General features: G+C 56.8%; 45 protein-coding genes. 21 read left to right on the top strand and 24 right to left on the bottom strand.

The features are described from left to right. Window positions 1–169 precede the first annotated feature (169 nt). The 5 genes from EDF61_RS17755 to EDF61_RS17735 form a co-directional block, all read right to left on the bottom strand. Window positions 170–1618, bottom strand: a complete 1449-nt coding sequence (locus EDF61_RS17755) for a PepSY-associated TM helix domain-containing protein (protein ID WP_133835028.1) — start codon at window positions 1616–1618, stop codon at window positions 170–172. Window positions 1619–1663: 45 nt separating this feature from the next. Next, window positions 1664–2866 (bottom strand): Dyp-type peroxidase, encoded by a 1203-nt coding sequence (locus EDF61_RS17750; protein WP_133835027.1) that lies wholly within the window; start codon window positions 2864–2866, stop codon window positions 1664–1666. Continuing rightward, entirely contained in the window at window positions 2866–3438 is a 573-nt protein-coding gene (locus tag EDF61_RS17745; RefSeq protein ID WP_133835026.1) for a copper chaperone PCu(A)C, read from the bottom strand. Before EDF61_RS17745 ends, EDF61_RS17750 begins: the two co-directional genes overlap by 1 nt. A gap of 394 nt (window positions 3439–3832) precedes the next feature. Continuing rightward, entirely contained in the window at window positions 3833–4456 is a 624-nt protein-coding gene (locus EDF61_RS17740; RefSeq protein WP_133835025.1) for a hypothetical protein, read from the bottom strand. Window positions 4457–5068: 612 nt separating this feature from the next. Continuing rightward, window positions 5069–5479, bottom strand: coding sequence for a hypothetical protein (locus EDF61_RS17735; protein ID WP_133835024.1), 411 nt, complete (start codon window positions 5477–5479; stop codon window positions 5069–5071). Window positions 5480–6157: 678 nt separating this feature from the next. On the opposite strand from EDF61_RS17735, the gene EDF61_RS17730 reads away from it, so the two are divergent. Continuing rightward, the gene (locus EDF61_RS17730; protein ID WP_502699087.1) at window positions 6158–7477 is read left to right on the top strand and encodes an MFS transporter; all 1320 of its coding nucleotides are present in this window, start codon (window positions 6158–6160) and stop codon (window positions 7475–7477) included. A 339-nt stretch (window positions 7478–7816) separates the two neighbouring features. Next, window positions 7817–8992 (top strand): amidohydrolase, encoded by a 1176-nt coding sequence (locus EDF61_RS17725; protein ID WP_133835032.1) that lies wholly within the window; start codon window positions 7817–7819, stop codon window positions 8990–8992. A 377-nt stretch (window positions 8993–9369) separates the two neighbouring features. On the opposite strand, the gene EDF61_RS17720 is transcribed toward EDF61_RS17725, so the two are convergent. Together EDF61_RS17720 and cmtR are read right to left on the bottom strand one after the other, a co-directional pair. Next, window positions 9370–11310, bottom strand: coding sequence for a heavy metal translocating P-type ATPase (locus EDF61_RS17720; RefSeq protein ID WP_133835023.1), 1941 nt, complete (start codon window positions 11308–11310; stop codon window positions 9370–9372). Further along, window positions 11307–11675, bottom strand: a complete 369-nt coding sequence (gene cmtR, locus EDF61_RS17715; protein ID WP_133835022.1) for a Cd(II)/Pb(II)-sensing metalloregulatory transcriptional regulator CmtR — start codon at window positions 11673–11675, stop codon at window positions 11307–11309. Before cmtR ends, EDF61_RS17720 begins: the two co-directional genes overlap by 4 nt. Before the next feature lie 802 nt (window positions 11676–12477). Between cmtR and EDF61_RS18900 the strand changes: the two genes are divergently transcribed. The 3 genes from EDF61_RS18900 to EDF61_RS17700 are packed head-to-tail and all read left to right on the top strand — an operon-like array spanning window position 12478 to window position 14428. Beyond that, window positions 12478–12954, top strand: coding sequence for a S8 family serine peptidase (locus tag EDF61_RS18900; protein ID WP_166650873.1), 477 nt, complete (start codon window positions 12478–12480; stop codon window positions 12952–12954). 2 nt (window positions 12955–12956) lie between these two features. Next, window positions 12957–13817 (top strand): hypothetical protein, encoded by an 861-nt coding sequence (locus EDF61_RS17705; protein WP_133835020.1) that lies wholly within the window; start codon window positions 12957–12959, stop codon window positions 13815–13817. Further along, window positions 13817–14428: a hypothetical protein gene (locus EDF61_RS17700; protein ID WP_133835019.1), complete on the top strand. Its 612-nt coding sequence runs from the start codon at window positions 13817–13819 to the stop codon at window positions 14426–14428. Before EDF61_RS17705 ends, EDF61_RS17700 begins: the two co-directional genes overlap by 1 nt. A 535-nt stretch (window positions 14429–14963) precedes the next feature. Here EDF61_RS17700 and EDF61_RS17695 read toward each other — a convergent pair. Together EDF61_RS17695 and EDF61_RS17690 are read right to left on the bottom strand one after the other, a co-directional pair. After that, a complete protein-coding gene (locus tag EDF61_RS17695) occupies window positions 14964–15959 on the bottom strand; it encodes an arsenic resistance protein (protein ID WP_133835018.1) in 996 nt (331 codons plus the stop codon). A gap of 154 nt (window positions 15960–16113) precedes the next feature. Continuing rightward, on the bottom strand, window positions 16114–16503 hold the full coding sequence (locus tag EDF61_RS17690) for a heavy metal-responsive transcriptional regulator (protein WP_133835017.1): 390 nt from the start codon (window positions 16501–16503) through the stop codon (window positions 16114–16116). Window positions 16504–16610: 107 nt separating this feature from the next. Between EDF61_RS17690 and merA the strand changes: the two genes are divergently transcribed. The 4 genes from merA (at window position 16611) to EDF61_RS17670 (ending at window position 21245) form a co-directional block, all read left to right on the top strand. Continuing rightward, window positions 16611–18041, top strand: coding sequence for a mercury(II) reductase (gene merA / locus EDF61_RS17685; protein ID WP_133835016.1), 1431 nt, complete (start codon window positions 16611–16613; stop codon window positions 18039–18041). A 283-nt stretch (window positions 18042–18324) separates the two neighbouring features. Next, window positions 18325–18918, top strand: coding sequence for a recombinase family protein (locus EDF61_RS17680; RefSeq protein ID WP_133835015.1), 594 nt, complete (start codon window positions 18325–18327; stop codon window positions 18916–18918). A gap of 72 nt (window positions 18919–18990) precedes the next feature. Then, on the top strand, window positions 18991–20433 hold the full coding sequence (locus EDF61_RS17675) for a TnsB C-terminal domain-containing protein (RefSeq protein WP_286172340.1): 1443 nt from the start codon (window positions 18991–18993) through the stop codon (window positions 20431–20433). After that, on the top strand, window positions 20433–21245 hold the full coding sequence (locus EDF61_RS17670; protein ID WP_105553695.1) for an AAA family ATPase: 813 nt from the start codon (window positions 20433–20435) through the stop codon (window positions 21243–21245). The genes EDF61_RS17675 and EDF61_RS17670 overlap by 1 nt, the downstream gene beginning before the upstream one ends. A 268-nt stretch (window positions 21246–21513) precedes the next feature. On the opposite strand, the gene EDF61_RS17665 is transcribed toward EDF61_RS17670, so the two are convergent. After that, window positions 21514–22179, bottom strand: coding sequence for a class C sortase (locus EDF61_RS17665; RefSeq protein ID WP_133835014.1), 666 nt, complete (start codon window positions 22177–22179; stop codon window positions 21514–21516). A 244-nt stretch (window positions 22180–22423) separates the two neighbouring features. Then, on the bottom strand, window positions 22424–23293 hold the full coding sequence (locus tag EDF61_RS17660) for a DUF1295 domain-containing protein (RefSeq protein WP_133835013.1): 870 nt from the start codon (window positions 23291–23293) through the stop codon (window positions 22424–22426). A gap of 550 nt (window positions 23294–23843) precedes the next feature. Between EDF61_RS17660 and EDF61_RS17655 the strand changes: the two genes are divergently transcribed. Both EDF61_RS17655 and EDF61_RS17650 read left to right on the top strand, forming a co-directional pair. Further along, a complete protein-coding gene (locus EDF61_RS17655; protein ID WP_133835012.1) occupies window positions 23844–25706 on the top strand; it encodes an AMP-dependent synthetase/ligase in 1863 nt (620 codons plus the stop codon). 158 nt (window positions 25707–25864) lie between these two features. Next, window positions 25865–26560 (top strand): fasciclin domain-containing protein, encoded by a 696-nt coding sequence (locus tag EDF61_RS17650; RefSeq protein WP_133835011.1) that lies wholly within the window; start codon window positions 25865–25867, stop codon window positions 26558–26560. A gap of 637 nt (window positions 26561–27197) precedes the next feature. Here the strand turns inward: EDF61_RS17650 and EDF61_RS17645 are convergent. Further along, entirely contained in the window at window positions 27198–27542 is a 345-nt protein-coding gene (locus EDF61_RS17645; RefSeq protein WP_133835010.1) for a hypothetical protein, read from the bottom strand. Window positions 27543–27699: 157 nt separating this feature from the next. Then, window positions 27700–28470: an MBL fold metallo-hydrolase gene (locus EDF61_RS17640; RefSeq protein WP_133835009.1), complete on the bottom strand. Its 771-nt coding sequence runs from the start codon at window positions 28468–28470 to the stop codon at window positions 27700–27702. Between the two features lie 106 nt (window positions 28471–28576). Here EDF61_RS17640 and EDF61_RS17635 point away from each other — a divergent pair, with 106 nt between their 5' ends. Further along, entirely contained in the window at window positions 28577–29026 is a 450-nt protein-coding gene (locus EDF61_RS17635) for a MarR family winged helix-turn-helix transcriptional regulator (RefSeq protein ID WP_133835008.1), read from the top strand. A gap of 88 nt (window positions 29027–29114) precedes the next feature. On the opposite strand, the gene EDF61_RS17630 is transcribed toward EDF61_RS17635, so the two are convergent. Further along, window positions 29115–29501, bottom strand: coding sequence for a VOC family protein (locus EDF61_RS17630; protein WP_133835007.1), 387 nt, complete (start codon window positions 29499–29501; stop codon window positions 29115–29117). A gap of 140 nt (window positions 29502–29641) precedes the next feature. Here EDF61_RS17630 and EDF61_RS17625 point away from each other — a divergent pair, with 140 nt between their 5' ends. Then, on the top strand, window positions 29642–32167 hold the full coding sequence (locus EDF61_RS17625; protein ID WP_133835006.1) for an excinuclease ABC subunit UvrA: 2526 nt from the start codon (window positions 29642–29644) through the stop codon (window positions 32165–32167). Window positions 32168–32195: 28 nt separating this feature from the next. Here the strand turns inward: EDF61_RS17625 and EDF61_RS17620 are convergent, their stop codons facing one another. Next, the gene (locus EDF61_RS17620; RefSeq protein WP_133835005.1) at window positions 32196–33038 is read right to left on the bottom strand and encodes an SDR family oxidoreductase; all 843 of its coding nucleotides are present in this window, start codon (window positions 33036–33038) and stop codon (window positions 32196–32198) included. 99 nt (window positions 33039–33137) lie between these two features. On the opposite strand from EDF61_RS17620, the gene EDF61_RS17615 reads away from it, so the two are divergent. Next, window positions 33138–33482, top strand: a complete 345-nt coding sequence (locus tag EDF61_RS17615) for a winged helix-turn-helix transcriptional regulator (protein ID WP_286172339.1) — start codon at window positions 33138–33140, stop codon at window positions 33480–33482. A 1066-nt stretch (window positions 33483–34548) separates the two neighbouring features. Here EDF61_RS17615 and EDF61_RS19305 read toward each other — a convergent pair. Together EDF61_RS19305 and EDF61_RS17605 are read right to left on the bottom strand one after the other, a co-directional pair. Further along, window positions 34549–34830: a DUF8730 family Cys-rich protein gene (locus EDF61_RS19305; protein WP_502699088.1), complete on the bottom strand. Its 282-nt coding sequence runs from the start codon at window positions 34828–34830 to the stop codon at window positions 34549–34551. A gap of 231 nt (window positions 34831–35061) precedes the next feature. After that, window positions 35062–35391 carry a carboxymuconolactone decarboxylase family protein gene (locus EDF61_RS17605; protein WP_133835002.1) on the bottom strand — a complete coding sequence of 110 codons (330 nt, stop codon included), beginning with the start codon at window positions 35389–35391 and terminating at the stop codon, window positions 35062–35064. 417 nt (window positions 35392–35808) lie between these two features. Between EDF61_RS17605 and EDF61_RS17600 the strand changes: the two genes are divergently transcribed. Further along, on the top strand, window positions 35809–36258 hold the full coding sequence (locus EDF61_RS17600; protein ID WP_133835001.1) for a substrate-binding domain-containing protein: 450 nt from the start codon (window positions 35809–35811) through the stop codon (window positions 36256–36258). Window positions 36259–36308: 50 nt separating this feature from the next. Here the strand turns inward: EDF61_RS17600 and EDF61_RS17595 are convergent, their stop codons facing one another. Beyond that, the gene (locus EDF61_RS17595) at window positions 36309–36920 is read right to left on the bottom strand and encodes a TetR/AcrR family transcriptional regulator (protein ID WP_133835000.1); all 612 of its coding nucleotides are present in this window, start codon (window positions 36918–36920) and stop codon (window positions 36309–36311) included. Between the two features lie 288 nt (window positions 36921–37208). On the opposite strand from EDF61_RS17595, the gene EDF61_RS17590 reads away from it, so the two are divergent. Together EDF61_RS17590 and EDF61_RS17585 are read left to right on the top strand one after the other, a co-directional pair. Next, the gene (locus tag EDF61_RS17590) at window positions 37209–37838 is read left to right on the top strand and encodes an isochorismatase family protein (RefSeq protein ID WP_133834999.1); all 630 of its coding nucleotides are present in this window, start codon (window positions 37209–37211) and stop codon (window positions 37836–37838) included. Window positions 37839–37985: 147 nt separating this feature from the next. Further along, window positions 37986–38423 (top strand): OsmC family protein, encoded by a 438-nt coding sequence (locus EDF61_RS17585; protein ID WP_208294306.1) that lies wholly within the window; start codon window positions 37986–37988, stop codon window positions 38421–38423. 128 nt (window positions 38424–38551) lie between these two features. On the opposite strand, the gene EDF61_RS17580 is transcribed toward EDF61_RS17585, so the two are convergent. Next, window positions 38552–38959, bottom strand: coding sequence for a nuclear transport factor 2 family protein (locus EDF61_RS17580; RefSeq protein ID WP_133834998.1), 408 nt, complete (start codon window positions 38957–38959; stop codon window positions 38552–38554). Here EDF61_RS17580 and EDF61_RS19240 point away from each other — a divergent pair. After that, the gene (locus tag EDF61_RS19240; protein WP_353653996.1) at window positions 38846–39442 is read left to right on the top strand and encodes a winged helix-turn-helix transcriptional regulator; all 597 of its coding nucleotides are present in this window, start codon (window positions 38846–38848) and stop codon (window positions 39440–39442) included. The two genes, EDF61_RS17580 and EDF61_RS19240, sit on opposite strands and share 114 nt — an antisense overlap. A gap of 138 nt (window positions 39443–39580) precedes the next feature. Here EDF61_RS19240 and trxA read toward each other — a convergent pair whose 3' ends face one another. The 3 genes from trxA to EDF61_RS17560 all read right to left on the bottom strand — a co-directional run bounded on the left by trxA (window position 39581) and on the right by EDF61_RS17560 (window position 42221). Then, complete coding sequence (gene trxA / locus EDF61_RS17570) at window positions 39581–39907, bottom strand: thioredoxin (RefSeq protein WP_133835029.1); 327 nt, start codon at window positions 39905–39907, stop codon at window positions 39581–39583. A gap of 624 nt (window positions 39908–40531) precedes the next feature. Next, window positions 40532–41356, bottom strand: a complete 825-nt coding sequence (locus tag EDF61_RS17565) for an IclR family transcriptional regulator (RefSeq protein ID WP_133834996.1) — start codon at window positions 41354–41356, stop codon at window positions 40532–40534. A 292-nt stretch (window positions 41357–41648) separates the two neighbouring features. Then, window positions 41649–42221 carry an OsmC family protein gene (locus EDF61_RS17560; RefSeq protein WP_133834995.1) on the bottom strand — a complete coding sequence of 191 codons (573 nt, stop codon included), beginning with the start codon at window positions 42219–42221 and terminating at the stop codon, window positions 41649–41651. A gap of 722 nt (window positions 42222–42943) precedes the next feature. Between EDF61_RS17560 and EDF61_RS17555 the strand changes: the two genes are divergently transcribed. Next, window positions 42944–44191 (top strand): MalY/PatB family protein, encoded by a 1248-nt coding sequence (locus tag EDF61_RS17555; RefSeq protein WP_286172338.1) that lies wholly within the window; start codon window positions 42944–42946, stop codon window positions 44189–44191. A 215-nt stretch (window positions 44192–44406) separates the two neighbouring features. After that, window positions 44407–45873, top strand: coding sequence for an amino acid permease (locus EDF61_RS17550; protein ID WP_133834993.1), 1467 nt, complete (start codon window positions 44407–44409; stop codon window positions 45871–45873). Between the two features lie 544 nt (window positions 45874–46417). Here EDF61_RS17550 and EDF61_RS17545 read toward each other — a convergent pair. Beyond that, a protein-coding gene (locus EDF61_RS17545) for an IS3 family transposase (RefSeq protein WP_133834992.1) occupies window positions 46418–47706 on the bottom strand; the annotation gives its coding sequence in 2 pieces (ribosomal slippage) (window positions 46418–47433 and window positions 47433–47706; 1290 coding nt in all). A gap of 928 nt (window positions 47707–48634) precedes the next feature. Then, entirely contained in the window at window positions 48635–49555 is a 921-nt protein-coding gene (locus EDF61_RS17540) for an AEC family transporter (RefSeq protein ID WP_208294305.1), read from the bottom strand. Between the two features lie 56 nt (window positions 49556–49611). Between EDF61_RS17540 and EDF61_RS17535 the strand changes: the two genes are divergently transcribed. After that, window positions 49612–50127, top strand: a complete 516-nt coding sequence (locus EDF61_RS17535; RefSeq protein WP_286172337.1) for a CGNR zinc finger domain-containing protein — start codon at window positions 49612–49614, stop codon at window positions 50125–50127. Window positions 50128–50666: the final 539 nt, after the last annotated feature.

Here is a 50666-nt window from a genome sequence, read left to right as displayed (position 1 = left end):
AGGGTATGACGCCGATGGAATATCGATGCCATACCCTTGCAGCCTAAGCAGGACTATTATTTAGCTCGTCCAACTTTTGGGACCCAGTTCACATCAATAGATTCTGGGGCTATTAGGCACTCCGGGCAACAGGCCGAGGGCACAGTTCAGACAAGGTGCTGATTGATTCTTATTCGGGGGCTAGACGTTTAGTTTTAGCCCGTTGCATCCGGCCAACAATCACATCAATTAGGAGAAACGCTGCGAGGCTGATTCCCATGAGCGGCAAGAAAACCCCTACAGCGACAGCCGCACATAGCACCAGCAGAGTTCCCCACCATGGGGCACGGGTCAATCCGCCACGGGAAGGAGTTTTGCCCATGCGTCGTGCAGGATTATTGATTGGACGGCGTTTCCACCACATTACGTAACCAAGAACCACCATGGTGGTGATCCCGGATGCGAGAAGGAACAGCAGGATCTGATTCAGCACCCCGAACATGGATCCCATATGGATATCGATGCCCCACCGCGAGAGTTTCGCAGCGAGGCTGAAGTCCTTGAAATCAACACGGTCAACCACTTCTAGACTTTGACCATTAATAGAGGTTGCATCAACCTCAGTTGGGTAGGACCGTTGAATTTCTTGCACCACCCATGCTTTCCCTTCCGCAGCAGGAGGCTTGATCTCAACCAGCCCGGTATTAACGTTCACTTCTTGGGCAATGGAGAGCATGGTGTCGAAAGCTGCCGGATTCACCGACTCACCGATTGGAGCAACGGCGGCCCCGTGGTGATGGGCGTGCTCATCACTGGCACTATCTTCGGCGGCTGATAAATCGGTGGCCACCGCGGGGGTACCCCAGCTTAGTGCGCTACGCAGCTCACTGACGTTCGCACCGCCGTAGGTCGACCACGTGATACCGGTAGCGGAAAGGAAGAACGCCCCGAGCAGGATCCAGATGCCAAGGGATCCGTGCAAGCTTGCCAGCCGACGATAGCCAGTGGCTTTGATATTGGGGCGGATGAGATCCTTTTTGCGTCTCGTTCTCTTGATCCTCAAGATCCACAAACCCAATCCAGCAAGGGCAATAACACCCAACCAGGAGGCTCCCAGTTCGCTATAAAGTCGTCCCGGTTCACCAAGCTGCAGGTTGCGGTGCAAATGGTCAATCCAGGTTCTCAGCGGAAGGGCACCGCTGGTCCCGTAGGCGGTGAGATCACCGCGGATTTCCGCGGTAGCAGGGTCAACAAAAATGGCTCTGGTTTCGCTGGCACCAAGATTCTCGTCGGCGTACATCATTCTGGTGGTATCCCCGGGGTTCGGGGCCGGGCGGACGGCCACTAGCGCGTCACCACCGCCCATATAGGCATTGGCTGTTTCCACTTGATCAGCCAGTGGCAAGTAGGAATCAGCAACGGGCGCGTGAAGCTCCTTGGAGTAGATCGCTTGTTCGATTTGGGGTGTGATCGCGTACAAAGCGCCGCTGACGGCAGACACGAGGATGAACGGGCCGATGAAGATTCCTGCGTAGAAGTGCAGTCTCAGTAGCAGCTGCCCGAACCAGCCTTTGCGGGCAGTCCTCGGCGGGACGGACGGTGGTCGTGATTCCGGGGTTGTAGTTTCCAAAAGCGTCATGAATGATCCTTGGGGGAAGAGCATGAAGAATGCAGGTGGCGGTAGCTAGGACGAGAAAAGTGTTTCACCGATGAAGCCTCCCTCAGCGCATCCCGGCGGGACCAGGAAGACAGCAGATCCAATGGGCGTGGTCCATTGGTTCAGCGCGTCAAGGTCCGCTAAGCGTTGTTGCATCGGGGTAAATTGCTTAGCCACGCTCTTTTGGTAGGACACGAAGATCAGCCCGGAATTGGAGATTTCGTTCCCGCCCGGTAAGTCGTCGTAGTTGTATCCGCGCCGGAAAATCCTTTCATCGGTGTTCTCCGAGCGGGCTCGTCGAATATGCGAATGAGCGGCGATAACGGTCAGTCCCAACTCATTCGTCGCCGCGAAATCTGGCTCATCATGTTCTGCGGTTCCAGTGGTTGGCGCCCCGTTAGCCAAGGTACGCCCGATACTGAACTCCCGGCCGGAACGGTCCAGCTCATCCCATGTATCAACGTCCATGCGGATACGTCGAATCACCATGGTGGTACTCCCATCCGCGCTCCACACCAGAGCATTGAAATCCTCAGTCCCGGGTTGAGGGTTGACGGTTCCATCGACTTGCCCGAACAGATTGCGCATTGTGGTGCCACTGGCTTCGGATCCCCGGGAGCGGCGGAACCCGGTTTGCACCCATTTCACCGAGGCAAACCGGCGAGCATCCTTGAGCAGCATCCGCTGAGCATGAGCAACGGTCAGAGGATCATCGGAAGCGATATGCAGCACCAGGTCTCCGCCGTTCCAATGCTCCTCAAGCTGATCGATGGTGAACTTCGGTAGTGGCTGGATCTCTGCGCCCGAAGACCCAGCAAGTTCCACGAGCTTCGGCCCGAATCCAAAGGTCACGGTCAAGCGTGCGGGAACCACGCCCAGTTCAGGCTCAGTGTCCGCTAGGGCCGGCTGACCTTGAGTCAGCCTTGCCGCATCGTCGCTGAGCAAGCGCAACAGACGGCCTAAGGATTCACGGTCAAGAGCATCTCGCAAGTTCAATGCGATGTAGGTTGCATGGGTCTGAGGCTCGGTGGTGATCCCTGCCTGATGGGCACCGTAGAAGGGAATCATGCTGTAGCCGTGCAATGGCTCCGAAGCACCAGCCGGCGCAGCAGTGCTGGTCAGCGAATCGACCCCGAGAGCAGCAATCGCCCCCAGGCCCGCGGCGGCCCCGCCGAACAGTACCCCTCGCCGGCTAGGGCGTGTCGTAGTGGATGTCTTTGCATAGGGCATTAGTGATCGTGAGCGCTTTCCGAAGCCGAGTCATCCATCTTCATCTCGTTATGCTCCATGCCCTCGTGCTCGGAGCCTTCATAGTTTTCATTTGCTCCTGCGAAGTCCTTCACCGGCGCGGTGATATCAAAGGTGGTCTCATCAGAGAATTTCAGGGTCATACGCACCTCACTGCCTGGTTGCAGTGGTTCGGTCAGATCCATGAGCATGATGTGATTCCCTCCTGGCTCCAGGTGTAATTCGCTGTGGGCGGGGATGGTGAAACCACCAGTCTTTTCACGCATCACCATGGCTCCGGATTCGTTAGCCAATGTTTCGTGTAGTTCCAGATCAGTGGAGGCGGGACTGGTCACCGAGGTGACAGTAACATCTTGTTCTCCTGTGTTTTTGATGGTGCCGAATCCTGCGGACATTCCTTCGTTGGCAGCTTTCACCCACGGATCGGTCATTGTGATGGAGGCACCGGCCGGGGTGGAGCTGCTGTTTTCAGCGGGATTGGCAGCACAACCTGCCAAGGCGATTAATACGGCAGAGGACAGGGCAATGGTGCGCAGGGCAAAAGAGGTTTTCACGGTTGTTCCTAAGAAAATGAGGGAAGCGCCAGTTGATGCTTCAAAGCAGTGGTGCTGCGCAGTTGCAAACCAGGGAGATGCCCACAGGTTGTTAAGGCATCTGGCGCTGGGCACAGCAAAGTAAAAGAGTGGCCTTGATCAAAAGGCCGTGTAAAAGTGCGATGTAAGAGCCTTCGGCATACGACCATCGGCTGATCCGGGAGTCTCTAGAAATACCAGCTCATATCGCTGGTGGCTAGAGCGAGAATCGTTGCGACCAAGTACCTATCGAGGCTGCGCTAGAGGAGAAGAATCAGCAAATCATCCATTGACGGTCATGAAAAACAACCCGCCGGTTCACTAGAAAGGGGGAGCGGAACGGGTCTCAGACCGTGTGTCGTATGCAAGGGTGACCTTACACCGTTGTTAGTGCCGGTGGTCCTCTGCGAACAATAGAGGTGGCATATACGGCCACTGTGTATGCAGGGATTTCGCGTAGCTCGGTAGGAACTGACTGTGGCAGAACCGGCTGATAGACGAATTTAATAATCCGCCACAGCAGTTTCCAGGTGAACAAATCAACGATGTCAGAGGCCACAATGAATAGTTGCTCACTGCGGTGCAGGACGAGAACTGTAGCTAGGCCCGCCATAAGATGGGCCAAGAGCATAGTGTTATCGCCATGGCTCATGGCGGCAACGTTAGTTGAAGTGGCTACATCGACGGTCATGGACATTCCATGATGCGCATGCAGGGCCTGCTCAGCGGTCGATATCGAGGAGTCCTCGGCGCCCATCGAGAACAGAAGATGGAAGATCACCTGACTGAACCCCACCATGCCAGCAAGTCGCTTGAGCGTGAACCTTTTGCCGCTAAGCAACATGCATACGAGGACCGAAAGCGATAAAGGTAATGCGACATTCAGGACTTCCGGTACAGCTCCTCCCGCGAGCACGTGTGAGGTCAGAGAAACGAACGTCGCGAAGAGCGCGGCGGCGGTGCCTCTGAGAGCACGTGTTGAGCGGGAAGATTTGCGCACGGTTCCAAGTATTCCAGACCGGGTGCTACATTTCTACATCGTGTAAAAATATTCCAACCCTGGTGGTGCAGCTCTGGTGCAAGGGGACTCATAACGTATGCCTTCGACACACTCATTACGGGATTACCCGAATCCATGACAGCGACCTTTATTTGGTGGTTAAATCACGGCATTGTTTAGCACCACAGACATCCTGCCCTGAGGAAAATAACTTGGACGCCATCTATCAGCTCCGACGGTTGAATGCCGCGCAGACGTCAAAGCTTCACCGGAGTGCCCCAATGCACGTTTGTATATTGGGGCCATGAACACCATGGAAACAGTCCAGGCCGAACCACACGAGTCAGAGGATTCACCCTGCTATCGAGTCAATTTCTGGGAACAACTCCGTCCTGGATACGGATGGAATTTAGACGTTTTTGTACTAGTTGAGGTGCACGACGTCGCAGAGGCGCTGCGGTGGAGGAGAACGCGCGTAGGCGGCTCTTCGAACTATTCGCAGAAATGCACCCCGGGCCGGACAAACCGTTCGGAACTCCACGAAAAACCTCGCTCATACGATTGCTCGGAAGCAATCCCAACGCCGCTTAGACATGAGCTTGGTAGCATAATTTAGCGGTTGAATCGCAGATTTAGATGATGTACGAAGGGTGATTCCAGCATCTGCAGCCTTGATGGCAACGGTTGCAACGCAGCAGGCGGCAAGTCCCTGCAGGACGTACTCGACAGGGAAGCTGCAATATCCACGCCCACGAGAGCCGCTGACTCGTCGCCCTTCAACGAAAATTTATTGACTCGTGATTCATCACGAACACCGCCCTGCGCGGTGGTTCCGGTCTCAGATGCGAGACTTACACCATCAGCGCAAGTGCCATGAGCTTTAAACGTGAACTTTCCAAGATTTCGGTCGCCTGTCACCGCTTCGAAAGTCTTTCGCGGGACATCGGCTTCGACCCTGTTGACGATATCTAACTGGGTTTCTACGAGGCACATACTGGCTCCCTTATTGATTTTGATCCGCATGCATCAACTGGCAATCATCAGCCCTCGGATACATATCAGAAATATGAAAATTCTCGGAAGCCAATACATATTGGCCATCAGTCGGAACACTGCTCCATTATAAGAACCCTTTACGCTTCAAACGCAAGCATTAGGACGAAATGTGCCTATTTATTTAAAAATTGTGGAATGTTGTTCCGTTTTTGTGTAGTGTTCCATTTATTCAACAGTGACTAAAATCACTTTGGGTGCCAGTTGGGGTCATTCGCCCCAAATCAATCCACACAAGGGAACCAGAGGCGTATTTACGCGCTGGCCAAGAATTTGGGGCACACATGAGCAAACTCACCGCAGAAAACTCACGCACATTGTGTCTGCCATCCTGACTACCGACTTCCTGGACTGAGACAGTGGCGCTGTACACGCGAGACTGAACTTCGCGATCTCCCAATCGATCCTTACAGATGAGATGCTGCGTATGACCCAGCAGGCCCTGCACTCCCGTACCTAGAGGGGCAATCGGCAGCAACGAGTGAAGTGTAATCCGCTGAAAATTTCAGCGAAATTCGGCTTCCGATCCCTTTTACGACGTCAACGATCGGGTTCCCGTGGACTCGATCAACATCGTCCAGCAACTACTGACCGATCTGATCCCCGACAATTATTCCCTCTTCCCTACGAACCACCCTGGAGCTAGATATGACTATGAAGGCCTCCTCCAACATCCGCACAGGACGACCGCAACCGCCATCCCAATCCCCACGCCGTTCGGCCCTCACCACCGGCGTTGGCCTATGCGTTGAATACTATGATTGGGCCGTTTACGCGATTTTCGCCCCGTTCTTCGCCACACAGATCTTCAACCCCAACGATCCGACCTCGGCCATTCTTGCGACCCTCGCCATCTTTGCCGTGGGATTCGTCGCCCGTCCATTTGGCGGCCTCATCTTCGGATGGGTTAGCGACAGGATCGGACGCAAGCCTTCCATGACAATCGCAGTCGGACTCGCTGCCTTAGGCAGCCTGGCAATCAGTCTCACACCGACCTACGCGGCGGTCGGCGTTCTCGCCCCAATTCTGCTTCTGGTCGCCCGGCTCCTCCAAGGCCTCGCACACGGTGGGGAACTTCCCTCTGCCCAGACCTATCTGGCCGAAGTTGCCCCGCGTGAACGTCGCGGCCTATGGTCATCCATTATCTACATCGCTGCCACGGTCGGAGTCATCTTCGGAACGCTCTTGGGGTCCCTTCTCACGGGGCTTCTTACCGTAGATCAAATGGCCACCTTCGGCTGGCGCATTCCATTCTTCATCGGCGCAGTATTCGGCCTCTACGGCCTCTTCATGCGAGCGCGCATGTCCGAAACCGAAGCTTTCGAAGGCATTCGCAACAAGCATGTTGACGCCGTCGCTAAACCATCGCTCTGGACCTCGATTGTCGAACACCGCAAGCAAGCTTTCCAGGTTGTCGGCATGACTGTGGGTGCAACCATCATCTTCTACGTGTGGTCTGTTAATGCTCCCGCACACGCCATTACCAGTCTCAATATCGCTTCTGGACCGGCCCTCTTGGCTGCGACACTGGCGAACATTGTTTTCATCGCTGCCCTCCCCCTGTGGGGAAGATTGAGCGACCGGATTGGACGAAAGCCGGTGATGTTGATCGGCCTCCTGGGAGCAGCGGCTCTGCACTTCCCCATGACGTGGATTATTCGGGACGCGGCATGGCAACTTGGAGTATCAATGTCGGTGATGCTTATCTTCGTGGCCGCTATCACTTCCATCACCCCGGCAGTGTATGCAGAGATGTTCCCCCCTCACATCCGCACTGTTGGAGTCGCCGTGCCCTATGCCTTGTGCGTTGCAGTCTTTGGTGGCACTGCCCCGTATCTACAAACGCTGTTCAGCGAAGCCGTGGGGCAGCCCTGGATGTTCAATCTCTACGCCGTGGCGCTTCTATTCACTAGTGCGGCTGTCGTCCGATCCCTTCCTGAGACAAAGGGCAAAGACATGAATCAATGATTCAGACGCACGCTCCAATCTCTTGCAGTTCTCCATTCGAGTCGGTCTACGTCTCGGTCGGAGTACCTCAACTTGTGTGTTTCAACCGGGCAGTATGATGCGCCACCTCCGCGCAGCGGTCTAGCTTAATTTCCTCACGAGCCACTGAGATAGACGGAACCCCAAGGTTTTGCTGATTACTTGGCCAGTCCACCACCCATAGCCACACAGAACCGCCGACCGGCCCGATTCCGGGCACGCCCTCAATGCCGAAAGGTCACCGTGCAAAACGAAACCATTACCAATACCATCGCCACCTCCGACCGCTACCCGGAGCTGTCCGCAGAAGTGCGAGAACGCATGCTCGCGTTCTACTACCACCTGCACGCGCACCCCGAGCTATCCATGCAGGAACATCGCACCGCGGAGTTCATCGAGGCCCGCTTGAACACCCTCGGCATCGATAATTTCCGCTGCGGCGGCACCGGTGTGGTGGGCATACTGCGAAACGGGGAGGGGCCCGTCGTCGGATTCCGTGCGGACACGGACGGCCTGCCGATCCAGGAGGACTCCGAGGTCGACTACCGCTCCACCGCCCGCGGCACGCTGCCTGACGGCACCGAGGTACCCGTCATGCACGGCTGCGGACACGACACCCACGTTGCCGCGCTCATGACTGCAACGGAGGTGCTGGTTGCCGACCGTGATAACTGGTCTGGGACCCTCGTGCTGATTTTCCAGCCCGGCGAGGAGACTGGCGCCGGGGCGCAAGCCATGGTAGATGATGGACTCTGGGACCAGGCCCCTCACCCGGAAATCATCTACGGCCAGCACCTGATGCCCGGGCTCGCCGGGACGGTCGAAGTGGTTGGCGGACCGGCTATGGCGTTCGCTGACTCTTGGAAGGTGACCCTGTTCGGGGAACAGTCTCACGGCTCTCAGCCGCAGGACTCCATCGACCCGATCGTGCTGGGCGCGCACATCGTAACCCGCCTGCAGTCCATCGTTGCCCGCGAGATCGACCCACGTCGGGCCGCTGTCGTGACCGTGGGCACCTTCCATGCCGGGCTGAAGGAGAACATTATCCCGGCCACCGCAGAGTTCACCCTCAACGTGCGCACCATGGACAAGGACACCCGCGAAAGGGGTCTTGCCGCGATCCGCCGCATCATCTCCGCCGAGGCCGCGGCATCAGGTGCACCGGAACCGACTATTGAGGAACTTTCCCGTGTCCCGCACAACTATAATGACCCGCACGCAACGGCGGAACTTACCGTGGCTCTGCGGAGCGCGCTGGGCACCGATAACGTCAAGGAGGCCGAGCCAAAGATGGGCTCGGAGGACTTCGGCATTCTGCCAGGCTCGTTGGGGATCTCCTCGGTGTTCTGGTTCTTCGGGGGCTTCGACCAAAACACGGTGGACTCCGGAACCATGCCGGTCAACCACTCGCCGCGGTTCGTCCCCGTGCCCGAACCCACCCTGTGGACCGCGGCGATGGCCGCTATCACCGCGCTGAAGAGCAAACTCGGCAACTGACCGCAAGCGACTGTGGTGACCAGCCGGATGCCTGGCCACCACAGCCGCACTAGCCGGTCCATTATGCGCAGGCAAATCTGAAACGTTCACCACATCAGTGCTGAGACTCGGATGTCCGTATGCCTCCGTTCGATCGAATATCTGAGCGAAGGATCCCCAAGTGCAATACTCCTGACGTCTTGTAACCCAAGAGTTGCAAGACGTCTCAACGGATACCACTCCCCCGGTGTGTGACTGTTAGTTTCAATTGGCGGTTTATTACCAGTAAAAATGGCGCATCGCTTAGCGCGATTCACTTTGGTTCTAAATGGTTGAAGGCAGGGTGCTAATTTCCTGGTGGAAATAGTGCCCCGCCTTCAACAGCAACGAAACCAGCGCTAATGCAGGTCGTTGCCAGATTGCTGTGTGAGCTGCTTGCGGTGGACGCGGGCAGCACGAAGGCCGTTGGCAATCACGATGACTTCTGCCACCTCGTGTACCAGCACTACCGCAGCTAATCCAAGCACTCCGGTAATAGCCAAGGGCAGCAGGACAACGATGATCGCCATTGACAAGATGATGTTCTGATTCATGATCGCTCGGCCCCGTCGCGCATGGGACAAGGCTTGCGGGATCAGTCTCAAGTCATGGCCGGTGAAGGCTACGTCGGCTGATTCTATGGCGGCATCGGCACCGGTAGCGCCCATCGCAATCCCCACGGTAGCGCTAGCCAAGGCAGGGGCATCGTTGATCCCGTCACCGATCATCCCTGTAGGAACCTGCTGCACCGACGAAGCGATTTCACGGGCCTTGTCTTCAGGTCGCAGTTCGGCATGAACGGTGTCTATACCGGCGATTGAAGCCAGCGCGTGGGCAGTACGGGAGTTATCGCCGGTGAGCATCACCACGTCGATTCCCTGGTTATGCAGGTCTCGAATTGCCTCGGCCGCTTCAGGGCGTAGTTCATCGCGCACGCCGATCACGCCAATGACCTGCTCTGCACGGGTGACCATGACGCAGGTTTGCCCGGAGGCCTCCATGGATTCAACAGCGGAAGCAAGCGATCCTGGGGCAATCCATCGAGGACTGCCGACCCCGACCTGAACACCATCCAGGACGCCGGTAATGCCGTGTCCTGGCTCTTCGTTAACCGCCGCTGCCTCCGGTATCGCGGGTACTGCTGCGGTGATGGCCGTAGCTAGAGGGTGGGTGCTGTGCTGTTCCAGGGCGGCAGCAACGGCGAGCACCTCTTCGCGAGTCGCATCATCAACGGTCTGGACTTGCGTGACCACTGGCTGATTGCGTGTGAGTGTTCCAGTTTTATCTACCGCGATGCGGCGCAGGGAACCAAGCCGTTCGAAGGCTGCTCCGCTTTTGATGATGACACCGAACTTGCTGGCAGCTCCGATGGCGGAAACAACGGTGACAGGAACGGCGATGGCCATCGCGCAAGGCGAGGCTGCGACCAGCACGATCAGTGCGCGGGTGATCCAGGTTTCGGGATCGCCGAAGATCGCTCCAAGCACAGCAACCAGTACGGCCAGGACGATGGCACCGGGAACCAGCGGGCGGGCAATGCGGTCAGCGAGCCGTGCCCGTTCGCCACGTTCCGACTGGGCTTGCTCGACCAGGCTCACCAACGTGGTCAGGGAGTTGTCCGTGCCGTTTGCCGTTGCAGTGACTACTAGCGCGCCGGATGAATTGATGGAACCAGCAGCAACCTGGTCGCCTACGGTTACTTCCACGGGAATTGATTCCCCCGTGATAGCGGAGGTGTCCAAGCTGCTTGATCCTTGGCTGACCACGCCATCGGTTGCCAAGCGTTCACCAGGCTTCACGCGCAGGGCATCGCCAATCTTGATCTCTGCTGCACTGACCACGACCGGTGCGTCGTCACGGATGACGGTGGCCGTTTCCGGGACGAGCTTCAACAAAGAGCGCAGGCCCGAGCGTGCCCTGTCCATGGCTTTGTCTTCCAGGGCTTCGGCAATGGAATACAGGAATGCCAGGGCTGCAGCTTCTTCGATATATCCGAGGATGACCGCACCGGTGGCGCTGATGGTCATCAGCAGCCCAATGCCGAGTTTCCGTTTCGTGAACAGGTTTCGCAGGGCGCCGGGCACAAAGGTAAAAGCGCCCAGCAGCAGGCCGATCCAAAACAGCACCAAGGCCACGATGGCGGCGCTTTCGCCGTGGGTGCTCCATTCAAGGACGAGCCCAGCGAGGAAGAAAACGCCTGAGGCTATGGGAACGAGCACGTGCCAATCCCGCCACCAGGGCAGTTCCTCTTCGAATTCTTCGGTGGGTTCCGGTGAATCGCAACCGCAGGCGGAACTCATGCTTGCTCCTCGAGTTCTCGATCGGCGCTGGTGGCGCAGTCAGGGCAGGAAGAGTCCAGGCAAGGTACTTGATCATCGACGGCCAACGTCACGTCAACCAGGGCGCTCAGGGCGGTGGTGAGGTGAGGATCGGTGATTTCGTACCGGGTTTTGCGGCCTTCCATTTTCGCCACGACAATTCCGCAGCCGCGCAGGCAGGTCAAATGGTTGGAAACGTTGGCGCGGCTCAGTCCTAGGGCCTGGGCAAGTTCCGCTGGGTATCCGGGTTCGTGCAGCAAGGACAGGAGGATGCGTGACCGGGTGGGGTCGGCCATGGCGCGGCCAAGCCGGTTCATCGCATCGATCCGTGATTCAATGTTCATCATACGATGTACTGTACAGCACTTGATGTACTAGTGGCACCGCCCAAAATCGGTCGTTTTTGAAATACTGAAAAGACAATTATGGTGAAAATTTCTGACGGCTGAAAACTCAGCAGGGTTAGAGGTGCGTTTCGTCGTAAAACTCAGTGCCTTAAACTATGCGTCGATACATCATCCATTCTACGAGTATTGATACATTCAGAAGGATGGGCGTGTACCTCGCTTGCTTGCCGCCAACAGGTGTGGGTCTGGTGGTCTGACCTATCCGTTGGTGTTTCCCTCCCTTATCAAGGCAGGGCCTCGTGGGTTCTAGTGACGATTCTGGTGAACCTGATATAAGGATGAATTTCGAGTAATGCAGCACAACCATGATTCTTGGTGACACAGATTCACGAAATCTATATCAGGTAATAAAGTGAAAATAAAGCAGATTAAATACTTCTAGTTCTCACTCTTAGTCAATCGTTGTGGTAAATCTTGCGTGACAACATCAATATTCGTGATCGGACTAACATTGAAGAGCCTACTCCTAACAGTGATATGGGTTATCGCCTCGGCCCTCTTGATCTGTTCCTGTGCGAGCTCCAGCAGATCCGACAATCTCATCGAAATCGCAGTCATCGACTCACACCTGCCTGACGGGACAGCCTATGAATGCTTCAATATTGAGCATCAGAGCATAAGCAACGAACCTGTCGTCAATTCTGGGACCGCAGTTCATCACGCGGAAGTCACACTTTCGCACCTTCTCGAATTGACCGCGGAAACGTGCCCTGATTGGAGTTCCAGAGTGCGGATTAGGCACGTGCAGCTTTCCGGTGAAGTTTCCGCTAGTAGTAGAGAACTGACCGAGGCCATCACCTCGTTATCAGATTCCAGCGTCGATCTCACGGTTATCGCGTTGACATCTGGGACCTCGAGCCGGAGTCTTGAAGACGCAATTCAGGAATTGGTTGATACGGGGGCACCCATCCTCGCTGCATCGGGAAACAGACCGGGTATGTCTCCGGGATTCCCTGCCAGATTCGACGGAGTACTTTCGATCGGCGCACTGGACAATAGTCAAAAACCGGCATCTTTCAGCGCGCAGAAAAACGTCGATGTCTTTTTGTCCGGCGAGAACATTCCATACGTCACATCGTCTGGAGACATCGATAGTAGCAGCGGCACCTCTGTGGCGACTGCTATTGCTGCCAATCAGATCCTTAAAGGGATTCTTGCGGGAAAAACTCCATCCGAAGGAATAGCAGAACTTATACAACAAAATAGAAGGATCGAATAAAAATGAAAGTACTAGTCTGGCTTGTCCTTGTACCAAGCCTCGTTCTTGGTCTGATGCCACACGGTGGAGAAGTTACTGACCCTGCAATGACCTCAGAAACACAAACCGTTGTTTATTCTGAGGATGCGCTTGAGGAATCACTCTCCGAAGAAGGTCTTGAACTCCTTGAAGCCGAGATCGACAGCGAAGAAGTTTCAGTTGAAACAACCACCGAACTAGATTCTGGTGAAGAAATTTCACAGTCTCTCGTCTTGGACAATGATTCAGGTACCGCAGAATTCACGGTCGAAAGCGAAAGCGAGGACATCGTTAGTGGAACCTATCAGGTAGATGTACTCCAGGTTGATGAAGAGCTCATCTGGTTTACGGTTACAAACCCTGATACCGGCGAAAAATCAGAATATCGATCTGATCAAGCAGACTACTCGGTAATTCCTCTGGCATTGATCCTAGTTCCTTCACTGGGAGCAATTTTTAAGGCTCTATTCCTTGCCTCGGCCGTAGTTGTGATCGCTGGTGTAACTTATATAGCAGCCGACAAAGCGATTGCAGGTATCAGGGAGGCTATTCGCAAGAAAAAGAATCCGCCTGCTCATTACAAAGTTGTACGCCGCACAAACGGCTTGCTCATTGGTGACGGAATGTCGAAGAACGAGGCCGTGTCGCGTGCTCGAGCCAGCGGTGATGTATGGTCAACTACCAAAGCCGGGGCAAGGTCTGTGGCTTATAGCGTGAGAAGCAAAACACCGGTTGGCCCTGAAAAAGACAAGACCAATTCCTCCAAGAAGTATTGTCACTACCACCCATCAGGACGCAGTCCTGGATCACACGCCTTCTACGGTGTTGCCGGCCAGGCATGCTGATGGAGGAAAAAGATGGAGCTGATCAAATGACCGTGGCTCCCATAGATCCACGAGAATTGATGAAGAGGTGGGAAGCCGCAAAGTTGCCCTCGGTGACTCCGACACAGGTACGCGCGCTCCTTGAAGACAACTATAAGGCCTACGGAATTCCTGTTCATTTGATGGAACCTGATGGATTCGAATTCGATGAGGAAGTGCGGGAGGACCTGATTGATGCGTTGTTTACCATCACCAATCCCGCGGTTCTCCTGAAACTAAGAAATGGGCGGCCGGTCGCTGTCGATGAAGATGCCGTTGAAGACGCCGAGTTCTACTGGCAGGAGCTTTTCCATGGCGACATGCTGGAACTCCCATATCGGGTTCTTTCGGCCCAGCATGCCTTGGGACAACGGGTCTCGGTGTTGCTTGAGCGCGAAGGAAGTTTCATCACCGGCTTCAAGGTCTATGGGGTGGCAGGAGACAAACTCAACCGGTACCTCACCGCGGTCATTGGTTTCCCGCCGCGCCGTGAACAAGATCCGGAAGATGGGCCCTTCATGCGTGCGGGAGACCTGACGGACCCCGTGTTTGTGGACTACCTCGAAGCAACAGCTGAATCCGGGCTCATCTAGGCAACGCATAGGCGCTGCATTGAGTTGGATTAAATGCTCTGGGGCTATTACAGAGTTAGTCAACGCCCCGGCGAGAATGAGTGAGTGGCCTACAGGATGGCAGGTGCCGTGTTGTAGGTCATTTCCTTTCTTGCTCTCACCGGCAGGTTCCCCTGACGGTGGAAGTCTTCTTCCTAACCCAGATTTTCTAGTACGTGAATAATTTAGCGATGCTACCAAGCCACGGCTGGTGCACGGCATCCGGAACGTTTCAGTTCGTCGCAGGATTCGAAAATTCTCACGATGTCTGAAACGGGGTGGATTAACAACCTGAAAGATCGGGCAAATTAGACTGCTTGGTTGCTATTTAGACTTGCGTGGGTACCGTTTGACTTGAAAATTCCGTGATAACGACAGCGTGTTCGAGGTGAGACGTCTTCCAACCTATAGGTTGCAAGACGTCTCATGGAACCCCGATCCCACGGTTGTGACTATCAACTTGGGGCGGCGGTTAAACCACGGCATTGTTTGGCGGCAGTGGCCCGGATGGGCAAAATTAGGCTGGTTGACGGTGTTGTTCAGTCCGAATGATCCGGGGCAGAAACCTGACGAAGAGGACCATGCCGATGAGCTCGACAAGCGTCTGGGTGACCACGACCAATGCGGCCAGGGCCAGAGGTTCGGGCAAGGCGAGGGCGAGCGGGAGCACGACCAGTGAATTGCGGGTCGCGCCGCTAAATACGACTGCACGCGTGGCGGCGACATCGAGACGTGCCCATCTGGCCGCCAGCATTCCCAGCGGCACCATCACCAACAGGAACGCAGCGTAAAGCGGCACCACCGCCAGCAGCGAGCCAACTTCCTGGCCGACTCCGGTGATTTGTGAACCGACGACCACCGCCAGGGTCACCATCATCAGGGGAACCATCAGGGCCTGCATGATGTCCATGATGATCCTGCCCGCCGCGGCCTTGCGCGCCAGCGCCTGTGTCAGGGTTGCCGCCGTCAGGGGAATGAGGATCAAGACGATGAGGGCCTCGACGAAGGGTGCGGGGTCGATGGCCGAGGCCACGTCGGGGCCGACGAAAAGCAGCAGGTAGAGGGGCAGCAGCAGCATCTGGAGCAGCATCAAGACCGGGGCGGCGGCCAGCAGCCTGTCGCTGGCCCCGCCGGCCAGGCCGGTGAACACGATGACGTAGTCGATGCAGGGGGCCAGCAGGACCAGCAGCACCCCGAGCAGCAGGGCCTGGTCCCCGGCGATGAAGCGGGTCAGTCCGAACACCACGACGGGGACCACGATGAAGTTCAGCACCAGCACGGTTCCCATGAACCGCAGGTCCTTGGCGGCCTTGCCGATGGAGGCGAACGGGATGCCCAGGAACGTTGCGTAGAGCAGCAGCCCGAGGACCGGGTTGATCGAGTGTTCCAATGCTCCGGCCGAGCCGGGGGCAAGGAACCCGACGCCGCCGCCGATGAGGATGGCCACGAGGTACAGGCCGATCTGGTGGTGTTCCATCCGTGCAATGAGGTTCTGGGTTTTCACCATGCCCATGTTAGGCGACGCGGGCGGTCGAGCAGGAGTTGATGCCCGAGTGACCGTGGTGAAGGACAGTGAACCGACTGCGGGACCGGGGCATTTCGCGTTCATGGCCCCGCGGGGTGCCGCTGGGCGTCACCCCGCGACACCATCCGACCAGGTCTGCCACTCAGATGTAGCGGCAGACCTGGTCGGCGGAGCAGGAGTCCGGCTCCGGATCCCTCGCCTTTGCGTGGAGCTGGGAAATGCTTTCCCGGAGGACCAGCAGTTCGGCGATCTGGGCATCGAGCTCCCTGAGCCGCAACCCCAGCAGGCCTTGGACGTGCGAGCACGGGGCCTGGCCGTGTTCGCGGATCTTCAGGATCTGCCGGATCTGGGCGAGGGTGAGCCCGGCGGCCTGGCCGCGGTGGATGAACCCGACCAGCCCCACGGCACCGTCGCTGTAGTCCCGGTAGCCGGAAGCCAGACGCTCGGCCGGAGGAAGCAACCCCGAATCCTCGTAGAAGCGCAGGGTCTTGGTCGTGGTTCCGGTCGCTTGCGCAAGTTGTCCGATTCTCATGTTCGCTGACTCCCCTTTCAGTGGTCACCGCACTTGACCTTCCACTGTACTGGAAGGTTCATGATGGTGCATAGGAAGTTTTGCACTACAGGGAAGAGGTAGCTGGAATGACAAACGAACGGTTCGATCTGGCGATTGTTGGTTCCGGGGGCGGCGCGTTCGCGGCCGCGATCCGGGCCACCGGCTTGGGCAAGCGCGTCGTGATGGTGGAGCGTGGCACCGTGGGCGGGACATGCGTGAACACCGGATGCGTGCCCTCAAAAGCACTCCTGGCCGCCGCGGAGGCCCGCCACGTGGCGTTGGACTCGGCCCGCTTCCCGGGCGTGGCGGCCTCGGCGGGCCCGGTGGACATGCCGGCCCTGGTCCAGAGCAAGGCCGCGCTGGTGGAAAGCATGCGAACGGAAAAGTACATTGAACTGGCCGCCGGCCACGGGTGGACCATGCTCGAAGGGGAGGCCTCGTTCACCGGAACCCAGGACGAACCCCGACTCCGGGTCGCCTCCCCGGACGGTGCCGAAAAAACGATCGAGGCCGACCACTATCTCGTGGCCACCGGCTCCGCCCCCTGGACGCCTCCCGTCCCTGGACTGGACGAGACAGGGTACCTGACCTCGACGACGGCGATGGAACTGGACGAGGTCCCCGAATCAATGCTGATCATGGGCGGGGGCTATGTTGCCCTGGAAATGGCGCAGCTTTTCTCCCGGCTCGGTTCCCGGGTGACCATGCTGGTCCGTTCCCGGCTGGCCTCGCAGGAGGAACCGGAGGCATCCAAGGCATTGGCCGAAGTTTTTGCCGACGAGGGGATCCGGGTGGTCCGGCGGGCCTCCGCGGAGACTGTGGAGCGCGATCACGCCAACGGAGGGGTCCTGGTCTCGGCATCCGTGGCCGGCGGCAGGGAAACGTTCCGGGCATCCCGGCTCCTGGTGGCCACAGGCCGACGCCCCGTCATCGACGGGTTGAATCTTGACGCCGTCGGCGTGAAGACCGGCGCCACGGGCGAGATCGTGATTGATTCCCGCCTGGCCACGTCCAACCCGCGCATTTGGGCTGCCGGGGACGTGGCCGGACACCGGGAGTTCGTTTACGTCGCCGCGGCCCACGGCGCCCTGGCCGTGGACAATGCGCTCACCGACGCCGTCGCCGAGGTTGACTACCGGCACCTGCCCCGGGTCACCTTCACCAGTCCCGCCATCGGGTCGGTCGGCTTGACGGAGAAGGAAGCCGTCGCTGCCGGGATCCGCTGCGAGTGCCGGGTCCTGCCCCTGGAGTACGTGCCGCGAGCCGTGGTCAACCGCGACACCCGCGGCTTCATCAAGGTCGTCGCCGAGCTCGGCACCGGACGGATCCTGGGTATTTCCGCCGTCGCCAGGGACGCCGGGGAACTGGCCGCCGCCGGTGTCTACATCCTCGAAGCGGGGATGACCACCGCACAGGTCGCCGCCGCCTGGAGCCCCTACCTGACGATGGCCGAGGGCATCAGGATCGCCGCCAAGGCCTTCACCACCGACATCGCCAAACTGTCCTGCTGCGCCTAAGCGAAACCCACCTGAAGCAGAGGACTTCGGGTGATTCAATCTCAGGTGTTCGCTGCACTACAGCCGCAGTGGCGCAGCTACCAACAGGGGAAAGCGGTCAGACCAACCGCTGACGGTCGCGAGGCGTCTTGAAAACCTAAAGCTTTTTGAGACGCTACCTAGAGTAGAAACTTGTCTCATCAAATACTTGGAAAACGCGGGCTGTATTTGTCTTATAAACTCGTCCCAACGTAAAACGTCTTACCTGCTTGCCGCACAGGGGTTGTTGAGTCACACTGGGCAGGTGAGGCATTTGGGATACACACGAGTGAGCACTTCGAGCCAAGACGCGGCCTTGCAATTCGACGCTCTTGCTGCAGCGGGGGTGCAGAAACGCGACGTGTTCGCCGATGTGACGTCCGGCAGCCGGAGCGCGATTGAGCGGCCCGGGATGAAGAAACTGCTCGAGTACGCGCAGTCCGGGGACACCGTGGTGGTCTGGCGAGTAGACCGGCTCGGGCGATCCCTGATCGATGTTTTGAACACCGTGAACCTCTTGCGCGAGCGCGGGGTGAATGTCCGCTCCATTTCCGATGGGATCGACCCGGCCACGTCGACCGGGCGGATGATGCTGAACATGCTGGCCTCGTTGGCCGAGTACGAGCGCGAGCTGTTCGTTGAACGAGTCAATGCCGGCATTGCTGCCGCCCGGCAATCCGGAACCCGTTTCGGCCGGCCGGTCTCTGACCCGGTGATGATTGCCGATAAGCTCGCGATCGCCAAAGATGCCCGCGCCAGGGGACGCACCGCCAAAGACGCAGCACGTCTGGTTGGCTGGAGCCGCGCGACGTTCTACCGCCACTTGGGCCAAGAATCCGCCTCTGTCAAGAGCCTGTGATCGGCCATGTCCCGGCGAAGCGAACCGCGCAGGGACGCACCGCTGGGACAAAACCAGAATGGCAGCAGTACCGTGAAAGCAGGAACCTCTTACAGCGGCCTGATCAAGGCAACGGCACGCTGGGAAATACTGCGGCAACACGTCGAAGACGGAGTGCCGCTGACGGTCTTGGCTGAGGAACACCATATCGGCCTGAGGACACTGCAGCGATGGCACCAGAGCTTCAAGCTCCAGGGGAAGCCTGGTCTGGAACCGGTGGCACAGGGCAAACGCGGACGCCGGATGCCCAGCGACTTCGTGAAGCTGGTCGAAGGCCTCGCCTTAGCTAAACTGCCCAGGACGACGGCAGCCATCCACCAGCAAGCTAACAAGGTGGCGCTCCACCAGGGATGGGCACCGGTTTCCTACTCAACCATCCGCTCGATTGTCGGCGAGATAGATCCCGGGATGATGACACTGGCGCAGCAAGGCGCGGCGGTGTACCGCGATAAGTACGAACTGGTCTGGCGCCGCCGCGCCGAACGTCCGAACGCGGTGTGGCAGGCTGATCATACCGAGCTCGACATTCTGGTTTTTGACACTGGTCATCGGCCGGTTCGCCCGTGGCTCACCACGATCATGGATGATTACTCGCGAGCCCTGTGCGGGTACATGATCTTCACCGGTGCTCCCTCATCCTTGAATACGGCATTGGCGTTGCGTGAGGCGATCTGGCCCAAAAAGACAGCTGATTGGCCGATGTGCGGAATCCCTGATGTGCTCTACGTGGACCACGGAACCGATTGCACGAGCCACCACATGGCGCAGGCCGCCAGAGACCTGCACTTCGAAATCACTTTCTCTGCAGTAACCCGGCCACAGGGCAGAGGAAAGATTGAGCGTTTCTTCGGTACGTTGAATACCGAGCTTTTGGCCCGGCTACCGGGTTACTTGCACAACGTACGCAATCCCAAACCCGGACTATCGATTAGTGAACTGGACACGGCGCTAGGTGAGTTCATTGGGCAGAATTACCACCAGCGTGAACACCAAGAGATCAAAGAAACACCTCAAAAAGCGTGGCAGGGCAACGACTGGTTGCCGCGTCTGCCTGAATCCATCGATGAACTGAACCTGCTGCTGCTCACGGTCGCCAAACCTCGAATCGTCCACCGCGATGGGGTGCACTTCCAAGGGCTACGCTACATATCTCCCTTGCTGGCTGCCTATGTCGGAGAATCCGTCATCCTTCGCTACGACCCGCGAGACGTTGCCGAGATTCAGGTCTTTCATCGTGGCCAGCACATCTGCAAAGCTGTGGATCCCACGCACGAACGATCCATCATGACCTTTAAGGACATCCAGAAAGCACGCTCTGCACGAAAGCGTCAGCTGCGCGGACAAATCAATGAACGAATCGCCACCGTCGCGGAATTTCTACCGGCCGGGCAACCAACCACGGAGGCACCCCAGCCTGATCCGGCGGTCCACCGAACCAAGAAAACGAAGCTGCGCACTTACGCGGAGGACGAGTAATGGGACCAACAACTTTTATCGCAACGAAGGAGCACCGCCGCTTCACTGAGTTCGCCAATGCGGTGCGTCGGCAGCGGACTATCGGGGTCTGCTATGGACAAGCTGGAATTGGCAAAACCCTATCGGCTAAACGTTATGCCAACTGGAGCCCGAAAGCCGAGGCGTTAATAGAGGAATGGGGCCGACGGGAGGACAGTGACCTCCAGATCTACAAGGATCTGGCCAAAACGCGGACCGTCTTCTTCACCCCAGGGGTTCTGACGACGCCTAAGCAAATCAAGGATGAACTCTCTCTGGTCACCACCCGGACCTCGATCTGTATCCATCAACATCTCGATACTTTAGGTGCCACGACGGGCCCGATGAATCAAGACAAGCATGTTGAGCTGATCATCGTCGACGAGTCGGAGCGACTCAACGCCACTGCCTTAGAAGTGCTACGAGATAGGTATGACAGGAACAATATCGCGCTGATGCTGATTGGGATGCCTGGCATCGAAAAGCAGTTCAGTCGATATCCTCAGCTCTATAGCCGTGTTGGTTTTGCTCACGAGTACCGTCCGCTTGCTCAGGATGAACTGCATTTCGTTCTGCAACGAAAGTGGCGTGCCCTCGGAAAAACTCTGGACTTGGAGGACTTCACCGATACGCAAGCTGTCGCGGCGATCGCCCGTATCACGCGCGGTAATTTCCGGCTGATCGATCGACTCTTCACACAGATGCAGCGAGTCATGAAAATCAATGAGCTGGACACGATTACCGATGATGTTGTTGAAGCTGCGCGATCCACGCTAGTGATCGGAATCAGTTGAACCGCCAATATTAGGTGCGCAGAAACCGCCAAACGAAGTTAACAATCACACCCCCGGTGAAAAATCCGCGGAAACTCAAGGGTCCGAGATTCTCACAGCTATGTGTTGTAACCCATGGCGTAGCGCCGCGTTTGCGCCATTAGTAGTGAGACAGATTAGAAAAACGGTGGGTTCCAGTCTCGAGCTTTCGACCCGGGCCATACGAATCGACTTCTTGAAGCCGTGAAATTCACAGATAATGGGGTCATGCTGCGACGAGGACAGATCTCTAAACTCTAGCGGCCGGCTTCTGAGAACGGGTATAGAACACATACCATAGGCAACCTGTTGCGCTGAGCCCCAACCCGAGGGCCCACCATGGGAATCCAATAGAGTCGACACTTTGCCCAGCATCTGCAGGAGTTGGCAATACAGGTTCGGCCGTGACAATAATCCGGTGTGAGTTGACACCGATGGGGGTGCAGTTCACCAACGAAATCAGGTCGTGGCCTGCTTGCGGCCTGAGCAATGCCGTTTCAGTGGGGAGTACTACGGAACTATCGATGATGCGATACACCAGAGTCTGGCCATACACATCGATTTCAATATCATCGCCTACGGTCACTTTATCCAGATCGGTGAACATTGCTGCCTGCGGTAGACCGCGGTGCCCGGTCATCACCGCGTGGGTTCCTTGTCCACCTACAGGCAAGGCTGTGCCTTCAAGATGACCTGCGCCTTCCAGAAGGACATCTTCGGCGGTACCGTGATACACCGGGATCTTTACGTCAATACTCGGTATTCGCCGACGCGCCATCAATCCGTCGTCATTTGGCTCCAACAGATCCCAGTACGGATCATCTGTCTTTTGAGTTTTCTTCTGCACCGCAGCGAACGGGTCAACAATTCTCGTTCCATCAGCCAGCGACGCATTAGTGGCGGAAGCATCATAAATTTCCGAGGCTCAGCATCGCAGTGGCAATCAGACCCACTATCCAGCATGGCCGGTTGGCAGATTCGCACTGGCCAGGTTGGCCCGCGCTGTCACCTGCGATGCAGGGCAACCTACGCCTGTCGACGATGCGCAGCCCGCTTTATCTGGTCTAGATTCGTTTTGCATCTCGACGACTTCACATAGAGCAAATTCTAGAAGTGCCAGAGTCTAGAGAGCGTCAGCAACTATTTCAGCAAACCGTTTCCTACCAGAACTTAGGAATAAGCACCGGCGTGTTTTCCTTGTAGGTTTCATAGTCGGCGCGGCCTCCCCATTTTGATTCAGCTTTCGCTTCAAGCAGCGGGATTCCGCTGATCTTGATGAGCAACACGGCGACGAATACCGGTGAGATCATCACAACCCACTGCCAGTGCTGCAACGCCGGAGCGGCCACAACAGCCACGCCAATCCAAAGCAGAATCTCTCCGAAATAGTTCGGATGGCGAGATTTGGACCAGAGTCCGGAGGAGATGAATTTCCCTTGATTTTCCGGGTCGCGTTTGAAAATTGATTTCTGGTGATCGGCTAGGCTTTCCACACCCAACCCAATCGCCCAGATGACGAGTCCGACCAGTGCGAATCCGTCCAATTCACTAGAGTATTCCGAGGTCATAGCAGCCCAAGCAGTAGCAGCAGTGAAAGAGACCCAGAGACCCTGAACGGTCCAGACGCTGAGAAACCGCATAAAAGACGGTTTGATCTGGTCGAAGCGATCATCTTTGCCGTCCCTAGTGACACGGCTGAAGAGGAAGATTCCCAGCCTAAGAGTCCAGGCCAGGACCATGAATGCCAGTAGCAGCGATCTTGAATGAACTTCAGGGACTAAGAGAAGCAGGAGCAATGTGACTGCTGTATAGGTCAGGGTTCCGGTCAGGTCGTAGAATCTCTCTGTTTGCCTTAGGAATGAAGGTATGAATGCGATCCATTGGGCTATAAAGGACGCCAGTACAGCCAGAGCGAAGAGGGGCATCGAACCCCATGTAATCCCGCCATCACTACCGGACAATGCAAGCAGCACACCTAGCAGAAGCACTACAGGCATAGCGGTCAGCGCCTTGCGTTCCTTGCTCTTCATTATGAGGTTTCCTCCGTTAAATTTCCCTCAGAGACGATCCAGTGATCCTGCGATACTTTTATCCAAGAGTCGCCTCATCATATTCTCTGGGACCGGGCAATACTATTGGACACAGGGTGAGCCAAAGCTTTTGACGGAATCGCGGCTTGACGCTTCTCATGGCATCTCTTCGCGGGGCTATCGTCTAAGAGATGCTTGCTGTTGGCGGAGGATCGCAGAAACAGCTTTCGTCCCCAGAACTGTTCACGACCTGTTAATTGGCCGGACTGAACAAATCAAGCATTCTGAATGCTGGACGAAAACCGTTCTAATCTCGATTGACTAGTTGTTACGTCGAAACGGAACGCATAGCTTGGCTCCAAGCCCCGCACTAAACAAGCTTGAAACCAAGCTATGCGAACCTTGCCTCGTCCCTGCTTATGCTGCCTATCTGAGATGATAGCGCCCAACAATGCCTACCTTGAATGACGCCTGACCGAGAAGTAGTCCACAGCAGGCTAGTCCTGTCCGTATTTGATATCCACCGTTACCCTGCCCGGAAGGACGAGCTATGAGGGAATTTGCGACGCCGCTATTGGCCACTTCGCACATGCACAGGAATGCCACCGATCTCTTGATGGAGCGCCTGAAGAATTCGCCTGAGCATATAGCATTCGAAGTTCGATCTGCTGATGGTCCCGTTGCTGCCCCCTGGAAGCAAATAACTACTCGAGAATTTTTTCTCGAAGTGCAGGCATTGGCTAAGGGGCTCATCGCTAGTGGGCTGCAACCTGGAAACAAGCTTGTGATTATGTCACCTACACGCTACGAATGGGCTCAGGTGGATATGGCGGCATGGTTTGCAGGTGCGGTCGTGGTCCCTATTTATGAAACTTCGTCGCTTGATCAGGTCACAGCCATACTTGCCGACTGCTCCCCAAAATTTATAGTTGCTGGAAGCACCGACCACGCCTCGATTCTCGAGCGCGGGCTAAGTGGCGCGGGAATATGCGGGTCGAGAATCTGGACAATGGACACCCGGAACGATCTCGATCTTGAGGATCTTGTTGACGAAGGGAAATCTATCGCCGATGGTGCTGTTGAAGAACGACGATTGTTGGCAACGTCAGAGACGATAGCGACTATCGTCTACACTTCGGGAACGACGGCAGCACCCAAGGGCGCTTTAATTACGCACGGTAACCTCGTTGGCTTAGTACTCAATGTTGCTGCCGCTTACACTGAAGTGGTTAAGGAGACAGGAAATACGATTATTTTCCTTCCCATGGCCCACGTTCTGGCTCGTGGTCTACAGCTGATTTGTTTGGCTAACGGGATGCGCATCGCGCATCTCTCAGAACCCAAAGAAGTAATACCGTCTTTGGAATTCCTCAAACCCACATTTCTCGTAGTAGTGCCACGGGTGCTACAGAAGATCCAAGACTCCGCAGCACAGGCCGCCAATCAGAAACGCCTGAATCGTATTTGGAAGTGGGCCAGCGACACGGCAACGCAGTGGGGCGCGATGGCTGAGGGACACGATACCGGTTCGTCGAAGCAAGCTTCTCCTAGCCTTAGGATGAGACATTTCATTTTTGATCGGATTTTCTACTCGCGTCTAAGAAAAGTAGTCGGCGGTCGTCTTGAGTACCTGCTATCAGGAGCTGCAACCCTAGATAGAGAAGTTTCCCTCTTTTTCAGGGGTATTGGCTTGCCAGTAATCGAGGGCTATGGGCTGACAGAAACTACAGCGCCGCTAACGGGAAATATGCCCGGGTCGATCAAGTCTGGAACCGTGGGAGTTCCGATGCCTGGGACCACTGTACGAATATCGGACGACGGTGAGGTGCTCGCACAAGGAATCGGCGTATTTGCTGGATATACCAATCCCGAAGATAACGAAGACGCTTTCACCGATGGCTTCTTCCGTACAGGAGACCTGGGATCCTTGGACAACCTTGGGCGCATCACGCTGAAGGGAAGAATCAAAGATGTCATAGTAACTGCGGGAGGGAAGACAATATCCCCCAGCATATGGGAAGGATACGTCGAAACTGAGCCATTGATTGCCCACGCGGTAATGGTTGGAGAAGGTAAGCCGTTCTTGGGATGCCTCGTACTGATTGACCCGGAAGCAGTCAAACAGTGGGCCTCTAGCCAAGGGATTACAGACGCATCCCTTTTTCAGCCTCGCACAGAAGGGTCAATTGACAGGATTAGAAACGGGCTCTTGTTTCAAGTCGTCCTCGACTCCGTCAGCTCAGCCAATAAGCGGGTAGCAAGAAGTGAACAAGTCAAAGAGTTTCTTATGCTTTCTACCGATTTAGGGGAAAACAGTGAACTGCTGACACCGACTTTGAAACTCAAGCGAAGTAAGTTTCTTGAGAGAGCAAACGGCTTCGTCAACGAGCTCTATGCCTCGGCTAAGCGCTAGCAATCAGTCATGATATGAGCCCCTAATGTGCGGAACAGAAAATCTTTAAATAAGTTCCAATCCGCGAAGCGCTTTGCCCCGAATGCCCTGTGAAAACCCAAACCAAGAGGTTTGGAAAACCAACTGGCCCAACGGGGTCGCCAGGTAAGGAGTTCGACATGAAAACCATGCAGCGCAAGACAGTGGGACTGCTCTCGATTGCCGCGGTCGCCGCGTTCGGATTGAGCGCCTGCTCGATGGACAACAGCGCCGAGTCCACTCCCAGCAGCGAAAGTTCGTCATCGAGCATGGCTTCTAGCAGCCCGGAAGCATCTGAGGATTCGGGAATGGCCAGCGAATCGGCCATGGACCCAACCGCCAACCTTGTTGGTTCAGGATGTGCGGCGTACGCAGAAGCAGTGCCCGAAGGTGACGGCTCCGTTGCTGGCATGGCCCAGGATCCGGTAGCCGTGGCAGCATCAAACAACCCGTTGCTGACCACCCTCACCAAGGCCGTTTCGGGCGAGCTGAACAAGGACGTGGATCTGGTGGACACGCTCAACGGCGATGAGTTCACCGTCTTCGCACCGGTGGATGACGCATTCAAGGCCATTTCAGAAAAAGACCTGAACGCTGTTGTGTCGGATGCCGACATGCTGACCAAGGTGCTGACCTACCATGTGGTCCCAGGCCAGATAACTCCCGATGAGTTGAAGGGTGATCTGGAAACCGTTGAAGGTGACAAGGTCAAGATCAGCGGCAGCGGCGATGACTTGATGGTCAACGATGCCAAGGTCATTTGCGGTGGCGTGCAGACTGCCAATGCCACCGTTTACCTCGTTGATTCGGTGCTGATGCCACCGGCAAAGAAGTAGTACTACAGCATCAAGCTGAAGAAGCCAGGGGACGGGCGATGCACGATTTGGGGGGCCGTTCCCTGGCTTCCGTCTACCCAAGATTTGACCTGCAGCTACTGCCCTGAACGAGAGCAATGTCCTTGACGGTATGGGGTCGTTGAACCCAAGATCCCGAATTGGGCAGTCGAAATCACCGACTGTTCAGCGCCGGATGAAGCTCTCTTGCTTCAAGCCGCACAAGGAGATGAAGCAGCTACGCAGTCTTATGGCGGACTTGTCCCAAGGGTGTTCGGTTTTGACGCCCGTCAACTGAGCGATGAAGTCCAAAGGCAGGAAGCCGCACAATGATTATTTTCAGACGATTAACGACATGTTGATGGCTTCGCCACTGTGCGAACTACCGCACTAACTTGGCTGCTGAAGATCGTCCACCAGTCTGCCGTTGGACAGATCCGCTTCACTTCAGAGCGCCCGAAACCTGTGCTGGGAATCGCTGTTGAAACCTCTTAAGCAAGGTATCAACCATTGCAGGGAAGAGCGGTACGTCCTGATGAGGTCAAACGCATGATCGAAGCTCTCTACCAACTGACTGAAGCGCAAAGAGGTACGATCCAACTGGTCTATTTCGGGGTTTGACGCATTGTGAGATTCCTGATCATGCCCAACTACCTGTGGTGATCGTGAAAGCCGGCTCACGAGACAGAATGAAGGAAATACGAGAATTGCTGGGAGCCATGTCATGGGCAAGCACAAAAGTAGACTGTTCAGCGGCTTCGCCCTGAATGCGCTGACCCAAACTCAACGTGATCAGGCGCTGCAGTATGAGGCCAATGCCGCCACGCTCGAGCAAGAGCTTGCTTCTTTGAAACAAACTGCTGCCTACCTTGCTCTCACCGTCCCTGAGGTGAAGCCGCCACCGAGAATTAAGACCTACGTCATGGATGCGATTCGCACCGTTGAACAGGTTCCCGCAAGAGTTGATGAGAGTCAATGCGAGCATTCCGCAACGGAAGCAAGAGCTCTGCTTTACTCTCATAACGAATTGGCTGGAAGTATGCAGAGCGTTCACAGAAAGTCGCAGAAGTTCTTTGCCCCATTAGTGTGCCGTCGCGTTGCTGCCTTCGCTGATCCCAGAAGATCGACGGCGTGCCGATCGCCTATGTGTACACAAGCTTGTCGGCCAGGCCTGCTTCAGCGAACGCTAGAGTGAGGTCGGCTCGGGTGCCTTGGAAGTGCGCCCACCCTTCGAAGTGGGCAGGGATCACACGACGAGCGTCCAATGCGCGTGCTACCCAAGTGGCCTGAGTGTTGTTGAGGGTCACGAGCTGCGCCTCGAGCATGGGCTCATGGCGGACCCCGCCAAGAAACAGCACCGCTGTATCGATCGGCGCACACCTATCTGCGATCTGCTGGACATAGTCCAGCGATGCGTTGTCGCCGCTGATGTAGACGCTGGGGTGACCTACTGCAGTGAGGAGGAACCCGATAACGTCGCCGGAGACCGGTTCGCTGCCCTCTGGTCCGTGGCGTGCAGGCAGCCCGGTAATCGTCACCTCGGTACCGTCGGGAGCGATGAGTGTTGCTTCCTCCCAGAACGCGACCCCCTTTGCATTGCCGCCAAGACGGCCAGCACCGGAGACGGTTGTGTAGACGACCGGTACGCGAGGAAGGAACTGGCGGCCCGACTCATCGAGATTGTCATCATGCTCGTCGTGGGAGAGCAACACCGCGTCGATGTGCCCCACCTCGTCCGGGCCGAGGGGTGACCCGGCGGTCTTGGTCATGGCGTATCCAGGCATGACGGGGTACTCCCCCGGTGCATCGAAGGTGGGGTCGGTGAGGAAGCGCAAGCCAGCGTACTCGATCAACACGGTCGGGCCGCTGAGGACGCGTACAGGGATGTGGGTGGGGACGGTCTGGGTGGTCATGAGATTCTCTTTCAGGAGTAGAATGTATTGCTTACAGATAGTTCCATGGAAACAATATTTGGTTCGCCTCGGTCAGCAGGATCGACGCGGACAGGTGAGGTGAGAAATGACGGAATTGCGGGTGCTTTATCACGATCTGGTGCGCTTCGAAACCGAGCTGTGGACGGCGATCGATGCGCGGCTACGCGCTAACTGCGATATGCAGTTGACATGGTTCGAGATCATGCAGCTCCTGCGCCACCGTGAAGGGCAGCGCGTCCATGACGTGGCGCGGGAATTCGTGATCACGGTAGGCGGGGCCAGCAAGGTCATCGATCGAATCGAGGCCGCGGGGCTCTGCCGACGGGTCCCGAATCCGAATGATCGCCGGTCCACGCTGATTGTGCTGACAGCTGCGGGGAAGGCGAGGGTGGACGAGACAGCCCCGGTGTTCGAGGACGAGCTCGCCCGGCGCTTCTCGGCCATACTGGGATCTGCTGAGCTCGACCGGATGGCGGCAGGGCTCCGTCTCTTGCGTTCCGCTTCGGACACTGACGATCGATCCAAGATCGTCTGACGCCGATGTATTTTCACAAGAATATCCGTCCTGGCTAAGGGAGACGTCGCAGGTCCGCGTTGCCTCCCGTAACCGTGGACAGCATCGGTCAGTCCGTTGGAGCGGGCATCGAATACACGCCGAAGTGGTGGCCGTTGGCGTCGCGCAGGCGGGCGAAGCTCACTCCGGACGCGTCGACGACGGGCTCCATCGTGACTTCGGCACCGAGCTCCTTGGCTCTCGCAATCGTGGCCGGGATGTCCTCGACGAGGACATAGAAGACGGCGTAGTCCTCGAAGCGTCCGGCGTGGTCGAAGATCCCGCCGGACGGGCCTGGCGAGCCCGGAGTGATGGCGGCGTGGTATTCGACGCCTTCGAGGTCGGTGTTGAGCTTGAACTGCCAGCCGAACAGCTCGCTGTAGAACTTCTTCACCTCCTCGGGCTTGTCGCTTCCAATCTCGAACCAGGACACTGAACCGATTGCTGGGACACTCATGACCCGCTCCTATTCTTCCCCGTACGGGGAACTCTTCGACTCGCCGCATGGACACGCGGTGGCGACACCAGTCTACCGGATATAGTTGACATGGAATGTACATGTGCTGTGAACGCGGTGCCTGACAACTTGGAGGTCCGATGGATAGTGAACACTCTGGCCGGCCCGTTGCGGGGGGCCCGTTGGTGACCGCGGTGCGGGGCGCGCGGATGCACAACCTGCGGAACATCGATGTCGATGTTCCGCTGCGGCGGCTGGTCGCGATTGCAGGGGTGTCGGGGTCGGGGAAGTCGTCGCTGGCGATGGGGGTGCTCTACGCCGAGGGATCCAGGCGGTACATCGAGGCTCTGTCGACCTACACGCGCCGGCGCATGTCCCACTCTGCTCGTGCGAGTGTCGACTCCGTGCGGCATGTCCCGGCAGCCCTGGCGTTGCGCCAGCGGCCGGGCGTGCCCGGGGTGCGGTCGACGTTCGGGACGTCGACGGAGCTTCTGAACGTGCTACGGGTGATGTTCTCGCGGCTCGGCTCGCATCTGTGCCCAAACGGTCACCGTCTGTCTCCGACGATCGATGTGGCCGCGAACAAGGATCTCATTTGTCCGGTGTGCGCAGCTGAGTTCTATCCACCAGGTGCGGAGTCTCTGGCATTCAACTCCGATGGGGCGTGCCCGAACTGCGCGGGAACGGGCACGGTGCGCGACATCGACGATGCGACGCTGATCCCTGACCTATCCCGGTCGATCGCCGAAGGCGCCGTCGCCCCCTGGGGGATGTTCGGTCTCTCAGTGATGCCGCAGGTCGTTGCCGCATTCGGTGTGCGCATCAACGTCCCCTATGCCGAGCTCACCCCGCAGGAGCGAGAGATCGTGCTCGACGGGCCCGCTGAGAAGCGCGAGATCGAGGTCCCATCGAAGACCGGGAAGCTGTTCGAGCTGAACTTCACCTACCGCAGCGCCCGTCAAGCCGTGCGGGAAGCAATGAATAACGCCACCAGTGAGAAAGGCCTGGCTCGCGTGCAGCGGTTCATCACCGCGCACACCTGTCCTACCTGCCACGGCACCCGCCTGTCCGAAGCAGCTCGCGGCACCCGAGTTGACGGCATGAATCTCGCCCAGGCCACCGTCCTCACGCTCGCCGAGACGATGGCATGGGTGCCGGCGGTTCCTGCCACTCTGCCTGCGGACATGCGTCCCATGGCGAAGATGATCGCCCGGCAGTTTACCGAGATGGGTCACCGCCTGATCGAGCTGGGCCTGGGCTACCTCACGCTCGATCGGCCCAGCTCCACCCTGTCGACCGGAGAACGGCAGCGTGTGCAGCTGGCGCGGGCGGTCCGCAACGAGACCACCGGCGTGCTGTACGTGCTCGACGAGCCATCGATCGGGCTGCACCCGGCTAACATTGACGGTCTGATCGGCGTCATGCGGGACCTCCTCGACGGCGGCAACTCCGTCGTACTCGTCGACCATGATGTGCAGGTCCTGCGCGAAGCTGATTGGATGATCGAGATCGGTCCCGGCTCCGGCTCTTCCGGGGGAACTATCCTCGCCCAAGGGACGATCGACGCCGTCCAGGAGAATCCAGCGTCACTCATCGGGCCGTTCCTGTCTGGCAGCGAGACGGCGGTCATCCGCGATCGCGCGAGCAAAGACACGGTGTTCTCCCGCGGGGTGATCCGTCTGAAGACCGCCCCGATCCACACGGTCCACGCGCTCGAGGCCGAGATTCCAAAGGGCCGTCTCACCGCTGTTACCGGGATGTCCGGGTCGGGGAAGACGACCCTCATTCTTGACAGCCTCGTGCCCGCCCTCGCTGCCGCTCACGATGACGTCCCGCTCCCCGGGCACGTCATCTCCCTCGACACGGCAGACCTGACCCGGGCAGACGTCGTCGACGCGACCCCAATAGGTACCAATGTCCGCTCCACCGTCGCCACCTATAGCGGTATCCTCGACGACCTTCGTCGCGCCTACGCCAGCCTCCCGTCCGCGAAGAACGCCGGCCTGAACGCAGGGAACTTCTCCTACAACACCGGATCGCTACGTTGCCCGAGGTGCGAGGGCACAGGCCAGGTCGTTCTGGACGTGCAGTTCCTACCCGACGTCGACATCCCCTGTCCCGACTGCGGCGGCACCCGCTACAGCCCCGCCGCCTCCGAACACCAGTTGCCCACCACTGACGGGCGCCGGTCCCTGCCCGAGCTGCTCGGCACCACCGTCGCCGACGCCGCGACGCTGCTCGGAGCCCGGACCAGGGTGCGCAAGAAGCTGTCGACACTGATCGATCTCGGCCTGGGTTACCTCACCCTCGGCGAGGACACTCCCGCCCTGTCCGGCGGCGAGGCTCAGCGGCTGAAGCTAGCCGCCGAGCTCGGCCGCAAGCACACCGGCACGGTGTTCGTATTTGACGAGCCCTCTGTCGGCCTGCACCCGCTGGACATCCGCACGCTACTGGGTGTGCTGGACCAGTTGCTGGCGACCGGGGCGACCGTGATCGTCATCGAGCACGACCTGGACATGATCGCCAACGCCGACTATGTGATCGATCTCGGCCCCGGAGGCGGCACGGATGGCGGACGCATCATCGCCACCGGCACCCCCGAGGCCATCGCCGCATCCGCCGCGAGCATCACGGGACAGTACCTCGCCGCGACCTCACGACCCTGACAGGGTCGTGAGGTCGCGTCGCCAGGGATCAGACTCCGAGATCCCGCAACCACCGCTCGACACTGCGCGGTTTGAGATCGAGCAGCACCTGTGCCGAACGCGCCTCTGGAATGAGCTCCCCGGGCTGATGCTGGCGATGCTCATAGGAGGCGATCACCGGTGCGACCGCGGCCTCGCCGAACAGAGGGATGATCAGCTCCCCGTACCGTGCGGGGCTGATCGCCTCGAAGCGCACATCTTGCCCGAGGTATCGAGTGAAGCCCGCGGCAAGGTCCGCGCCAGTCAGGCCGGGAAGAGCTCCGACGGAAACGATTCCCGTGACCGAATGGTCAGTCAGCAGACGGGAGACGACGTCAGCGACGTCAAGGTGGGAGATCCACGAGACTGCATAGTCCGGGCGGATCGGGTAGCGCAGAGCACCCTCGTCCCGTGTGGGTCCCATCGTCGCCGTCAGGAGCAGATTCTCGAGGAAGAGCCGCGGCTCGACAATCGCGTAGGACACCCCTGAGGAGGCCAATTCACGGGCGAGTACGTCCACAGCATCTGTCCCTTCAACGGTGGGATCGAGAGAAAATCCGCTGGTGGAGAAGACGACGCGTGCCGGCTTCGCCCGACGAATCGCCACGGCGATTGTGTGAGCGAAGGCGAGCTGGTCTTCGGGACGTCCCAGGGGCAGGTGTACGAACACCCCCTTCGCGCCGCGATACGCGTCAGCGAGCGAGTCGACAGAGGAGTTGTCGATGGCGATTGCCGCGCCGTCGATCTTCGAGATGTCTCGGACCGCGGCGACGGCATCGAGTCCAGCTGAGGTGAGAGCAGTGAATACAGGGGAACCTTGAGCGCCGGTCGCGCCGTGGATGATGTATGTCATGAATCAATTACTGCACATGATGCATCGGTTACATCAAGTGCAGTAATGGAGTATCGTGGATATGTGAGATTCAACCACTGCGACCTGCAGGAGTGTGGTGTGGCTCGTTTCCTGTCCCTGCTCGACGGGCCATGGGCCACGCTCATCGTGCGCGAACTGCTCAAGGGACCGCATCGCTTCAACGAACTGGCAGAGGTACTGCCTCGCATCAGCGCGCACACGCTAACCAGTCGGCTCCGCACGTTCGAGAAGCACGGCCTGGTCACCCGCACCGCGTATCCCGAGATTCCACCCCGAGTCGTTTATGAGCTGACACCTGCCGGGCAGGACCTCCGCCCCGTCTTGGAAGCAATGAATTCCTGGGCCATGACCCTGCCCGCGAGCGTCTTCGAGATCGCCGAGGACGCCGGCAGCGGCCACTCCCGTTCGCCTGCCGATTCCTAGCCGGCCATAGGCTGTCTAATTCCGGGCCGCTTCAGATCATTCAGCGCGAGTGGATGGGTCCCATGCGGCTCGCAGAACTATGGTATCGATTAGGCTCCTGGTGGAGTCGTTGGAGTTCCAGCAGGTCGAAGCAGCATGGTTTAGGGTAGGATCAGATCGCCGAGTTGCTGAACACCAGCCAGCAGATGGGGCTCAAGGAGTACAACAATTGGATCGGCCTCTCCATCGATGTATCGAGGTAAGTTCACATGAACTATCAAGTGATTTCGAGAGGTACGTATACTCGTGTTGGACGAGGAACGACGATCAGAAAATCCGAAAATCGATAACGAACATGTGTTTCTTCCTCTGTACATGTCGAGGGCCAAGCGAACGATACTCCCGTCGAACAAGGTTTCACTCTTTCTGGCGCGAGGAAAGCGTTTCCAGACGTGAATACGCGCCATGCTGCGCAGCTCGAAGTTCGAGAGCCCGAACCAGTGAAGTCGACAAAACACATATCGAGCTCCAACGCAAGCGGCAGATTTGTCTACAGGGACATGCCCTAAGATGTGTCCAAATAGGCCGTCCAAGACGTAGCTCTATTCAACGTGTTGAACGACGAACCGTCTGCTCATATCTGAGAAGTGTTGCTTGAACTCGGCATAGCCCCGGAGTCCTGCCGCCTTCACCGAGTGAACTTGCGAGAGGAGTATATGAAGGAGGTATTCATTCGACCACCGCCGTCCCGCTCCTGAAGGTCCAGTTGCGGTCTGGGCGCCATTGTCGAACTTGGATCAATGGTTGGAGCGGAACGCGAATAGGTTTGAGGACACAGACAGTGGAATGCCATCAGAGTGGGAAGCCGAGGCGGATGAACCCGCAGTACTAAGTCGCGAAAGATATCGTTGGTTGACACGGATCGCCCCACCCCATCCAGTGGGTACATTCGTCCCCCGGTGCTTTCAATGTTGGACCCCAAAGTCCCCGAATCAGCCTAAATATGCAAGGATCGAGCATCGAGGTCGCTAGCTTATTTGACCGCATTGGAGCGGTTGGAGGTAGAAGTACTCGTTACTGGCAGATGTTAATTCCTACGTCCCAACAAACAGGCGAAGAATCCACCACGTTGCCGGTCCGCGGTCTCTCGCTGTTTCAAGGTGCGCGGCCCAACATACCACTGCGCCGCGGAAACGGTCCGCTGGACATGCTGGCCACATCCGGCCCACGTCGCCTTGCCGCACACGTGGCACTTAGATATGCAATGTAGGGCGTTATATAAATACCCCGTAGGATACACAAAAGTGAACAAGTTCCCTACAGTTCGAGGAGCGGTAACGAAAGGCCCCCAGTTCACCTGCCTCAACATCATCTAGCCGCTCGCTGCCATGTACAAGGCCACCGACCCCGACCTCGAGGAATGCCACATCAGCTAGGGTGCTCTCAAGGATTATACGAATACCTCAACCGTTGGTCAGACTCCGTCGGGCGACGAGTTGAAAAGCTCTTCCGACAGCTGGCCTAAGACGACAAAACCGACAACAAGACCAGGCCCCTCACGCTCAGCCCTGTTATCCTCCCGGACGAAGCCGGGCGTAGGTCACTTGTCTTCAGCGATAGCCTTCATCGCCTTCCAGCCGTGAGTGACCCCGCCGCCGGCGCGCAGGGCGGCCGCGACCATGACCGCCTCAGCAACGTCAGCCTTGGATGCACCGGCCTTGACGGCACGCTTGGCGTGGTCCTCAATGCAGAACGGGCACTGCGTGGTCACCGCCACCCCGACAGCGATCAACTCACGGGTGGCGAGATCGAGGTTTCCGGCGTCCTTCTTGAACACGGCCTTGTCGAATCCGAAAAAGGCCGAGACCATCTCCGGCGCGGACTCCTTGATGTCGGCCATGAACGCGGTTTCCTCATTGTGGTTGTGCATTGCTTCTCCTTCTCGATCGATTGTTTCTAGGTTAGTTCGGTGTGCCCGATCCCGCCGGGGCCGGGCGAGTGGTCATCGCACGCTCTTGACTTTCAGCACCGCCAGACGATCTCCGACAGCACCCGCCGCCGGGTGCTAGATGTCGCCGCGCGCCTGGGTTACACCCCGTCCGCGGCTGCGCGGACGCTGAAGCGAGGACGATCCGGTGTCGTGCTCTACAATCTTGAAGCCCTGGCCACTCGGCTCGGCCTCGGGACTGCTGCTGACCGAGCTTACTGCGGGCTTCGACGCGGTGGGCCTGACTCTGATGACGCACATCGAAGGGGCGGGGGGCGCGGCGTCGAAGCTGCATGGAGCGACATCGCTCCTGCTGCAGTGCTGTCCTACACTTTCGTGGATCCGAATTCAGATCGTGTTATGCGCACTGCCGGCGTGCAGTGCGTGGCCGTACTCTTCTCCGGCGAGTCCGACGGGAGCGCGCGCTTCGTCCGGCCCGACTCCAGGATCGGTCGGCTGCAGGCAGAGCACCTCATCGCGGCCGGGCACACGAGAATCGGCTATGCCTACCCCGAGTCGCCTTTGCTTAGGGATTTCGCCGAACCGCGGCTTGAAGGTGTTCGGGCAGCATGTGCGGACGCTGGCATTGCTGCGCCGGAGGTACGTACTGTGCCGCTCGACGCCCAATTCGCCGCTGCCGCGATCGAGCACTGGCGAGGGCTGGACGATCCTATGACGGCGATCTGCGCCTACGTCGCCGAGGCTCGGCGCATCGAACATGAAGTGACATCGGCCCTGCATGAAGGCGCCGCCCCCGAGGCGACCGATCCCGCCAATCTCTTCACCACGGTCGTTCCGGAATCCGCTTGACAAAAACACAGCCCCTTTTACGGCTTTGCCCCGGCAGTTCTCCTGCTCAATCAGAGTCGGAGTTCTTCAGCAGGTGCCGCGAGTGCAGTCCCGGTTGCCAGCAGATCGACCAGCGGAATGACAGCATCGAAGGCGGAAGCACCCTCCTCTAGCGAGGCGATCTTCGCCCCGTCGAGCAGAGCCATTAGCTGCCTGGCTATCCGGTCCCGGCTGCGCGGATCGCTGTCGTCGAGGCAGCGGTCGAACCTTTGCAGCAGCGACTGCCGCTGATCAGCAAGCACCCGGGAAATCCCCCCGGAATCGTCGAGATGCTCCGCCGCCGCTGCTATGAAGCAGCAGCCCGCATACCAGTCCTGAGCAGCTGCAGCCGCCGCAAGGTCGAAGACCGCTCTGATCAGCAGTCCCCCATGGACCCCTCTCCGTTCGAGGGAATCGATCTCCCGCTCAGAGCGCTCAGCCTGGCGTTCTAGATACGCACGCACGAGATCCTCTTTCGATGAGAAGTGTGCATACAAGGTGGCCTTGGCGACCCCGGCCTCCGAGATCACCCTGGCCACGCCCACGGCACGGACTCCGTGCTCGGCGAAGAGCCGCGAGGCCGCGTCTAAGATCCTCGTGCGTGCGGAGGGTCCTTCCTGTGGTGAATGGTCTGGCATCGTCATGGGCTTGACGATACCAGACCGACCGGTCTACCCTGAAAACCAGGCAGACCGGTCGGTCTGGTTGTTTGACTGAGAGTGAAGGAAATCCACATGGGGGCTGCGGGCAGCACCGAGTTGTGATTCAACCATCCTTCAAGACTCCACGACCATCGGCTGACCGGGCCACTCTAGCAGCAACATGTCAATGAGGTAGCGGGACCTAACCCCGATGATATGCCGCCCTCCGCTCGCTTGACCACCAACCAAGCATCCAACCCAGCATCACCCATCACATACAGGAGAGAAATCATGACCGCACCAAAACGCGCCCTAATCGTCATCGACGCCCAGCAGGAATACTTCGAAGGACTCCTCCCCATCCAGCACCCGGACCGCGATACCTCGATTGCCCGCATCGATGACGCGATCCAAGCAGCCAAGCAGGCCGGCATCCCGGTCGTACTTGTGCAACACGAACTGCCCGCCGAATCCCCAGTCTTCGCCTCCGGGTCGCCAACCTACGACAACCACCTCGCGGTCGCCGCGCACGAAAATCACGCAACACATCGCGTGCACAAAAAATTCTCCAGTATCTTTGCCAACACCGACCTCGCGGCATGGCTGCGCGAGCAGTCCGTCGATACCATCACACTGGTCGGGTACATGACCAACAACTGCGTGGTCGCATCAGCGGCCGCAGCCGAGCCACTCAACTTCGCGGTCGAGGTCCTCTCCGACGCAACCGGAGCGATCGACCTGGCAAATGAGGCCGGACGAGCCTCCGCACAGCAGGTTCACGAAATACTCATGGCTCTGCTGCACTCGAACTGGGCCTCCGTCACAGATACCGGAATCTGGACCACGGCCCTGCAAACCGACCAGGCTCTAGCCAAAAGCGATCTCGTCACATCCGCAACACAAGGCCGTACCAACGCCTGACGAGGAACTCCCAGTAACAAGTTGCAGCGTCGCCCGGCATTCGAAGAACGCCGGGACCATACTAGCCCTCTGCAAAATCGCTTTTCCAATCGCTCATCTTTCCCAGATATTGACAATCACCCCAAAAGAAACAAGGAGAAAACGATCATGGCAGGACACGCCCCAATCCCCGAACTCGTCGCTCAACGCACTTCGTCCGGCACCTACACCGTTCGCAATAGCGCCGGTGCCGAGCTGCGCATCGGGGCACCCGGTGCCGCCGGCGCATTCTCACCCGTCGAACTGCTGCAGGCCGCGCTTGCTGGCTGCGCTTCCCTTTCCGCCGAAGCGCAACTAGTAAGCAGACTCGGCGAAGAGTTCGACGCCGTCACGACCGTAAATGCGGTTTACGACGCAGAGCAGAACCGAGTGGAGGAGCTCATCACGAGAATCACGGTGGACTCATCGGAACTCGACCAAAGCGATCACGACAGGCTGGTCTCAAGCGCGGTGCGGATCATCGACAAGCTGTGCACAGTGAAGCGATCACTCAACGCCGGCATCGAAGCCACCACCGAACTTGAAAGTCAGGAGTGCGGTAGCTGACCTGCCCCTGAATAACGTTTGCCCTAGCCGTATCATGCGAGGCATGTCCTAGACGGCTAATGGGCAACGAGACAGAGCAGCCCCGCGTCCATTAGTCGCGGGGCTGCTCTGTCGTTGACATTGCGTGCTCAGCCGCGACCCCAGAATGCGTCCTCTGCGGCTCCGTCCTCGGAGAACAAATGCACGGCGACGATCTTGCCGTCGCGGATCGTCAGTAGATCCACTCCTGCCATGTCCATCGATGCACTGGAGCGTGCACCGGTAAAGCGTACTGGGACGGCAACGAATTCGCCGTTGACCATCGCAGAACCGGTCACGGCAAGCTGGAAGCTGCCCTCGCTGGCTTCCATCATCCCGCCGAGCAGCGTACCGACGCCCTCGACACCGACATGCTCCCCGGAGAACTGGTTGGCTCCCGGCTGATGCCACACAACCTCCGGGCTCAGCTGAGCCATCGCGGTGGGAACGTCGCCGTTACCCAAGGCATCAAAATACGCGGCCGCGACTTCGGCGGGGGCGGTCTGGTTCTGGGCCATGGAATCTCCTTAATCGTGCGGTATGTGGATACACTAATGGTAACTATCGGTAACCTGTTACCTCAACGTAACTGCAGAAAAGAGTGCAACATGGACGAACAGCCGCCGTGGAACGTGATGGTCGCGTCGTGCCCGTCGCGCACATCGCTGGCGCGAATAGCTAATAAATGGACCGCAATGACAGTGATCGCTCTCAGTAAGGGCCGTCTGCGATTCGGGGAGATCCGCAAGGCCGTGGACGGGATCACCGGGAAAGTTCTGGCCGATACCCTGCGCGACCTAGAGCGCGACGGGATTGTCTCGCGGACTGCGTATGACCAGATGCCTCCACGCGTGGAGTACGAGCTCACCGACCTCGGGCAGACGCTGAGGCAGCCGCTCGAGGCGCTCGGCCAATGGGCCGAGACGCACTTCACCGAGGTTGAGACCGCCCGCGCTTCCTACGACGAGAAGTTGGCGGCCGCCGATATCGCGGTGAGATGACACCGGATGCTGGGTGGGCTTCCACTCGTGGGATCAATCCAGTCAGATCCGAATCGAGTGCTTCTGGCCCCGAAGCAAGGACGTCAGAAGCCCTCGAATTTCCCTTCGAGGGCTTCTCCGGCAATACGGATTTTGGGACTAATCGCCCAGGAATGCCGATAGCCGTGCCTCGAAAGATTCCTTGGACATCGCACCAACGAAAGAACCAGCAGATTGGCCATTGTCAAAGATTCTGAAGGCAGGGATAGATGAGACCGAGTACTGCTGAGCCAGTTGTGGATTATCGTCGACGTTGATCTTGACGACCTTGATCTTTCCAGAGTTCTCCTGAGCCAACGTGTCCAGGATTGGAGCTACTGCTCGGCATGGTGGACACCATGGTGCCCAAAAGTCTACGAGGACTGGAATATCGCTTTGGAGGACTTCAGCCTGGAATGTGGACGTGGTTGCAGATTGAACTGACATGATTTTTCTTTCTGTGATGTGCAAACTTTGGCTATGGGAAGATCCTGGACTCATCTGCTGTCTATGATCTGAGAGAGGCTTTCGTTAAGGAAAGTCTGACGGCAATTGGCAGGCGTCTTGGTGTTATCGAAATAGCGCGGGTCCTAGGGCCGATAGCAATCGTGCGCAATTTGAAATGGTTCTCGACCAATACGTATGCGGCCCCAAATGTAGCTGAAGGAAACCGTGGAAAGGCCACAAGGGCGCTATATCGTATTTGAGTTTCTCATCGGTCATATCGAAATCTACACGGTGCAGTACTTGTGCTCTGCTGCATGACGTTTCAGGCTGGTCTATCGCACGTCAAACACCATTAAAACTCGTTAACTTGCTGACGCCAGCGAGGAAAGAACAACAAATGATGTCCCGGGTGGGAGTAACCAAACGGCGGATGCAGGACTCGGCATTCCTCAGCTGCTCCGCATGTCGATCATGGCCTTGGATGAATTCTTCCTACCCAAAGAATCACAGGAATTGATTCCCTCAAACATCAAGTCCTGGGTTGGCCTGCTAAAGGACAGGAACATATTCTGCAGAGATCCTTAAAATAGATCGTCTGCGAAGCATAGACCAGTTGGAATAATCTTACAGAGCAGACGAGAGGAGCCGGCGAATGTCTGACTGGCCAAATTCAGAATTGATCATTTTGAACTTTTCAGACAGCTCAGTTGCCTCTTGTTGCATCCAACGAACGAGTTGCGATCTACGGGGTTCTTCCAATCGGGCATCAATGGCCTCCAGCGAAATGGCCGCGACGGCTGCCCCGTCTGCCCCAAGGACTGGTACACCGATGCCACCGGCACCATCGATCCATACTCTCGGAGCGGTTGAGTAGCCCAGTTGTTGAGACTGTTCAATAAGGAAGGGCAGCTTCGCAAAATCCTGGTTTTGACTCAACCCGTCCTCATTAGAGGCGCCCAAGATCAATTCTTCGATGAGGTTCTGGGGTTGCCCGGTCAGCAGTGCGAGACTACCGCCACAGGTCCCCAGCGACCGATAGTCACCTACGCGGATAAGCGTAGTTTTAATCGGGTAATCACCTACGTGACGGTCGATGCACAACGCTTTGTCGCCGATTCGAACAACAAGATACAGTGTGTCACCAGTGAGTTCCGCGAGGCGTTCCAAATGGGGTGTTGCCAAATCGACAATGCCATGACGATTAGAAGCCCTGATGCCGATTGGAACAAGGGGAAGCCCGAGATAGTAGACGGACTCATCCTCCGACAGCTCAAGCCAACCCAAATTGACCAGCGTGCCGAGAATCCGATGTGTCGTGGTTTTTGACAATTCCGAGTCGTTGACGATGGTAGTAAAACGGCATCCATCTACCCCAGCATCGGCAACAACCTGGATAATCCGGGTTGCGCGCTCCACACTACGGACACTCTCAGACTGGTTTTCTCCCACTTACTGCCTACTCTCATTGGCTACACATGGCTAACGAACAGGATACCCCGATGAAAGATATACATTTAGCCTACTTCAATCCTGATCTCTCGGCTCGAGCAAGGTACTACAAACCAGCCGTCGGCTCGGTCCTATCTAAACCGGAAGGATGATGTCCGAACCGACGGCAGCGTTGATAATGCCTTACTTTACGAAGATTAAGAGCAGACCGTGTGTTTTTGCTCGAAGACCGAGTACTTGTTCAATTTTTGAAGCACGTCACCACTTCAATCCCAGCGCTCCTTCTAGAACCCTAAAGTAGGGTGGTGACGACATCCACCGGACGAGCCAACGTGTCACGAATGGGCGATCGACGTTCGACAACCGCGACGAGTTCAGCCAGCTGCTCGCGGCTTGCCTCCGGAGCATCAATGTCAACATTGATGCGGATCTGGCTTGCCCCAGGGTGCTCTTCGGGAGCAATTTCCAAGAACGATGCTACATCAAAGTCACCTTCCACCTGCACGTTGAAAGCACGAAGGGTGATTCCAGCGTCAGCCGCTTTCATGGCGAGGCTTGCCGTGTAGCACGCAGCAAGTGCTTGCAGGACGTATTCAGACGGAGAAACATCCGTGTCATCGCCCAAGAGTGCCGGCGGCTCGTCACTCTTCATGCTGAACTTGTTAACCCGTGATTCATCGCGGACACCTGCCTGAGTAATAGCTCCGGTGCCGGATTCCAGGCTCACACCGCCGGCCCATGTGCCTTGAACTTCAAACGTGAACTTTCCAAGATTTCGATCGGCCTCAACTGCTTTGGTGGTCTGTCGCAGGACATCGACATCGATTCCTTTGTTGATATCTGACTGAGTTTCTACGAGGTCCATTTTCGCTCCCTAGGTTATTTGTGATCCGAGTACATGACTAAATGACATGGCGATAACTTGTACCCGGATACGAACCAGTAAACATGAAAACCATCCCCAGATCAACATGCAAGTTCCATTCGTGAGTATTTAGTGATCAAAAATGGAACTTGATATTCGCTCGACTACGTATTTTTGCTCATATCAAGAAATTTATGGGTAAGTTATGGTTCTAAGTTCCGCTTTAGTGTAATCTTCCATTTATTCGGAAGTGACTCCCGTCACCTCTATTGTTGGCTTGAGTGTTCCATCTCGAGTATGCGGCCAGCATGAACGGTCGCATCTTTACGGGCTGGCCAAGAACTTAGGTAAATACATGAACAAAAATTAGCTCGAAAGTCTCGCTAAAGGACTCGAAGCAAGGATCTCTGGAAATGACCCTAAATGACGGCTTGCCGCTGAAACTATGGGAACGGGATATCTCGTGATTTCTTAACCGAGGGTAGGGCGAGCAAGTTGGCTGACAGCCCAGAGTCTGTTCCAGTTGCAGAAGGGAACCTAGCCTCTTTCAGACCCTTCTGATCTGAGTCTTGTCCCGAGCATGGACAGCTTATGCATGCCATGTTGAGTACCGATGTCCTGGCCCAACGAGGCGACAACCCGCGTACATCACAAAATGCCCTAAGAATAAACAAACCAACGAATATGAACTAACTTGAGGTGACCCCAAGATGCAAACTCCTTTGAACGCACTCGGTTCAGCAGAAAACCTAGTCCGCCAAGATGAAAACCCATCAAATCCGCTGGAAGAACTCAATCTGGCACAGCTGCGAAAACGAACGAGCATGAAATGGGCAGCACATCCGGAAAACGTTCTACCCCTATGGGTTGCCGAAATGGACGTCAACCTAGCTCCTCCCATTGCCGAATGCTTAAAAAAGACGGTTGACTCGGGCGATACCGGATACCCAGCGGGAACGCAATTGGCCGAAGCAGTGAAGTGCTTCGCCTCTGAGCGTTGGGGCTGGAATGGATTAGCTGTGGAACGCACCGCGATTGTTCCGGACGTGATGATGGGCATTGTCGAAGTGTTGCGACTGATCACCGACCGAGGCGACAACGTCGTAGTCAGTCCACCGGTCTATGCCCCTTTCTATGCCTTCGTCAGCCACGATGGCAGAAATATCATCGAGGCTCCCTTGGGAGGCGACCTGCGCATATCCATGGAAAATCTGGATAAGGCCTTTGCCCAAGCCACTATCGGAGGTAAACGAGCCGCATACCTTATGAGCAACCCACACAACCCCACCGGGACCGTACACACTGCAGCCGAACTTACTGCCGTGGCCCAGTTGGCACGCGCTCACGGGGTTCGCGTCATTTCCGACGAAATCCACGCACCACTGATCTTGGCAGGTGCCACTTTCACGCCCTACCTCAGCGTCCCGGGCTCGGAAAATGCCTTCGCTTTGACTTCTGCGTCCAAAGCCTGGAATCTTGCCGGACTCAAAGCGGCGCTGGCCTATGCCGGTGAAGAAGCCGCAGAAGATCTAGCGCGTATGCCCGAAGAAGTCAGCCACGGACCAAGTCATCTAGGGATCATAGCCCACACTGTCGCTTTCAACCAAGGCAGACCATGGCTGGACTCACTGCTCCAAGGCCTTGATGATAACCGTGCATTACTGGGCAAAATTTTGGCCGAGCATATGCCACAGGTGGGCTACAAGGCCCCAGAGGGAACGTACTTGGCGTGGCTGGACTTCAGCGACATGGGAATTACGGAAGAAGCCCAAGATGGGAAGCTAGCCACCGTCGCCGAACTATCCGGGCCTGCTCAGTTCTTCATCGAACACGCCCAAGTAGCTCTGAGCTCCGGCCACGTCTTCGGAAGCGGCGGATCAGGCCACGCAAGACTCAACTTCGCAACGTCCCAGTCGATTCTCAAAGAAGGACTACTACGCATGGCCAGTTCTTTGAACGCCCACTATTAGGGGTTAGTTCATAGCCATAAAATGCGCATTCCCAAGATGAGATAGCAACCGACAACGTTCCAATTCCGTGTTCCCCAAAGAATCCACGGCTTCCCGCAAAGGATTCACTGACTTGACGATCGAAGAAGACGGCTACTAAGTGCCGGAACCCACATCTCATTGGATTCGCAGATAAACGGTCTATCTGACCAGTGAAGTGTCCAAGAAAGGATCACATGAAAACCTCTAAAACCTCGCGGGATAGCCTAGCAGGAACGGCGAAGACCGACTCGGTCATCGAGCTAGAAGACAACGGCTATCAAAAGAACCTTACGGGACGGCAGATCAATATGATTGCCATCGGAGGTTCGATCGGCACTGGTCTCTTCCTTGGAGCCGGAGAACGATTAGAATCTGCAGGACCATCGCTGGTCTTCTCTTACGCTATTTGTGGCATCTTTGCATTCTTCATCTTGCGCGCGCTTGGCGAGCTTATTTTGCATCGGCCCACTTCTGGTTCATTTGTATCGTATGCGCGTGAATTTTTCGGAGAGAAGGCCGCCTTCGTCTCGGGATGGTTCTATTGGATCGTTTGGGCGGCAACCACAATTGTCGACATCACTGCGGCGGCAATCTACATGAATTTCTTCGGAAACTACGTGTCTTGGATAGCAGATGTCCCGCAGTGGCTATGGGCATTGCTCGCACTCATCCTGGTTCTGTCGCTTAATCTAGTTTCAGTCAAGGTCTTCGGCGAGCTCGAATTCTGGTTCGCCTTGATCAAGGTAGCTGCACTGGTGGCGTTTATGCTGGTGGGAATCTACTTCGTAGTATTTGGAACCCCTATCGATGGCCACGAAGTTGGTCTGGGAATGATTGCACAAAACGGTGGTCTCTTCCCCAATGGTCTACTGCCGATGATCATGCTGATGCAAGGAGTTGTATTCGCCTTCGCCTCGATCGAAATGGTCGGCACCGCAGCAGGAGAAACAAAACACCCTGAAAAGATCATGCCCAAAGCAATTAATTCGGTAATTTTCCGCATCGCAGTGTTCTACGTGGGATCCGTCGGACTACTTGCTCTGCTGCTGCCGTACACCTATTACAAAGCTGGAGAAAGCCCATTCGTGACGTTCTTCTCCGCAATCGGAATTAATGGCATCGATGTCGTGATGAACTTTGTTGTCCTCACTGCGGCCCTCTCCTCACTAAACGCTGGTTTGTACACGACAGGCCGGACTCTACGATCTATGGCTCTGGCCGGATCTGCACCACGCATGGCCCGCAAGATGACTCGCAGGGGCGTTCCGGTCGGAGGAATCGCTATCACCGCATTTGTGGCATTGCTTGGAGTCCCGTTGAACTACTTGATGCCGGGAGACGTGTTCGAAATAGTGCTGAGCGTCGCTGCAGTGGGCATTATCGTCGCGTGGGCAACCATCATCGCTTGCCAGCTCAAATTGCAGCGCTTATCGCGCCAAGGCAGTCTAGTCCGCCCGTCGTTTCGCCTGATTGGTGCTCCCTACACCGGGTATGCAACATTGTTGTTCCTTGGCGTCGTGCTGGTAATGGTGTTTGTGGAGTCCCCAGCTACCTTGGTCGTAACTGCTGTGTGCTCCACAATGATTTGCATCGGATGGTTTGGTTGCCGCGGGCGAATCCGATCAATTGCACAAGCAGGGTACAGCCGAGTAAAGAATTAGGGGACTTCGATAGAACACTCGGATAATAACAATTTGCCATAGCCGGCCTTCTTCAATGTGAAAACCCGAAGCATCCGGAGATCTTTGCCGGCGCTAATGATGTACTTCATGGCAAATTCGAACGCTGCGAGAGATCTGCGGCAAGAGAAAGCGACGTTCTGACAGTGCATCCGCATTAGAGCACAATACAGTTTTGGTGTTATCGAATTCTAGATAGCGTAGTAACACCTGGCTTGGCTTCAAATAATAGTTCTTGCGAAGAGCTCGGTTGAGATATCTCAACCGAGCTCTTCGCAAGAACGACGCCTGAGCCGTCAGCGTAGCCGTCCTCCACGTTCTTTGAGACTGCGTTTGCCGAGTTGGAATCCCTTGGGAAAGCCAAGCTTAGCAAGCCGTTGGTGTTTCAGTGCACCCTCGCTGCCGTGGGCTGATCGAGTCATGGGCTAGAGTCATTTTTATCGGCGGCCGAGGTATAAACTTGTGTGTTGCCATCGCAGCTCCTTACCCCTAAACCAGACACGTTCAGTATGAACCGTCCCGGAAATCATGCCGCCGTCTTATGTGCGGCTGCGTCGGGTAACGAGCCTGTCATTTCATCATAGTAGGCTCGCTCAAATTCCTCTGGAGTTTGGTGATCCAGCGAGGAATGCAAGCGATCATTGTTGTACCAAAAGACCCAGCCGAAGGCGACCTCAACGACGTCGGATTCGGTCTTCAACGCACCAGTACGGAACGGTGAACCCTTGGCCACGGCCTCGTTCTTGAACAAGCCCATCACCGTCTCCGCTGCGGCATTATCGTAAGCGTCGCCGACACTGCCAATCGACGGAACCAGCCCCTCAATTTCCAAAGTGTCGGTGTACCGGATCGAGGTGTATTGGCTTCCCGCGTCCGAGTGATGCAAAAGCCCATTGTCAACCGGCCTATTGCTGTGTTTTCGGCGCCACAGGGCCATTTTCAGGCACTGCTCCACGAAAGCGGTGTCTTTCACAGTGGAGGTTTCCCAGCCGACGATGGCCCGCGAATACAGATCGATCACCAACGCCACGTAGACGAACCCGGAATACACCGGCACGTAGGTGAAGTCCGTGACCCAAATCCGGTTTGGTGCCTCTGCCGTGAAGTCTCGGTTCAGCAGGTCACCGGCCCTGCGTCCGTCCTTGCCAGTGATCGTGGTGCGGGTCTTGCGGCCCCGGATCATGCCGTTCATGCCCTCGTCACGCATGAGCCGGTCAACGGTGTGTTTGGAGACCGCGGGGAAGCCGTTGCGCCGCGGCCAAGCGGTCATCTTTCGCCGGCCATAAAGGATTTCTGGCTTCGGTCTTCCTTTAGCGTCTAACACTTTGAGGCTGCGTAACGTGTCAATGACCTTCGCATCTTCAACTGCTCGCAGGGCCGGAGGCCTTGTTTTCCAGGCCCGGTAGGTTCGTGCGGCAACCTGCACGCCCTGCTCACGCAGGACGGCGCAGATCGACTCGACCGCATGACCTTCGGCCCGCTGCTCATCAACGAATCGGCAGATTAGCGGCGGCGAGGGTCGAGTTCCCTCGCGAAGAAAATTGAGGCAGCTTTCAAGATTTCGTTGACTTCCTTCAAATCCCGATTCTCCGCCCGCAACGCCTTGAGCTCATCGAGTTCGGTAGTGGTTGGGCCGTCCTTCTCACCGGTGTCGGCCTGGGCCTGGAGCACCCAGCGACGCAATGATTCGGGACCGACATCCAGCTTAGGAGCCAGGGCCTTGCACGCTGCATAAATGGAAGGGTACTCGGAGAGCCGGTCCACAACCATCGCTACGGCGCGTTCACGAACTTCGGCAGGGTATTTCTTGGGCATGGTTGCTATCTTTCTCTCGAAAGACAGCGGCATCAAATCAGGGACGGTTCATTCTACACAGGCGACTTGCAGGTTTTACGGTCCGGCAGGCATTTATGCTGCTGGGAGCTGTGCATCATGTGGCTGATAGCTTAGACCGAAATTGCGGGCGAGTTCCTAGGGCACCGTCGAAACTGCTCGGGGCACCGCTCTGTAATCGGACACATCGCGGTATTGATTGTGAAAAGCCCACAGAATCGCTTACATGCAGCTGTCACAAATCGATTTCGTCAGCAAGGCAAGGTCCGAAAAATGAAAAGCGAATACTGTCCCATCGACTAGAATTTAGCTAGTCATGCCTATTTTTCTTCCATGAAACGAGGATCCAGGTGGATGCGACGGCTGTTCGACTTCCGAATGCTGAGGTCCCATTTATAAGCCCTGCGGACGTGGACCCGGCAGTTGTGATCAGTAAGTGACGCGAAATTTAGGTGCCGCTGGTTCTCAAATACTCCTCACGCTTCCCGCCGTGACTTCGATCATCTCCACTGCGGATTTATATGCCATTTGAAATCAGACGTCCACGATGATGCCAGGCTTCCTTCGTGCAATCGAGGCAATCTTCGTCCGGCTCAATGCAGCTCTGATCCTTCCCGCTCTGGGGTAGTTGCTTTTTATGGTCATAGGCAGGGGCATCCAGGGATTCGGAGTGAAATCGTGACCCATAGATAGTATCTACTGAGGTTGAGCCTAGGTCGCCACCTCGGAAATGTTTTCGATTCGGCCCAAGGAATGCAGAAATTGTTCGTAACCGAAATCTTGAATGGCGACGGAGGATTTGCCATGCCTCGGGCATTCTTGGTGCTACTCCCCCGTCAAGTACAACTCGCAGGTTTTGAGAATGACCCCGAGTTTATCGGATAGCGGATGGCTGGCCACGACACGGAAACTAAAATGTAAAGTGGTTGGCGATCGCGACCATTAGGGGAATCGTTCCCAGAGCACAAATGGTCTGCGTACCAGTGATTGCGGCAATCAGGCGTGTGTCTCCACCCATGCGGGCTGCCAGAACGTTGGCGCTCGGGGCAGTTGGCACAGCGCAGATCAAGACGATGGCGGACAAGCTGGTCCCCGTCATCCCAAGGGGGATTGCGATCGCCATTGCTGCCACTGGAAGGATAGCCAGCTTCAGGATTGTTGCGATGCCAATATCGAGCACATCGCGCCAGCGGAAATTAAAGCTCAGTGCTGCTCCGGCAATGAGTGTTCCGCACACCAGCGCTGGAGCGGCGAGCATGTTGAGCGTGGATCCCAGAAATCCCGGCAAGGGTATAGACAGGGTATTAATCAATAATCCACCCGCACACGAAAGGATTAGTGGATTGAACATCAGTTCCTGCCATAGCCGGAGCTTACCGCCGTAGCGCTGCTTTGCCCCATAGACGGAAAGTGCGCTGACGCAGATGATGTTCACCAAGGGAACAACGACCGCACAAGCAAGTGCAAAGCTGGCAATACCGGCAGACCCATGAAGCGCAGACACGAAAATCAGACCGATATAGGTGTTGATGCGGATTGAACCTTGCACAAGAGAAGTTAATTGCGGACCGTTTGCGCGAACAAGCTTACCCAATCCTAAAGCGAGCCCGGCTACCGCTAAAACCGGTATCAGCAGACTGAATAGCAATGGCCCCGGCTCGATGATGGAAAGATCGGCGCTCCCGATGCTAGTAACAAACAAGGCCGGTGTAAAAATCCAGTAGCTCATCCACGACAAACCCTCCCAGAATCCTCCCTTGTCAGGGAGGTATCTGCGCAGAAATATCCCTGCGATGAGGATTAGTAGAATAGGAAAAATTGCGGCGCTCACGACATTCACACCCTTGACTATGGTGCAATGGGTTAGTGCATTTCAACCATGACAATATGACTGGTTCGCTCCTTGCCGCCGACTTGGTGACTTTACTGGGCCGCGGGTGGGACATTCAGCATCTGCGAGAGCTCTTGTCCAATCATGAGATTCGTCAGATCACACTCACCACGGAAAAATCCCAGCAAATACTTGCGTGGGCAACGCTTCTCGAGCCAGCCTTCACCGCTGAGAGCGTAGATGCGCGCCTGGAGTCGATCAATATCTTGCTAGCGAAAGGTGCAACAAAGACCTATGTGACAGCCCACGATGGGTTGCGACCCCATCTGCATTTTGCTTCCGAGGATCAAGATCTCGTGGCGCGAGTCAAAGCCGTCACCGCGGGAGGTCTGGCAATTTTCACCGTGGAATCCGGAGGCCAAAGGCTAGGTACCTGCCAGAGACAAGGTTGCACCGTTGCTTACGTCGATACCAGCCGCAATGGGTTACGCACCTATTGCTCCGCTCGCTGCGGAAACCGAGATGCCGTGGATCGCCACCGCTCCAGCTCCAGAAGAGATTCTCAACATTAAGTAAGCCGAGCTCAAAACCGGACAGTTTCAGCTTAGCTAATTAAGCAAACCATCGTTCTATATGGTCTCGTATAAACGCGAAGCTGCACAAAGCAGCGCGCTCTTCTTCTTTGAGGTTCTCATTTGTGGAAGGCGTAATGACTACACAACGCAGTATGCACTAGACCATTAATGCTAAACAGTGGTACCAACCTAACCTACGGAACAAGGACATCCTCAGATCAGAAAGTATTACCCGATGTTCAACACCTCGCCGCAGCCTCAGATTGAACTGACCGCAGAAAGCATAACTAAGCCGTTAGGCCTTGAGTAGAAAAATTCAAATCATTCCTGCTTCAGGAAGGGCAATTGCCCAGACAACAAAATTCTCTAGACCTCTCCCCCTGTCCAGTAGCACATCTGCCAGAACCGTTAGATTTGAGACGATGGATAATAGCCCCGGAATGAACTGCTCCCCGAAAGTTGGACTGTAAAAGTCAACAACTTTAGGGGAGCATTTTCATGCACGCACGAAGCACACTATCCGAGTACCAACGCGA

Origin of the sequence: Arthrobacter sp. JUb115, from assembly GCF_004365035.1 — a bacterium.
Classification (GTDB): domain Bacteria; phylum Actinomycetota; class Actinomycetes; order Actinomycetales; family Micrococcaceae; genus Glutamicibacter.
Note: the sequence above shows the minus strand (reverse complement) of the source record. Positions and strands in the feature narration are given on the sequence as shown.

Excerpts from the sequence above, each read along its gene's own strand:
- EDF61_RS17725 (WP_133835032.1), top strand. The coding sequence starts at position 7,817 with ATGCTCGCGTTCTACTACCACCTGCACGCGCACCCCGAGCTATCCATG.
- EDF61_RS17560 (WP_133834995.1), bottom strand. The coding sequence starts at position 42,221 with ATGGACCTCGTAGAAACTCAGTCAGATATCAACAAAGGAATCGATGTC.
- EDF61_RS17660 (WP_133835013.1), bottom strand. The coding sequence starts at position 23,293 with ATGAAGAGCAAGGAACGCAAGGCGCTGACCGCTATGCCTGTAGTGCTT.
- EDF61_RS17645 (WP_133835010.1), bottom strand. The coding sequence starts at position 27,542 with ATGCTCGCATTGACTCTCATCAACTCTTGCGGGAACCTGTTCAACGGT.
- EDF61_RS17750 (WP_133835027.1), bottom strand. The coding sequence starts at position 2,866 with ATGCCCTATGCAAAGACATCCACTACGACACGCCCTAGCCGGCGAGGG.
- EDF61_RS17630 (WP_133835007.1), bottom strand. The coding sequence starts at position 29,501 with ATGAGTGTCCCAGCAATCGGTTCAGTGTCCTGGTTCGAGATTGGAAGC.
- EDF61_RS17755 (WP_133835028.1), bottom strand. The coding sequence starts at position 1,618 with ATGACGCTTTTGGAAACTACAACCCCGGAATCACGACCACCGTCCGTC.
- EDF61_RS17550 (WP_133834993.1), top strand. The coding sequence starts at position 44,407 with ATGAAAACCTCTAAAACCTCGCGGGATAGCCTAGCAGGAACGGCGAAG.
- EDF61_RS17705 (WP_133835020.1), top strand. The coding sequence starts at position 12,957 with ATGAAAGTACTAGTCTGGCTTGTCCTTGTACCAAGCCTCGTTCTTGGT.
- EDF61_RS17590 (WP_133834999.1), top strand. The coding sequence starts at position 37,209 with ATGACCGCACCAAAACGCGCCCTAATCGTCATCGACGCCCAGCAGGAA.
- EDF61_RS17735 (WP_133835024.1), bottom strand. The coding sequence starts at position 5,479 with ATGCGGATCAAAATCAATAAGGGAGCCAGTATGTGCCTCGTAGAAACC.
- EDF61_RS19305 (WP_502699088.1), bottom strand. The coding sequence starts at position 34,830 with ATGTTGAGGCAGGTGAACTGGGGGCCTTTCGTTACCGCTCCTCGAACT.
- EDF61_RS17655 (WP_133835012.1), top strand. The coding sequence starts at position 23,844 with ATGAGGGAATTTGCGACGCCGCTATTGGCCACTTCGCACATGCACAGG.
- trxA (WP_133835029.1), bottom strand. The coding sequence starts at position 39,907 with ATGTCAGTTCAATCTGCAACCACGTCCACATTCCAGGCTGAAGTCCTC.
- EDF61_RS17720 (WP_133835023.1), bottom strand. The coding sequence starts at position 11,310 with ATGAGTTCCGCCTGCGGTTGCGATTCACCGGAACCCACCGAAGAATTC.
- EDF61_RS17635 (WP_133835008.1), top strand. The coding sequence starts at position 28,577 with ATGACGGAATTGCGGGTGCTTTATCACGATCTGGTGCGCTTCGAAACC.
- EDF61_RS17625 (WP_133835006.1), top strand. The coding sequence starts at position 29,642 with ATGGATAGTGAACACTCTGGCCGGCCCGTTGCGGGGGGCCCGTTGGTG.
- EDF61_RS17640 (WP_133835009.1), bottom strand. The coding sequence starts at position 28,470 with ATGACCACCCAGACCGTCCCCACCCACATCCCTGTACGCGTCCTCAGC.
- EDF61_RS17690 (WP_133835017.1), bottom strand. The coding sequence starts at position 16,503 with ATGAGAATCGGACAACTTGCGCAAGCGACCGGAACCACGACCAAGACC.
- EDF61_RS17670 (WP_105553695.1), top strand. The coding sequence starts at position 20,433 with ATGGGACCAACAACTTTTATCGCAACGAAGGAGCACCGCCGCTTCACT.
- EDF61_RS17585 (WP_208294306.1), top strand. The coding sequence starts at position 37,986 with ATGGCAGGACACGCCCCAATCCCCGAACTCGTCGCTCAACGCACTTCG.
- EDF61_RS19240 (WP_353653996.1), top strand. The coding sequence starts at position 38,846 with ATGCCACACAACCTCCGGGCTCAGCTGAGCCATCGCGGTGGGAACGTC.
- EDF61_RS17700 (WP_133835019.1), top strand. The coding sequence starts at position 13,817 with ATGGAGGAAAAAGATGGAGCTGATCAAATGACCGTGGCTCCCATAGAT.
- EDF61_RS17535 (WP_286172337.1), top strand. The coding sequence starts at position 49,612 with ATGACTGGTTCGCTCCTTGCCGCCGACTTGGTGACTTTACTGGGCCGC.
- EDF61_RS17730 (WP_502699087.1), top strand. The coding sequence starts at position 6,158 with ATGACTATGAAGGCCTCCTCCAACATCCGCACAGGACGACCGCAACCG.
- EDF61_RS17580 (WP_133834998.1), bottom strand. The coding sequence starts at position 38,959 with ATGGCCCAGAACCAGACCGCCCCCGCCGAAGTCGCGGCCGCGTATTTT.
- merA (WP_133835016.1), top strand. The coding sequence starts at position 16,611 with ATGACAAACGAACGGTTCGATCTGGCGATTGTTGGTTCCGGGGGCGGC.
- EDF61_RS17605 (WP_133835002.1), bottom strand. The coding sequence starts at position 35,391 with ATGCACAACCACAATGAGGAAACCGCGTTCATGGCCGACATCAAGGAG.
- EDF61_RS17620 (WP_133835005.1), bottom strand. The coding sequence starts at position 33,038 with ATGACATACATCATCCACGGCGCGACCGGCGCTCAAGGTTCCCCTGTA.
- EDF61_RS17600 (WP_133835001.1), top strand. The coding sequence starts at position 35,809 with ATGCGCACTGCCGGCGTGCAGTGCGTGGCCGTACTCTTCTCCGGCGAG.
- EDF61_RS17595 (WP_133835000.1), bottom strand. The coding sequence starts at position 36,920 with ATGACGATGCCAGACCATTCACCACAGGAAGGACCCTCCGCACGCACG.
- cmtR (WP_133835022.1), bottom strand. The coding sequence starts at position 11,675 with ATGATGAACATTGAATCACGGATCGATGCGATGAACCGGCTTGGCCGC.
- EDF61_RS17695 (WP_133835018.1), bottom strand. The coding sequence starts at position 15,959 with ATGGGCATGGTGAAAACCCAGAACCTCATTGCACGGATGGAACACCAC.
- EDF61_RS17650 (WP_133835011.1), top strand. The coding sequence starts at position 25,865 with ATGAAAACCATGCAGCGCAAGACAGTGGGACTGCTCTCGATTGCCGCG.